Source organism: Litorilinea aerophila (assembly GCF_006569185.2).
Classification (GTDB): Bacteria; Chloroflexota; Anaerolineae; order Caldilineales; family Caldilineaceae; genus Litorilinea; species Litorilinea aerophila.
The window spans coordinates 1-57,671 of record NZ_VIGC02000035.1 but is presented as its reverse complement, the minus strand read 5'-3'; the positions used below and the strand labels follow the sequence as shown (position 1 = coordinate 57,671).

Genomic DNA, 57,671 nt, shown 5'->3' with positions numbered 1-57,671 from the left:
GTCGCCGAAACGGGCCCGCAGGGTGGCCCGGGTCCCGTCGTAGCGCATGGAGCGGTGCTCCTCGTGGGAGTGGCCGTGCATGACCAGGACAGCCGAGGCGCCGCTCTCCAGCTCCATGGTCACCACCTGGTGGTCCACCACGTCGTTGTCACAGCGGTAGACGCAGCGGCCGTAGGGGCCGGTCTGCAGGGCCCGCAGCCGGCCCTCCCGACTCAGGTCGTGGCTGAGGACGGTGAAGGGCCAGACGTTGGGGCGCTCCAGGTCGATGCCCCGTTCCGCCGCCCGCTCCACCAGCCGGCGGAAGGGGCGGTATTCCAGGTAGATGCCCGGGGCGGAGAAGGGACACTCCGGCTCGATGGGGCAGCCGTCGGTGCAGCGGTTCGGGATCTCGGGGCCCACCTGGTCGGCCCGGAAGTGGAGCAGGGAGCCCACGGAGCTCAGCCGCTTGCAGCGGCCCAGGTTCCAGAAGAGCAGGTCCAGGTCGTGGCAGCACTTGGCCAGGATCATGGGGCTGGAGAGGGCTTCGTTGCGCCAGTTGCCCCGCACGAAGCTGTGGGCCATGTGCCAGTAGGCCACGTTTTCCCGGTGCTCCACGGTGATGATCTCCCCCAGGCGGCCTTCCTCCAAGATCTGATGAAGCTTGCGCCAGAAGGGGGAATAGCGCAGGACATGGCAGATCTGGAGGATGCGGCCGGTGCGTTCGGCCGTCTGCACCAGGCGCACGCAGCCTTCCAGGGTGTGGGCCATGGGCTTCTCCAGGAGGACGTGGTAGCCAGCTTCCATGGCGGCCACCGCGGGCTCCACGTGGAGCTGGTCCTGGGTGGTGACCAGCGCGCCCTGGCCCAACTGGCCGGCGGCTATGAGTTCCTCCCAGCTGGCGAAACAGCGGCTGTCGTCCAGGTCGTGTTCTTCGGCAAAGCGCCGGCGGCGGATGGGATCCGGCTCGGCCACAGCGACGAAGCGAACTTCCTCCGGGTGGGCCAGGGCGTAGGAGGCGTAGGCATATGCGCCCCGCTGCCCCGCGCCGATGAGAACCAGTTCCAGGGGTTGCGTCATGGGGTTTCGCTCCTTCCTGTCATCCTGCTCAACCCTCTTCAGGGGAGGCCACGGCCTCTTGCCAGGCCTGCTGGAGCATGGCCACGGACTTGGGCATGGCCGTTTCGGCCGGCTCGGCCCCTTCCATCTCGATGGAGACATAGCCCTGGAAGCCTGCGTCCAGCAGGATGCGGAAGACCCGGGCGTAGTCCAGCTCCAGGGTGTACCAGGTGCCGCCGCCGAAGTAGGTTTTGGCGTGGGCCAGCCAGACGTGGGGGGCGATGCGGGCCATGGCGGCGTACATGTCGGGCTCGAAGTAGAAGTTACCCATATCCAGGATGGCCTTGAGCCAGGGGGAGTTGACCGTCTCCAGGATGTGGGCCATGTCGTCGGCGAAGGTGGTGAGGCCCCAGTGGTTTTCCAGCAGGAGCATCACGCCCTGGCGTTCGGCGTGGGGGAGGCAGGCGGCGATGGCGTCCATGCACCAGCGGAAGCCGTCCTCCTTCGTGTAGCCAGGCCAGGGATCCACCCAGCCTTTGGCCTGGATCAGCTCGTCAAAGGAGCCGCCCTTGCGCCAGCCCCCGGAGTTGACCCGGATGGAGGGGATGCCCAGCTCGTGGGCCAGGTCGATACAGTGGAGGGTGTGGGCAATTTGCTTCTCCCGCTCTTCGGCTTCGGCCCAGACAAAGTCCTGGTGGATGCTCAGGTTGTAGAGGTCCAGCCCCAGCTGGAAGGCCAGCCGTTTCAGCCGCTGGAGGTAGCTGTTCTCTTCGCTCTCCATCTGGCGGTGGAGGATCTCCACGCCGGCCAGCCCCAGCTTGTGGGCCTCTTCCAGCACCGTTTCGATGGGCGTGCGGGGCGGCTTGAAATGCCAGTAGGAGTAGGTGGAGGTGCCCAGACGAAGGGCGGGGCGGGCAAGGGGTAAGTCATTGTTCATGGGTCGCTCCTCATGGATCATGCTTTATGCGTGGTGCGTGGTACGCATGCGGGTTCACGCACCACGCACCCGTTGCTCTGTTTACACCGCCAGGTGTCAGGTGGCCTCTGCTGCCAGGGGCAGCCGCACCGGTCGCCCCAGCTCCGCCGAGTGGTAGGCGGCCAGGGCCACCTCCAGCGCCTGGCGGCCGTCGTGGCCGGTGATGGAGGGCGGCCGGCCTTCCCGGATGCAGGCCACGAAGTCCTGAATCAGGCCCAGGTCCATGTTGCTGCCCCAGGGGATCCAGCGGGTCTGGCCCCACTGCTCTGAACTGACCGCGAGGACTTGCTGGAAGACGTCCACCACCAGCGCCCCTTTCTCGGCCACCACTTCGATTTTGACATCGCCCCAGGTGGGGTAGCTTGGGGGGCGGGACCAGCTGGTGTCCAGGGTACCGTAGACGCCGTTGGCCAGGGTGAAGGAGAGGAGGCCGGCGTCGTCGATGGCCAGCTCCGGGTGGAGCAGCCCCCGGCCCACCTCAGCGTAAACCTCCACCACCTCTGTCTCCCAGAACCAGCGCAGCAGGTCGATGACGTGGACGGTATGGTCGATGACTGCGCCGCCGCCAGCCAGGGCGGGGTCGGTGAACCAGCCGCCGGGCATACGTCCATGGTTGGTGCACTGGACGCTGTAGACCTGGCCCAGTTCGCCCCGGCGCAGGACCTCCCGTAGATGTTGGGCAGGCGGGGCGAAGCGCACGGGAAACGCGATCTGGAGGGCGGTGCCGGTAGCCTGGCACCGGTCGATCATGGCCTGGGCGTCGGCCAGGGTGGTGGCAATGGGCTTCTCGCACAGGATGTGGCCCACCCGGCCCGCGGCGGCCTCCACCATGGGACGATGGTTGGCATTTTCCGAGCAGACGATCACCCCGTCCAACCCCTGGTCCAGGAGCTCGTCCGCGGTGGCGTAGAAGGGCACGTCCAGGCGCCGGGCCGCGTCCTGGCCCCGCTGGGGCTCGGTGTCGTAGATGCCGGCCAGGGTCACGCCCGGCACCTGCTGCAGGCAGGCGGCGTAGCTGTTGGCGTGGCCATGGGCGAAGCTCATCATGCCGATGCGCAGGGTTGGGCCGTTCATGGGGCATCCTCCTGGAAAGTGGCCACCTCCACCGGCTCGCCCCGGCGCAGGGAGGCAATGGCGGCCAGGGCAATCTGGACGGCCATGAGCGCGTCGTGGGGCGAGACCCGGAACGGCTCTCCCGTTTCCAGGCAGTGGAGGAAATGGGCCAGCTCGGCGCAGTAGGGGTCGTCCTCGGGCGCCAGGGGGCTGGCTGTGGTGCGGTGGACGGTGCCGTTCTCATCCAGTTGGGCCGCCTGGACGGGCTGGGGCTGGGTGGAGTCCCACTCGATCAGCCCCCGGTCGCCGGCCAGTTCCAGCCGGGTGCGGAACTGGCCCGGTGGGTGGGCCCAGCTTCCCTCGATGTGGCCGATGGCCCCGCTGGCGAAGCGCAGGGTCAGCAGCGCGTGATCCCGTTCCGGGTGGCCGGCAAAGGTGAGCCCCCGGGCGAAGACCCGCTCCACCTCGCCGCAACACCAGCGCTGGAAATCGATGTCGTGGATGCAGACATCCAGGATCACGCCGCCGCTCAGAGCGAAGTTGCCGTAGATCTTGCCCGATTCACTGCCGCCGAAGCGGGGAAAACTGCCTGCCCGGATGGTGCGCACCACGCCGGGTCGGCCGATGAGGCCGGACTCCACCAGCTCATGGGCCCGGGCAAACTGGGGGAAGAAGCGCACCACGTGGGCCACGAACAGGGGGACCCGGGCCCGGTCGCAGGCCTCTACCATCTCCCGGGCGTCCTGCAGGTGTCGGGCCAGGGGTTTTTCACAGACCATGGGCACGCCGGCCCGGGCCGCAGCCAGGACGCACTCTTTGTGGGCCACAGCGGGCGTGCAGATGTCCACCACATCCACGTCGGCCAGCAGGGCATCCAGGCTGGGGTAGGCCCGGCCGCCGAACTGGTCGCAGAAAGCCTGGGCCGCTTCGGGGCGGACGTCGTAGTAGCCGGCCAGGGTGACCGGCAGTTTCTGCCATTGGCGGGCATGGTGGCGGGCGATGGCGCCCGTTCCCACCAGCCCCACACGTTTCAATGTCATGGTTCGATTCCATCCTGGTAAATCCCGGCAGAAATTTGCCGATGACTCTCCTGCAAAAAGGGTGTTTTTGAACGCAAAGGCGCAAAGGCACGAAGAATGGATTGCCTTCAGGCCCCGCTGGGCACCTGGCTGGGGCGGGGGGTATGGGCCCGAAGCCAGAGAAAACAGACGGTGCTGGCCAGGGCCAGGGCCACGCAGACGCTGTACATGGTGGCGAAGCCCCAGAACTGGGCCAGGGTGCCGCCCAGGAACATGCCCAGGAGCTGACCGGCGCTGGCGGCGCTGAAAAAGAGCCCGCTGTTGCTGCCCCGGGTGCGCTGCTCCCCGGCCTCGGCGGTGAAGGTCATGGCGCTGGCCGTGTAGCTGCCGAAGCCGAAGCCCCGCAGCACCTGCACGCCCAACAGGGCGGGGAAGAGGTGGGCCACGGTGATGTAGCCCAGGTTGACCAGCGCGATGCCGAAGCCGCCTGCGGCCAGCAGGGTGGCCCGCCCGGTCAAGTCGGAGAGGGCGCCGGCCGCGTACATGGCCGGCATCTCCACCAGCGCGGCCAGGGCCCAGAGGCTGCTCAGGGCGGTTTTGCTGTAGCCCAGGCTGGCCATGTAGTTGGGCCACATGGACGCGGACATGGCGTGGGCGGCGGTCCAGCAGAGGACGCCGGCCAGGAAGGCGTAGGGCAGGGCCCTGACCCGGGTCCACCCAGGGGAAGGCACGGGCTGCGCCTGGGGCCGGGGCGTCGGCTGGACATCCCTGCCCCGGGCTTCCTCCTGCAGAAAGAGGGCTGTGCCGGCGGCCAGGCCGTAGAGCAGGGCGCAGCCGACGAAGGTGACCGGCAGGGAGTAGGCATCGGCCAGTCGCCCGCCGGCCATGGCGCCCAGGGCAAAGCAGAAGGAGCCGATGCCCCGGTAGATGCCCATGGCCCGCCCTTTCCGGTTGCGGCCGGCTGTGCCCTGCCCCTCCAGCAGGTCGCCCATGATGGCCAGGCTGAGGGTGGTGTAGGCGGCCATGAAAAGGCCCTCCAGCAGCCGGGTCCCCCAGGCCCATTGAACACTGGGCGCCTGGCTGAGGAGGGTATAGGCCAGGCTCAGGCCGGCCAACCCGCCCACCAGCAGAGGCTTGCGCCGGCCCAGGCGATCGGAGATTCGCCCCCAGAGGGCGTTGCCCACCAGGAGCATGACCACGAAGCTGGTCAGGATCAGGGAAATGTGGGCGTAGTCGGCGCCGAGGGACTCCAGGTAGAGCGTGACCAGTGGTGAGCTCATGCCGACGGCCACGTAGGCCAGGCCGCCCACGGCAGTCAGGAGACGGAAGTTGTTCATGGACGCTGCCGATCAGCTCGCCAGGGCCGACCCGTTGACAGCCGGCCCTGGAATGAAGGGTGGTAATGGGTGATATTGTAGCCGGATTGAAATCCTGGTGCAATTGGCGGCAGGGCCGGGTGTGTCTCAAATTGGTAGTAGGCACAGATTGAAATCTGCGCCTGGCGGGGACCAAACCGGCTGGAAGCCGGTTCAGCCGGCGCGTGCCAACCTGCTTCAGCAGGTTTGTTGACACGGAGCCTGGGGATTCATCCCCAGGCTTTTGTTAATTTCACGATTGTTGCCCATTTGTGGAGTGAGCATCCTCAGATACGGCGCTGTCCCGCCTGGGTCGGCATCTGAGGATGCCGACTCCGCGTCGAAATCGTGAACTGCTGAAATTTGGAACGCACCCCAGAGCCTGGAATCAGAAAGGAAAGTAGGGGCGGGTTCTGAACCCGCCCCTACCGTACGGCCCTGCTATCACCGGGCAAAGGTGGAGGGGGAATGTCCCCTGCAGGATCCGGCCGATGGCCTACTGGGCCGGCCGGAGGGTGCCGTTGAGGATGAGCACCGTGGTGAACGGATCCGCATAGGGGCCGTTCAGGTAGACGGGGTCGCCGTCCTCTGGCCAGCCCGTGACCCGGACGCTGGGCACCGGGTTGTTGCCGTAGCGCTCCCACAGGGGGATCTGGGGCAGCAGTTCGTTGTAGGCCAGGGCCAGGGTGGTGATGTCGGCCTTCTGCTGCTCCACATCATTGCCCGAGCCCGCGGCGTCGGTCAGCGCGCCCAGGTCCAGCTCCCCGGCTACGTCGGTGTTCTGCTGCAGGTTGAAGTACATGCCCGGCAGATCCGGGTTGCCTTCACCGCCCAGCTGCTGGTTGTGGGTGCGGAAGTTGAAGTTGTAGGCGAAGTGGGGGTGGGGGTTGCCCGCGCCCCAGCCGCGGATGGCCAGCTGGAAGTTGCCCTGATCCACGTCCACCGGGTGCTGCTGGAAGTTGACGCCCCGGAAGGTGGTCTTGATGCCGAAGGCGGTGAGCTGTTCGGCCAGATTCTCCGCCGCGGCGGACCAGTCGGCGAATTCCGCCGGCGCGGTCAGCTCGAACTCCATGCGTGCGCCCGTGTCATCCAGCCAGACGCCGTCGCTGTCCCGGGTGAAGCCCAGGTCGGTCAGGATCTGCTCGGCCTTCTCCCGGTCGAAGTCGTAGTGGTTGAGCTGCTCGATGGCCTCTGGTGCCACCCAGTTGGGCAGCAGGTTGTCGGAGATGCCGCTCATGTAGACCTGGCGGCGGCCGGACTCGGCCAGGGAGACGAAGCCGTTCTCGTCCCGGTCGATGGCATAGGCCAGAGCCTGACGGAATTCCTTGAGCTCAAAGGGGTGGATCTTGTGGTTGAAGTAGAGGGCCGGCCCAGAGTAGAGGGGCGCGCGGATGATGCGGATCCCTTCCTCGATGAACTGGCGCTCGGTGGCCGGCGGGAAGCCATGGGTGGCGTAGTCCACCTCTTTGGCCAGGACCAGGGGCGTGATGGTGGGTGTCTCGCCGTTGTAGTTCACGATGCGGTCGAAGTGCACCCAGTCCGCCATGAAGGAGGTTTCCACCTTATTCAGGATCATCTGGGACTCGGTGATGCTGGATTTGTCGATCTTGTACGGGCCGAGCACCACCATGTCGTCGGGCCGGAACTCGTTGAACTCCTGGAGCAGGCTCTTCCACTCCTCGTCGTCCGGGGTCTTGCCCGCGTCCACCAGCTCCTGCACCCGCTCCGCCCACTCGCCGTAGACCGAAGAAGCCCGGATGTAGGTCTCCCGCAGGATGCGCCGGGGCACGGTGGAGGAGGGTTCGTTGAGGGTGAAGTTGACCGTGGTGTCATCCACCGCGGTGACGTCGTTGATGAAACGCCAGACGGCCTGGTTGAGCAGGCGGGAGACCAGGAAGGTGTTCACCACGTCCTGGGAGGTGTAGGGGGTGCCGTCGCTCCACTGGGCGCCTTCGGGCAGCTTCACCTGGAGGGTGGTGTCGTCCAACCATTGCCACTCGGTGCCGGCCAGGGGCATCCAGCTGCCGTCGGCCCACATGTACATGAACAGCGGGGGTTCCATCAGGCTCTGGTAGATGCCCAGGGTCATGCCGTTGGTGACCCAGGTGTTGAAGTGGCCATTGGGGGGCACCGCGTAGGGCCAGGCCACATGGATTTCGGCCACGCCGCCGGTGCCGGCCTGGGCCCCTTCCTGGGCCGGGGCTGCCCCCTCCTGGGCCGCCGGCGCACCCTCGGGCGCAGGCGCGGCCGGTGTGGCACAGGCGCCCAAGGCCAGGGCCAGGATCAGGGTCAATAGAAGCCAGACGGGTCGTTTCATGGATGTACCTCCTGGTTCTTGTGTGAATGGAACAGCATCAAAACGGGATGGACGCTATCTTCATAGCTTGCGCTGGCCCAGGCGGACGGCCACGGCGATGGCCGCCAGGAAGGCCAGCCCAAGGATGAAGGTGAACGACGTGATGACGAACTCGGCGCTGCCCCGCTCCAGGAAGAAGAGCAGGCCGCCCGAGACGAACACCACGTAGAACCCGATGTGAAAACCGGCACGGCCGATCTGGGGATGCATGGGAACAGGGCCCTCCTGTTAAACCTCAATCAACTGGATCGGCTCCCCTTTGCGGATGGGGCAGGCCACGCTGCCACCTTCGGGAATGGGCTCCAGCTCTGGCACGTGGACGTCGCACTCCCCGGGCACGGCGTAGGGACAGCGGGGGTGGAAGGTGCAGCCCGGGGGCAGGGCCAGCAGGCTGGGGATCTCCGCGCTGCGCAGCTGAATCTGCCGTTTGCGGTGGGTCAGCTCTGGATCAGCTTCCGGCACCGCGGCCAGCAGGGCCTGGGTGTAGGGGTGCCGCGGGTCGGTGATGATCCGGGGCGTGGGTCCTTCCTCCACGATGCGGCCCAGGTACATCACCACGATGCGTCCCTGCCAGGCAAAGTATTTGGCCAGGGCCAGGTCATGGGTGATGAAGAGGAAGGTGACGTCAAACTCCTGTTTCAGGCGGGAGAGCATGTTCAACAGGCTGACCCGAATGGAGACATCCACCATGGAGACGGCTTCGTCGGCCACGATGAAGGTGGGCTCCACCGTCAGGGCCCGGGCCACCGAGACCCGCTGGCGCTGGCCACCGCTGAGCTGGTGGGGATACTTGTCCAGGAAGTCCCGGGCTGGGGTCAGGTCCACCACCTCCAGCAGCTCCAGGGCCCGCCGCTCAGCCCCGCTGCGGTCCCGGGCCTTGCCATGGCGCAGGAGGGGCGTCACCAGCATCTGGCGCACCGTCTGGGTGGGGTTCAGGGAGGCGTACGGGTCCTGGTGGATGATCTGCACGGCCCGACGGAACGCCCGGTAGCGCTCGGTGTCCAGGCTGTTGATGTTCTCACCCCGGAACAGGATCTGGCCGCTGGAGACCGGGAGGAGGCCGGCCATCATGCGGCCGGTGGTGCTTTTGCCACAGCCGCTCTCCCCCACCAGGCAGACCGTTTCGCCATGTTCGATGCGCAGGGAGATGTTGTCCACGGCCGTCACCTGTTCCGCGCCACGGCCAAATCGTTTGGTGACGTTGCGTAGCTCGATGAGGGGCGGGGTCATGACTGCACCTCCCGGCTTTCCTGGGCAGAGGCCTGGGTGGCCTGCAGGGGGACACCCCGATGGAGGGGATTGCGGGCCAGCTCCTTTTCCACTTCTGTCCAGTGCCAGCAGGCGGCCTGGTGGCCCGGTCCAACCGGCTCCAGGTCGGGCTCCTCGTGGTGGCAGCGTTCTGTGGCGAAGGGACAGCGGGGGTGGAACTTGCAGCCGCCGGGCAGGTTGATCAAGTCCGGCGGCGAGCCGGGGATGGAGGCCAGCTCTTCGAAGCCGCCGGTGACCGTGGGCACGGCCCGGATCAGGCCCAGGGTGTAGGGGTGGCGGGGCCGGTAGAAGATGTCGTTGACCGCGCCCACCTCCACCACCCGGCCGGCGTACATGGTGGCCACCCGGTCGGCCAGCTCGGCGGCGATGGCCAGGTCGTGGGAGATGAAGATCATGGTGAAGTGCTGTTCTTCCTTGAGGCGGCGCAACAGGTCGATGATGGTGCGCTGGGTCAGGATGTCCAGCGCGGTGGTGGGCTCGTCCAGGATCAGGATCTGGGGATCCAGGAGGAGGGCCATGGCCAGCAGGGCGCGCTGACGCATGCCGCCGCTCAACTCGTGGGGAAAGGCGTAGATCACCCGGCGGGGATCCAGCTGGACGAAGCGCAGCAGGTCCAGGAAGCGCTCATGGACGGCCTTGCGGTCGTTCCAGCCATGGGCCTTGGCCGTGTCCCACACCTGGTCCCACACCCGCAACACCGGGTTCAGCGCGTTCAGGGCAGACTGGAAGACCATGGCGCAGTCGCGCCAGCGGAATTCCCGCAGGGCGGCCCCCTTGAGTTGGAGGACGTCCACCTCCCGGTCGCCCCGCCGGTAGATGATGGTGCCCGGCTCCACCCGGGCCGTGGAGACCAGAAGCTGAACGATGGCCAGGCCCAGGGTGGTCTTGCCGGAGCCGCTCTCGCCGATGAGGGCCAGGCTCTCACCTGCCTGAAGGTCCAGGGAGACGCCCCGCACGGCCTGCACCTTGCCCCGGCGGGTGCGGTAGATAACGTGGACGTTCTGCAGGCTCAGGGCAGGCTTCTGGCCGTCGCCTGGAAGCTGCCCGGGATCTTTTCGCAACTCAGTGGTCGATAGGCTCATGGGTATGGCTCAAATGGGTTGGGTTGACATGTTGGATCGATACTGCCGGCGTGAACCGGGCTTATTCATTGGAACGCAGGCGGGGGTTGAAGACCAGCTCCAGCGAGCGGGTCATGGTGATCACCGAGAGCTGGAAGAGGGCGATGGCCACGACCGGCGACATGATGTACCAGATGCTGTCCTTGAAGAAGATGGCGCCCCGCACCCACGCCAGGTTGATCATCACCCCCCAATTGCTGCTGGAGATGGGCACCAGCCCCAGGAAGACCAGGCCCACCTGGGCGTAGACCGCGCCGGTCATGGCCAGGGTGAAGCTGATGACGATGTAGGTCATCATGTTGGGCACCAGCTCTCGGAAGACGATGTGCCAGGTGCCCAAGTCCAGGGCCCGGGCCGCCTCCACAAAGTCCCGTTCCTTCAGGGAGAGGGCCTGGGAGCGCACGGCCCGCAGCAGGGCCGGCCACCCCAGCATCCCCAGCAACACGCCCAGGAAGGTCAGGTTGTTCAGGGAGATGAAGGCGGCCAGCACCGCCAGCAGGGGGAGCTGGGGAATGGTGAGGACGATGTCGGTACAGGCCATGATGACGCTGTCGATCCACCCACCCACGAAGCCGCTCAGGGTGCCGAAGGTGACGGCGATGAAGGTGGAGAGCAGCGCCGCCACTGCGGCCACGTAGATCACGTCCTTGCCGCCGTTTACGATCTGGGAGAAGATGTCACGCCCCTGGTGGTCGGTGCCCAGCCAATGTTCCCAGGAAGGGGGCTGATAAATCTGATCCACCTTGGTCTTGGTGTCCAGGGGGACAAAGTAGGGGCCCACGTACGACATGAGCACAATGGCAATCACACAGAGGAAGCCCACGAAGCCCACCTTGTTGTACGTGAGCAACTGCAAGGAAGTCCCGATGGAATGGAGCAGATTGCTGATGATGCGCATGGATTTTCGTCCGTTTCCGTTCGTCCGTTTCGGTTCACCCTTCGGTTCGCCCTGTGGGTTTGTCCCTGTGGGTCAGTCCTGCCGACCCAGTTTGATGCGGGGGTCGAGCCAGCTGTAGAGGATGTCGGCGAAGAAGTTGGCAAAGACCACCGACAGGGTGATGACCAGGAAGACACCCTGCATCACCGTGTAGTCCCGCTGGGCGATGCTCGCGGCCAGGATGCCGCCGATGCCCTGATACTGGAAAATTTGCTCGATGAGGAAAGAGCCACCCACCACAAAGCCAATGCTGATGGTCAACTGGGTGAAGAGGGGCAGCGCGGCGTTGCGCCCCACGTACGCGGTGGTGATGCGCCAGTCCCGCAGGCCCCGGGCCCGGGCCACCGTCACATAATCCTCGCCCAGCACGCCGATGGTGCTGCTCTTCATGCTCAGCATCCAGCCGCCGATGGTGGTCAGGACGTAGGTGGTGATGGGCAGCGCGGCGTGGAAGAAGGCATCCTGGATGAAGGCCCAGCTGAAGGAGGGCTGCATGCCGGAGGAGAGGGAGCCCCGCATCTGGGCGATGGGCAGCAGTTTCCACTGGACCCCCAGCCACACCACCAGCATGATGCCGGTCAGGTAGTTGGGCACCGAGCTGAAGATGGAGGCCAGCACCGTCAGGACGTGGTCCAACAGGCTTTCCCGGCGGTAGGCCATCAGCAGCCCCAGGAGGATGCCGACGATGAAGCTCAAGATCAGGCCCGTGCCCACGCTAAAGATGGTCCAGGGCAGGAAGCGCAGGATGATGCTGGTTACGCTGGTGCCCGGCGAAAGGATGGAGTTGCCCAGGTTCCCCTGGAGCAGGTTTTTCAGATAATTGAAATATTGAATGTGAAGGGGCTGGTCCAGGTTGATGGCGAAGAGGGAAGCCGCCTGATCCCGCGCTTCGTGGATGGGCATGCCGTACTGGACCACCAGCTGGTTCACATATTGCTCAATGGGGTTTCCTGGCAGCAGGCGGATGAGGAAGAAGATCAGGGTGGTGACCACGAAGATGGTGAATAGCGTCTTGAGGAGCTTGCGCACCAGGTAATTGTGGACCACAGCTTGGGTCCACCGGCGCAAGATAGACTCGGGGGCCACCTCCTGGGCAGTCAGTTCGTACGCAGTGGTCATGGCATCAACTCAACCGTGTGTGAAATAACTCAACTGTGTGTGGAATTGACCTTCATCTGGGTGGGACCTGGCGAAGCACACGCCTTGCACACACGTGTGTATCCCCAAGCTCCACAAAAGGTTGCTGGGCTAAACCCGGGTGCGACTGAATGTCCGCCTCAACAGGCTGTCGAGGTCGGTAGAAGTGTGGTGGGTACGATCAGGTTACGGTAAGATCCACAGGGCGTCGACGCCTGCACGAGGTGGGTGCAGGGATCTGGTGCCGGTTAACCGGCCGGCGGGTTGCTCCCCGCCGTGGTGCCCCATGGTAGCCTGCTTTTTTCAATCTGTCAAATCTTGCCCCAATTGACATAACGCTGAGCCGGGCTTCCACGGGCTCGCACCCCTCCCATTTTGACGCAGCGGGCCCTCTGATTTACCATAACGTCAAAAGGGTATCACCGCACAAACGCAGAGGAGACAACTCAATCATGACCACCGAAATGTCCTACGAGGACAAGATCGCCGAGTGCCCGCCCAGCCTGCAGACCATCATCCGGGAGTTCCGCGAGGTCACGCCCCGGGAACGGTTGGAATATCTGCTGGAATACGCCATGGACCTGCCCGAGCTCCCGGCGCACCTGGCCGAACAGCGGGATGCCATGGAGCAGGTCCATGAATGCCAGACCCCCGTCTTCCTCCACACGGAACTGGAGGACGGCCACGTCCACTTTTATCTGGACATCCCGCAGGAATCGCCCACCGTGCGGGGCTACGCGGCGGTGCTGGCCGAAGGGCTGAACGGCACCTCTCCGGAGGAAGTGCTGGCCACGCCGGAGGATGTCTACCTCCTGTTGGGGCTGCAGGAGGCCATCACCCCCCAGCGCCTGCGGGGGCTGCACGCGCTCATGGTCTACATGAAGCGCCAGGTGAAGCGGCTCCAGTAGCGCTGGCTGACGGCCCCTCCACCGATCATGCAAAAATCCCAGCTCGCCGCCCACGCTGCGCCCAACGGCCAGGCCATCTCCCTCCTGGCCCTGCTCCTGCTGGTGGATAGCCTCCATTTCGTCTTTGCCCGGGCCCTGCTCCCCTACTTTGCACCCACCCTCTCGTCTCTCTTCGTCATGGGGGTGGGCGCCCTGGAAGTGGGCCTGTATGCCGCCCACCGCCGCCAGCTACGCTGGTCGTCCCTGGGCCAGCATTGGGGCTTTTTCGTGGCCATCGGCTTCCTCATCGCCGCCAGCACCGTCCTGACCTATACCGCGGTCCGCTACATCGACGCCGGCACGGCCTCCATGCTGGGCAAAATGTCCACCCTCTTCAGCCTGGGGTTCGGTCTCCTCTGGCTGCGGGAGCGGCTGAACGCCGTGCAGATGGGGGGCGCGCTCCTGGCTGTGGCCGGCGTCTTCCTGATCACCTTCCAGCCGGGCTCCTATTTCCAGCTGGGCTCCCTGGTGGTGGTGGCCTCCACGTTCATGTACGCCCTGCACACGGCCATCGTCAAACGCTATGGAGGCCACATCGACTTCTTGAACTTTTTCTTTTTCCGCCTCCTGGCCACTACCGCCTTTCTCCTGCTCTTTGCCGTGGCCATGGGCGATTTCACCTGGCCGGCGTCGCCGGCGGCATGGCCGCTGCTGCTCCTGGCGGGCACGGTGGACGTGGCCATCAGCCGCAGCCTGTACTACCTGGCCCTGCGCCGCCTGACCATGAGCATCCACGCCATCGTCCTGACGGTCAGCCCTGTGGCCACGGTGCTCTGGTCGCTGCTGCTTTTCGGCACCTTCCCCGGTCCCCGGGAACTGTTGGGCGGGCTGGCAGTACTGGCCGGCGTCCTGCTGGCGACCCTGTACCGCAGCCGGTCGGGACAAGCGTGAAGCCAGGACGGCTGGATTTGGGCTCCTTGCCACCAGCCTGGTTCTCGTTTACAGTACAGTCATCGATGTCCGTCGGTCGTTGGAAATGAAGCCGCCTATGGAATGGCATCCCAGACACCCGGCGTTTCAGGCCCTGCTGGCCGCCCTGCTGCGGGAAGTGCAGCCCGTCTATGTGGTGGGTGGCGTGGTCCGGGATCTGCTGCTGCAACGTCACGATCATCTCAAAGACCTGGACTTGGTCCTGGATCAGCCGGTGCTGCCCCTGGCCCGTCGCGTGGCCGACCGCCTGGGCTGGGCCTTCTATCCCCTGGATGAGGCCCGGGACGTTGCCCGGCTGGTCTTCACCGCGGCCCAGGGCGAACCCCTGATCTGTGACATTGCCCGCATGCGGGGCGAGCACATCGAGGAGGATCTCCGCAGCCGGGACTTCACCATCAACGCCATGGCCCTGGCCATCACCCAACCGGCATCTGGGGGCATGCAGATGGAGCTGCTGGATCCCTGCGGCGGCCAGGCGGACCTGCGCCGGGGGATCCTGCGCCGGGTGAGCCCCTACTGCCTGGCCGAGGATGCCGTGCGCCTGGTGCGGGCCGTGCGCTTCATGGCCCAGTTCGCCTTCACCCTGGATTTGGAGACCCGGGTCCAGATCCAGCGCCTGGCCGGCACCGTCCGCCTGGCCAGCCCGGAGCGGATCCGGGATGAGCTGTGGAAGGCCTTCACCTTCGACCGGCCCGCGACCACCGTCGCCGATCTGGCGAGCCTGGGGTTGCTGCGCCACGTGCTGCCCGAAGTGGCGGCCACCCAGGGGGTGGAGCAGTCCTATCCCCACTACCAGGATGTCTACGCCCACACCCTGGCCACCCTGACGCACATGGCCCACCTGCGGGCCTGGATCGCCGGCACCGCCGAGCTGCCCGCCGGTGGGGCCTGGCCCCTCCTGGTGGAGACCCTGGCCCCCTGGCGCTTTCACCTGCGCCAGCACTTTGCCCACCACCCCAGCACAGGCCGCTCCCGCCGGGACTGGCTCATCTGGTATGCCCTTTTCCACGACGTGGGCAAGCCCGCCACCCGCACGGTGGAGGAGTTGCCCGCCGCCGCGCCGGACGACGCCACCCCCAACCCCAGGAGCCGGAGCCGCCGCTACCGTTTCCTGGGGCACGACAAGGTCAGTGCCTCCATGGTCGAGGAGCGGCTTACCTGGCTGCGCTTCAGCCGGCCCGAGATCACCCTGGCCCAAAAGGTGGTGGCCCACCACATGCGGCCCCACCTCCTTCACGCCTCCTTCGCCCGGCGCCCCATCAGCCGGCGAGCCCGCTACCGCTTTTTTCGAGATACGGGCAACCGCCTGGGCGAAGGCGAGGTGGGCGTGGACATCCTCATGCTGGCCCTGGCCGATTACCTGGCCACCTACGCCCAGGATCCGCCGCCCGACTGGGACGCCTACCTGCGCCACGTGGCCGAATTGTTGGACTTTGCCTTTGGCGAGGACGGGCTGGCCGCGCTCATGCAGCGCCCCCTGGTGGACGGCCATACCCTGATGCTCCATCTGAACCTGCCGGCCGGTCCCCAGATCGGCCGGCTGCTGGAAAAGATCCAGGAGGCCCGGGCGGCTGGTGAAGTTTCGACCCCCGAAGAGGCCCTCCGCTTCGCGGAGCAGTGCCTGCACCATAAAGGGGCATGATCCCAATGGCATCTGTGGGTCCTTCGGTTCCCCCCCATTCATCCGCAGGCCACTGCCCCTACCTGGGGAGCGTGAACGCGCGGGATGAGCCGGACCTGCCGGTGGAGTACCCCAGCTTCGAGAACCGCTGCCTGGCCGCCGGCCCGGGGGAGAGCATCCTCCTGACCGATCAGGCCACCTTCTGCCTCTCCGGCGGGCACCGCTACTGTCCCCGCTTCCGCCGGGCCGCCCCGGCAGAAGCAACGGGCGTGGCCGGCGAACCCTTTGCCCCGGCCGGGGACGACCTGGCAGATCCCCTGGCGGATGCCGACCTGTTTCCGGACCCGGAGGCAGAACCGGAGGGCCGCCCCTGGACCTGGCTGGGCGCGGCCCTGATCTTCGCCGTCAGCCTGCTCTGTGGGGGAGCCTTCGCCGCGTATGTGGGCTGGCAACTGGTGAACAGCAATCTGCTGGCCGGGGAGCTCTTCCGGCTGCCCTCGGAGCCGGGCCGGGTGGACACCCTGGCCAGCGGGCCGGTCCAGGCCTTGCCCCAGATCTACCTGGTGGTGACCGCCACCGGCGAGCCCCCCGCCAACCCGGCTGCCTCCCCGTTGCCGCCTGTGCCGCCCACCCTGGGCCAGGGCGGCAACGTGCCGGGCGATCCTGGCCCGGCCTTTCCGCCCGCGGTGACGCCCACGCCGACCCTGGATCCGGCCCTGGCCGCGCCGACGGGATCGCCCACGCCCCTGGTGGACGTGCAGTTGCCTGTGCCTACCCGCCGACCCACGCCCATCGTGGTCATTGCCTTCGACACACCCACGCCCGGCGATCTGCCCAGCCCCACCCCGTCCCCCACGGCTACCCCTGTGCTGGGGCCGCCCGTGGTCCACTTTGCGCCCGAGGAGACGGAGCTGCCGCCGGGCAAGTGCACCTACGTCACCTGGGATGTGGAAAATGTGCGCGCGGTCTACTACGAAAACCTGGGCGTGGATGGCCATGGCCGCAAGGAAGAATGCATCAAGGACCGGGACGGCCACTACAACCTGATGGTGGTCTTCCCCGATGGCTCCTCCCGGGTCTACACGGCCACGGTGCGCCTGTTGCCGCCCACGCCCACGCCCACAGACACGCCCACCTTCACACCAGAGCCCCAGCTCACGCCCACCTGGACGCCCACGGTACCCACCGCCACGCCCACACCGGTGATCCGTTACGGGGTAGCCCTGGCAGTGGATGACGGCACCCGCCACACCTGCGACACCGGCAGCGCCTGCCAGATCGGGGTGCTGGTGACCAACACGGGCGACACCATGGACAACCTGGTGGCCCTGCTCATGCGGCCGGGGCCCTGGCCCAGCCGCTTCTGCCGGCTGGATGGCGTCTGCGCCGGCGACCGACTGGTCCTGGTGAATGTCGGCCCGGGCAATACGGCCTACATCCACTTCGTCGTGGATGTCCCCGCGGATGCCGGCACCCAGACGGTGACCTTTGAGCTGCGGGCTGAGAGCGAAGGCTCCCAGGGCAGCGCGGTCACCGAGGTGCAGGCCGTGGAGATCTCCACCCAACCCTGACGGCGAGTAAATCCCGGCAGAAATTCGCCAATAGGCTCTACTGCACAAAGGTACTTCACAAAGGTCAAATGATAAACAAAGGTCAAATGATAACGCTGACCCACGCAGATGAACGCTAATTCAGGTTACTCTCTCTCGCGCCTTTGCACGTTTGCGCCTTTACGTTCAAAACTGTACTAGCCCATGGATATTCTGGTTACCGTTGCAGTCCTCATCTTATTGATTGCCATCAACGCCCTGTACGTGGCGGCCGAGTTCTCGGCCGTCAGCGCCCGGCGTTCCCGCCTGGCCCAATATGTGAGCCCGGCCAGCGGACGAGGCCGCCTGGCAGCCACCATGCTGGCCATCGTGGAATCGCCCACGATGCTGGACACCTACGTGGCCGCCTGCCAGCTGGGCATCACCCTCTCCAGCCTGATCCTGGGCTACTATGGCCAGGCCCGGCTGACGGAGCTGCTGACGCCCTGGCTGTCCAGCCTGGTCCCCGGCGCTTCCTGGGCGCGCCTGGCCGTCCAGTCTCTGTCGGCCACCGTGATCCTCCTGGGGCTGACCCTGCTTCAGGTGGTCCTGGGGGAGCTGTTGCCCAAGAACGTGGCCCTGCGCATGCCGGAGCAGCTGGCCCTGTGGACAGTGGTGCCCCTGCGCTGGTCCATGCGCCTCTTTGCACCCCTGATCTGGGTCTTCAACGGCAGCGGGCAATTCATCCTGCGGCTGCTGGGGGCCGAGCCGGTGGCCGAGCACACCCACATCCATTCGCCCCAGGAAATCCTCATGCTGGTGGAGGAGAGCAGCGCGGGCGGCCTGTTGGACGCAGAGGAACGGCGGCTGCTGGTGAATACCCTCCAGCTCCGGGACCTGACCGCGCGTAAGGTGATGATCCCCCGCAACCGCATGTTGGCCGCGCCGGTGGACATGGACTGCCAGGCACTCTTCGAGCTGCTAGCCAATTCCCCCTACTCCCGCCTGCCCCTCTACGAAGGGACCATCGACGCCATTGTGGGCATCGTCCACCTGAAGGATCTGCTCCAGGTCCATTACCAGCGAGCCTTGCACCCGGAGGACGGGGAGCAGCCGTGCGACGTGCGCCAGATCATGCACCCGGTCCTCTTTGTGCCAGACACTGCCCCGGTGGACGATGTGATGCAGCGCATGCAGCGGGCCCACCACAACCTGGCCATCGTGGTGGATGAGTACGGCGGCACCGCCGGCATGATCACCTTCGAGGACCTGATGGAGGAGATCATCGGCGAGTTCCAGGATGAGTTCGACGTGGAAAATCCGCCCCTGGAGCTGCTCTCGGAGGGGAGCCAGGGCATGCGGCTGCGGATCCGGGGGGACGTGCTCCTGGACGACTTCAACGACCTGTACCCATTGCTGGGCATCCGACTGCCCGCCGTCTCGGGGGTGTCCACCGTCGGTGGGCTGGTGCTGGCCACCCTGGGGCGTATCCCCCGGCATGGGGAGGTGGTGGAAGTGGAGGGGGTGCCCCTGCGGGTAGATCGGGTGTTCCGCAACAGCGTGGCGGCCGTCAGCCTTCCCCTGAGCCCGGAACAGTCCGCCCGGCTGCAAGACGTGATCCAGAACGCCTGAGGAGCCCATGACCGAGTTCTTGTATCCCATCGGGATTCTTCTGCTGCTCATTGTGGTGAACGGCTTTTTCGTCGCGGCGGAGTTTGCCATTGCCGCGGTGCCGCCCACCCGGGTGGCCCAACTGGCCGAGGCCGGTTCCGAGTCCGCCCGGCGGGTGCTGGCCGTGGTGCAGGATCGCCAGCTCCTGAACCGCTACATCTCCACTGCCCAGGTGGGCATCACCATTGCCAGCCTGGGGCTGGGCATGTACGGCGAGCACACCGTGGCCGAATGGCTGGTCCACCCCCTGGAAACCTGGTTCCATCTGGAGGGGAGCCAGGGGCAGGCCGTGGCCCACACCCTGGCCACCATCCTGGCCGTGGCCCTGCTGACCTACCTTCACGTGGTGGTGGGGGAGATGGTGCCCAAATCCCTGGCCCTGCAGTCGGCCGCCGAGACGGCCCTGCGCCTCTCCTGGCTGATGGCCTGGGCCGACGTGCTTTTCCGGCCCCTGACCCTGGTGCTCAACTGGATCGGGGATCGGCTGTTGACCCTGGTGGGCCTGGGCGATGCGGCCTCCGACGCCGGGGGCGAAACCCAACTCACCACCAGCCGGGAGCTGGCCTACATCGTCGAGGAGAGCGGCGAGGGAGGGCTGCTGGCCCCCAGCGAACAGACCTTCCTGGAAAATGTCTTCGACTTTCACGAGCGCACCGTCAGCCAGGTGATGACGCCCCGCACCCGCATCGCCGCCATCCCGGTGGATGCCGACCTCATGACTACCCTGGCCATCGTCTGCGAAGAACGCCATTCCCGCTATCCGGTCTACGAGGGGGACCGGGACCACATCGTCGGCGTGCTCTACGTCAAGGATCTGGCCCGCCACCTGGCCGGGCAGGAAGAACCCTTCTCCCTGCGGACCCTCATGCGGCCGGCGGTCTTCGTCCCTGAAACCCTGCCCCTGGAGACCATGCTGGTCCGCTTCCGGCGGGAGCATATCCAGATCGCCATCGTGCTGGACGAGTACGGCGGCACCGCCGGGCTGGTCACCCTGGAGGACCTGGCCGAGGAGCTCATCGGCGAGATCCAGGATGAGTTCGACGAAGAGATTCCCCCCTTCGTGGAGATCGGGCCCAACCGCCTGCGGGTCCGGGGCGACCTGCTGCTGGATGAGCTCACCCAGCACTACGGCCTGACCTTCGACCAGGAGGATGCGGACACGGTGGGCGGCCTGATCATGGCCCACCTGGGCCACGTGGCCCGACCCGGAGACGAAGTGACGGTCAACGGCGTGCGCCTGGTGGTGGAGGCGGTGGATGGGCTGGCCATCAGCACAGCCCTGTTGGAAATCAGTCCAGAGTCCGGAGGCCAGAGTCCGGAGTCCGAAGGCTAGACTCTGGACTCCCTGTAACAGGAAGGATGACGGCATGAGTATTGCCCTGGGCGTGAATGTAGCCATCCTGCATCAGGGGCGGCTGCTCCTGACCCGCCGGGAGGACTTCGAGGTCTGGTGTCTGCCCGGCGGCGCGGTGGATCCCAACGAGTCCATTGCCCAGGCGGCTGTGCGGGAAGTGTGGGAGGAGACCGGCCTGGAGGTCGTCCTGACCCGGCTGGTGGGCCTCTACTCCCGCCCGGCCTGGCACGACGGCCACCACAACGCCCTGTTCGTGGCCCGCCCCATCGGTGGGGAACTGCGCCTGTGCCCGGGGGAGACCATTGAGCTGGCCTACTTCCACCCGGCACAACTGCCCGGGGACCTGCTGCCGTGGCATCGCCGGCAGATCGCCGATGCCCTGGCCGGCTATGGCGGCAGCGTGGTGGTGACCGAGGCCGGCGAGTGGCCCTTCGACCCGGCCCTCTCCCGCCAGGAGATCTACGCCCTGCGGGACCGTTCGGGCCTTTCCCGCCGGGCCTTTCTGGCCCGCCACCTGGAGCGGACAGCTGAGATCCCGCCCCAGGTGGATGTGCCCGGCGTGGTTTTACCCGATGGCTTGCTGCCAGAGCAGGAATGACCGAGAAGGAACGAACAGCCATGGCCCAGGACTATTTGCTGCGCCAGTTGCGTGAAGCCCTGCTGCGGCTGACCCAGACGCCCCAGCGGGCCACGGAAGTCAAGCTGGAGTCGGAAGAACAGATCCGCCAGTCGGTGCGTCACCTCGCCCGCACCCGGGTCAGCGCGCTGTTGCGCCAGCTGCGGGCAGCCCGGGGCTACTCCTACGAAGAGGTGAGCGAGCGTACCGGGCTCTCTCAACAGCTCCTTTTCGACGTGGAATACAAGGACCGGCGCCTGACCCTGGATGAGCTGCGCCTGCTGGCCACCTGCTACCAGGTTCAGGTGGAGGATATCCTGGGCATCGACCTGACCGAGCGCCGGCCCAGGGCGGTGGATCCGGATGAATAGCGGGAAACGGGTGTGAAGCGGCCATGTCCCAGCGGTTGGAAGTGCAGATCGGCGTCGCCAAGATCAACAAATATGCCAGCAGCGAAAGCGGCGACACGGTGGAAATCGTAGAGCGGCCCCACGGCGGCATCAGCGTGGTGGTGGCCGACGGCCAGCGCAGCGGGCGCAGCGCCAAGGCCATCAGCAACCTGGTGGTGCGCAAGGCCATCAGCCTGCTGGCTGAAGGGGTGCGGGACGGCGCGGTGGCCCGGGCCACCCACGACTACCTCCACACCCTGCGGGGCGGCAAGGTGAGCGCCGAGCTCTATATCGTCAGTGTGGATCTCTTCAGCCAGACTCTGGTCGTCAGCCGCAATGCCCGCTGCCCCGTCCTCCTGCGCCGGGCCGGGGAGGTCACCTGGCTGGACCAGGGGAGCGACGCCGTGGGCATCCACCGCTACACCAAGCCGGCCATCACCGAGCTGCCCTTGCAGGCGGGGCTGACCCTGGTGGTCTTCACCGACGGCGTCTGGAACGCGGGCAGCCTCTCGGGAACGGTCATCGACCTGCCGGCGTTACTGTCCCACGTGGACGGCGACGACAGCTACAGCAGCCAGGAGCTGGCCGACGCCATCCTGGCGGCCGCCCTGGAGCTGGACCGGGGCCGCCCCCGGGACGACGCCACCGTCCTGGTGCTCAAGCTGCGGCCCCGCACCCGCCCGGATGAGATTCGGCGGCTGTCCATGTATTTTCCCATCTGAAGGTGGTAGAGTGATTGGGTGATTCGGTGAATGGGTGAATTGTTGAGGAAAACGGTGCTCACCCAATCACCCACTATCTTTGCAGATCCGCCCCATCGATTTCACAGCCGCCCCACCTATCCGTGGCGTCCGATCTGCGCGGATGGCGGCTCCTGTCGTAGGTGCGGTCTCCGGCCGCACGGTGGTGCCCGGAAGGGCGCCCGTTCCCGTAGGGGCGGGCCTCTGTGCCCGCCCGCTGTCGCTATCGAACCAGCCACCCACGGCGGGCCAGAGACCCGCCCTACGCACGTGTTGCACCCAATCCGGACAGGTGCAGGGACGGCAACGGCTGCGCAGCGACTGGGTCGGCATCTGAGGATGCCGACTCCGCGTGGTGGTGGTGCTCCTTTCGAGGAGTGCGCATCTGAGGATGCGCACTCGCCCCATGTGGCGCTGTCTGTGTAATCCGTGTTATCTGTGGGTGAAAATAAAGTGCAAAGATAGTGCCTATGGTCGAGGAGAAGCTGCCCCTGATCAAAGTGGTGGGCATGAGTGCATCGGGCAAGTCGACCCTGGTGCAGGGGTTGCGCGCGGCCGGCTACCGGGCCCGGCCCGTCAGCCAGGAGCACAGCAACATCCCCGACCTCTGGCAACAGTTCGAGCGCCCCTTCGTCCTCATCTACCTCCACGTGGATCTGGCCGGCCAGCGCCGCCGCCGGCCGGACGTCTCCTGGAGCCGGGAGGCGTGGCAGCTGGAGTGGGAGCGGCTGGCCCATGCCCGGGCCCACGCGGATCTGCGCATCGACACCAACGACCTGACGCCAGACCAGGTGCTGGAGATTGCCCTGCGCTTCCTGCGGCGGTTGGGCGTGGCCCACGCCGACCATCCCCTGCCGCCGGTGCCGGCCACGGGCAGCGGCCGTGCCAACGCTGTGTAACCCGGAATTCCTCACACGAGCTACCATCATGCCGCGGCGTCGGCACCCTCAGATGCCGACCGAGACTACAACTTCTCCAACAACTGGTCTTGGGTTTCCTGTTTTGGGGTGCCGTTCTGGGAGGGGGCGGACGGCAGGGCGTCGGCGTCTGTGGGGAGGATGGCAGAGGATTCTTCGGTCAAGGGGAAGGTGAGTGCATCATCTTCCTCCGGGCCGGCTGCCCGCTCCTGGGCCTCTTGGGCCTTGTGACGCAGGTACCAGGCCAGGGCCACAAGGGCGATCAGGGAGGCCACCACCATGCCCAGGGTGCGCAGGCTGCGCTCCAGCTGGACGATAAACCCCGTGGCGTGAAAGCCGATCCAGACCAGCAGGGCCGTCCACAGGGTTTCCATCACCAGGACCACCGGGAACCAGCGGCGCCAGGGGACCCGGGCCAGGCCTGCAGCTACCAGGGTGGGGACAATGAGGCCGTAGGCCACCTTGGCCAGGAGGATCATCTTGACCGCGTGGGTGTGCATCTCCCGTTGCAGGCGGACCAAATGGCGCCGGTGAATGCCCACCCAACGGGCGTAGCGGTAGACGGTGTTCAACTTGCCCCGGTAGCCCACCAGGTACCAGAGGGTATCGCCCAGGATGTTGCCCGTGGCCGCAGCCACAAAGACCCAGCGGACATCCAGCAGGCCGGCGGCCGCCGCGGCCGCCCCGATCAGGGTGCTGAGGGGGCCTTCCGTGGCCACCAACAGCGTCAGGATGCCATAACTCCACACGCCCAGGTCTGGAAGCTGGCCGTGCTGGATCTGTTTCCAGATTTCTTCGATGATGGGCCACCACTGAGCCATTGACATCCCCGACGCTCTTCAAGGGGAACCGCAGCCGGGCAGCGTCCTTGCTGCGCCTGCATCCTGGCTTCCCGTGCCGGCCTGGCCGGCCCTGTAAACAAAGTATGGCCCCTCCCGGGGGAAGGGCCGTACAAATTATACATAGGGAGGCGATTTCCCCAAATCGCCGTTACAGGGTGTATAGTAAGTCCCGGCAGAAATTCACCGATGGTTTCCACCAGAGGTAGTGCCACCGAATTGCTGCCGCGGCATTTACGCCAGATTGGAATAGTAGTGATCCGCTCCTTGGGACCGAGGAGGCCAGGTCGTATCATTCCTTCCTGAGCTGCCCAACCTTCACAACCCCTGAAAGGAGACTCCATGCCTGTCCATTTCGGCATTGACCGGCTGGTGGAAGAACCGGCCCTCCTGCTGGATCGCCTCTCCCCGGTGAAACGGGTGGGCCTGGTCACCAACGACGCCGCCACCACCGGCGCCGCGTCGCCCCATCCCCTGCGGCCGGGCCGGGTGGCCCTGCGCCAGGCCGGTATTCCCCTGACCGCCCTCTTTGCCCCCGAGCATGGCCTGGCCGCAGCCGCCGCCGATGGCAGCCGGGTGGCCGACGGCGTGGATCCCCTCACCGGCCTGCCGGTCTACAGCCTCTACGGCGCCCGCCTGCGGCCCACCCCGGAACAACTGGCGGAGCTGGACCTGCTCCTCTTCGATATCCCGGACATCGGCGCCCGTTTCTACACCTACATCTGGACCCTGTCCCATGTGATGGAGGCCTGTGCCGAGGCGGGGCTTCCCCTGGCGGTGTTGGACCGGCCCAACCCCCTGGGCGGGGCGCTGGCCGCGGCGGAAGGACCCATGCTGGATGAAGCCCAGGTGAACTCCTTCGTGGGTCGCTGGTCCATCCCGGTGCGCCACAGCCTGACCGTGGGCGAGCTGGCCCGGCTCTGGCAGCGGGAGCGTCTGCCCGACCTGGACCTGCATGTGGTGTCGGTGGAAGGCTGGCAGCGGCCCTGGCAGTGGCCCCAGGTGGGTTCTCCCTTTGTGCCCACCTCGCCGGCCATGCCTTCCTACGAGACGGCCCTCCTCTACCCGGGCACCTGCCTGCTGGAGGGCACCAACCTGAGCGAAGGCCGGGGAACGGCCTTCCCTTTCCGCCAGCTCGGCGCGCCCTGGCTGGATGGGCAGGCCCTGGCCGAGTGGTTCAACGGCCTGGGGCTGCCCGGTGTGGTGGCCCGTCCTGTCCACTTCACGCCCGCGGCCAGCAAGTATGCCGGAGAGGCCTGTCAGGGGGTCATGCTCCATGTGTTGGACGCCGGGAGCTTCCGGCCGGTGCAGGCCGGGCTTTGCCTGCTGGCGGGGGTTTTGCACCGGCATCCGGACCGCTTCGCCTGGCTGCCCTACCCCACCGCCGCGGCCGGCCCCGGCTACGGCCACTTCGACCGCCTGATCGGCCGGCTGGACATCCGTCCGGGCCTATCCGGCGTGGCCGGGGACCCGGTGGCGGCCGTCTCGGCGTGGACCCGGGCCGACGGCTGGGCGGAACGGGTGGCCGACCTGCTGCTGTATGGGCCGGTGTAAAGGGCGGGGGCAGGTGTGGAAGCGAAGTTGGAGGTATCAGAATGGAGGCATCGAAGGCTGGCGTAGAAGCGCCGCTGCTGCTCTATCGTGCGGGGCGACAGCTGCTGAAAGTGCGGCTGCTCCTGCTGATGGCCCTGGCCTGTGGGGTGCTGGCCGTGTGGGCGGGGGTGCACCTGTTCCGGACCTATGGGTTGAGCCCTGGGGATGGGGGGGTGTTGGCGCCGCTGCCGGTGCGGCTGGCGTGGGGCCTGGGCGTGGCCTTCCTGGGGCTGGCCTTTGCCGGTGGGATGCAGCTGTACGCCCGCTGCTATGTGGCCCGGCTGGAGGTGGATGAGAAGCGGGAGGCGCTCCACGTGTACACCGTTGGCTGGCTGGGTGCACTGCGCCAGGAGCGTTACCCCCTGGAGGCGTTGCGCCTGCGCTCGGTTCGCTCCCGGCGCCATTCGGGGCGGACGCCACCCCTCTGGCGGGGGCCTGTGGTGGATGCGCCGTGGCGCTCCTTGCGCCTGCCGGGCCGGCGCCTTCCCCTGATCCTGGACGAACAGGGGGAAGTGCATCATCCTGGCTGGCTGCGTCGCCTGCGGCTGCTTTGAGGAAAATCAGGCGGCCCTTGCCTTCCGCTCAGATCCAACGCCATCGATTCCATCCGCCCGATGGCGCATACCGATTGTCTTACGAAGTGGCGTTCATGATTTCGTAAGTCCGGTTTTCATACTGGACCTACGATGGCTCTTGATCAGGTAATCAGTATCACACCCCAGGCGCGCACAATATACCTCTCTACTGGACGCGCTTCCGTCCTCGCGCCCTGGCGTGCATTCTTCTGACGCAACCCCTTCACCCCCCCCCATACTGTTGATGGTTCCACGCCAGCAGCCGTGTCAGCGCCTCCTGCCGGGCGGCCTTATAGATGGTAAAGCGCGCGCCTGGGCAGCCTCGTGGAAGCCGTAGCCCGGCGCCAGATCCTCCCAGCTTCAGGCGACTGCTCGCTCCCTCTCCCCGTGGAGTGCCCGTCGCCGCGCGAGATCCGCGGCGGACTCATCCGGATCGTGGAAACGATTGTGGGGGGGAATCCCCTTCCGAGGATTAGGTGGTTTCAGACCATCCCGGCGTCATCCTGTTGACCAACAATGAGCCGTTTCAATCCCCTTCCGAGGATTAGGTGGTTTCAGACACGCACCCGGCGTACCTCTTTCATCAAGAGGTATGGGGGCAGGTTTCAATCCCCTTCCGAGGATTAGGTGGTTTCAGACTTTGACACTCTCGACGAGCTCGAGGATTGGTGCCGGGTTTCAATCCCCTTCCGAGGATTAGGTGGTTTCAGACGGGTTCGTACACCACAACAAGTACAGCCCGATGCAGTACGTTTCAATCCCCTTCCGAGGATTAGGTGGTTTCAGACATGGTTGGGGCGCAGACGACTGGGGGGACCCGGTATTGTTTCAATCCCCTTCCGAGGATTAGGTGGTTTCAGACACACGCACACATTTATAGCGGTAAATTGCCGCCCGACCATGTTTCAATCCCCTTCCGAGGATTAGGTGGTTTCAGACCGCCGCGTGATGGCGCCGATGCTGGCGCCGATGCCGTGGACCACGTTTCAATCCCCTTCCGAGGATTAGGTGGTTTCAGACTCTTGAGCAGACTACTGAACAGCCCACGAAACCAAAGGAGTTTCAATCCCCTTCCGAGGATTAGGTGGTTTCAGACAAATAGGGACTGCTGCACTGCCGCATGCAGCAGCCCCCGGTTTCAATCCCCTTCCGAGGATTAGGTGGTTTCAGACGTACCAGAACGTCAAGGATGATATCCTTGAACAAGCTATGTTTCAATCCCCTTCCGAGGATTAGGTGGTTTCAGACACAGTTATCCATAGTTTCAAGCCGGGGACAGCCCATAAAGTTTCAATCCCCTTCCGAGGATTAGGTGGTTTCAGACGTTATGCGGGTATTGTGGGTTCCCACCACCTGACAAGCGTTTCAATCCCCTTCCGAGGATTAGGTGGTTTCAGACCCTTATGGGTGGCAGGGCAGCAGGATCTGGCTACCATCCAGAGTTTCAATCCCCTTCCGAGGATTAGGTGGTTTCAGACATACGAAATCATGATTGACACATGGCGCAACTTCCAGAATGAGTTTCAATCCCCTTCCGAGGATTAGGTGGTTTCAGACTGTAGAACGGATAGTACCCGTCAATACTGTCGTATTGACATAGGGTTTCAATCCCCTTCCGAGGATTAGGTGGTTTCAGACTGATAGAGGAGGGGTTTGAGGAGGATCTAGACCTGTATTCCATGTTTCAATCCCCTTCCGAGGATTAGGTGGTTTCAGACAAATCCTTATGCTGCTATGTAGCATTATAGCATACTACGTTTCAATCCCCTTCCGAGGATTAGGTGGTTTCAGACCCCTCGAAGGGAATCCGGCTGCACACAGAGTCTTCTCCCATGAGTTTCAATCCCCTTCCGAGGATTAGGTGGTTTCAGACTCCCGTACATATTTACAATATATGCTACCTTGTCTTGTTGTTTCAATCCCCTTCCGAGGATTAGGTGGTTTCAGACGCATCAGACTTAACTGCCCACGCTCCACAGCCTTCTACTGAGTTTCAATCCCCTTCCGAGGATTAGGTGGTTTCAGACAAAATGAACATGCTGGTAGTTTTGCTTTGGTCCCTACGGGTTAGTTTCAATCCCCTTCCGAGGATTAGGTGGTTTCAGACGTATAATATAATTGTAAGTTAGTTGATAACCTAGCTATAGGTTTCAATCCCCTTCCGAGGATTAGGTGGTTTCAGACATGAAGCTTCTGGATACAGCTACTCACTGTGCAATCACCCATGTTTCAATCCCCTTCCGAGGATTAGGTGGTTTCAGACGAATTCCGTGGCTGTGGGTCCACCAAGGCCGGTCGAGTTTCAATCCCCTTCCGAGGATTAGGTGGTTTCAGACAACCTGTGTGGCCAGAAGGTCACCAGCCAGATACTCACTGTTTCAATCCCCTTCCGAGGATTAGGTGGTTTCAGACAGAAGGTAATTGAGACATGGATTGAGTGCTACGGTCGGTACGTTTCAATCCCCTTCCGAGGATTAGGTGGTTTCAGACCCGCGTCCTTGACGGGGCTTACGTCGAGAAACCCCGGGCCGTTTCAATCCCCTTCCGAGGATTAGGTGGTTTCAGACAGTATGTCGACCCGAACGACCCGCTCGAGGACCAGCGTTTCAATCCCCTTCCGAGGATTAGGTGGTTTCAGACCGGGTTGGCGGGTTGAAAGACAACCCAGCAGTTGTGTTTCAATCCCCTTCCGAGGATTAGGTGGTTTCAGACAGATAGCGTTAGCGTAGACTACGATTAAGCCCACCCAACGTTTCAATCCCCTTCCGAGGATTAGGTGGTTTCAGACTGGTCCCTCCAGTCCGCATTCCAACACAAAAATTCCCCGCGGTTTCAATCCCCTTCCGAGGATTAGGTGGTTTCAGACGGCCAGGCCGTGTTGTACTTTGGCGACAATGTCAGTGTGTTTGGTTTCAATCCCCTTCCGAGGATTAGGTGGTTTCAGACCAACCACCGTCGCCATTGCAATCTGCGCAGCCGCAATGACAGTTTCAATCCCCTTCCGAGGATTAGGTGGTTTCAGACAAAGGAGATCTAAAATGGCTCGCACAACGAAGAAAGCTGTAAGTTTCAATCCCCTTCCGAGGATTAGGTGGTTTCAGACCAATCCCGGTGCGCCGGTTGGAGCAGGCAGCCAGGGCCGTTTCAATCCCCTTCCGAGGATTAGGTGGTTTCAGACGTCCCCCACCCAGCAGGCGTACCCCCACCCAAACACTGTGTTTCAATCCCCTTCCGAGGATTAGGTGGTTTCAGACGCATCCAAATTGAAACACCATTAGGGACGGCTCACCTGGGTTTCAATCCCCTTCCGAGGATTAGGTGGTTTCAGACTCTCCATGGGCGGCAACATGTATGTAATCGTACAGGGTTTCAATCCCCTTCCGAGGATTAGGTGGTTTCAGACGCACTGTGGCGCTGGTGGAGTCCATAGCCGAGTTGTGCAGGTTTCAATCCCCTTCCGAGGATTAGGTGGTTTCAGACTGTAGGGGAAGAAATATCCACGGCGTACACGGGTAATATAGGTTTCAATCCCCTTCCGAGGATTAGGTGGTTTCAGACTGGACATACAGGAACCTACCTTTGTCTTGTCCATCCATTCTGTTTCAATCCCCTTCCGAGGATTAGGTGGTTTCAGACTTTTGAGGAGGTCAATTATGGAAATCGGCAAGGTCAGTTTCAATCCCCTTCCGAGGATTAGGTGGTTTCAGACATATTGTGTACTTCCCAAAGAATCTGGAACTACCAGAAGAGTTTCAATCCCCTTCCGAGGATTAGGTGGTTTCAGACTTAGAGCGAAGACCGACGTACATATCGACCCACTCTTGACGTTTCAATCCCCTTCCGAGGATTAGGTGGTTTCAGACCGTAACACATCCGGCGCATCCAACATGCGCTTCAGTTCTGGTTTCAATCCCCTTCCGAGGATTAGGTGGTTTCAGACTTTATAATATCACCCAAACTTCTGGTAGCTAATACCAGGTTTCAATCCCCTTCCGAGGATTAGGTGGTTTCAGACTGGCGTCTACTAACTACCTTGCTCGGTTCTTCGACCAACGGGTTTCAATCCCCTTCCGAGGATTAGGTGGTTTCAGACAAATCACCGACACACCGTATGCCAGTGAGTACTTGTTGTTTCAATCCCCTTCCGAGGATTAGGTGGTTTCAGACGGCGGAAAATCTGCCCCCGAGCGATGCCTACCAGAATGTTTCAATCCCCTTCCGAGGATTAGGTGGTTTCAGACATCACCCAGCTGGATCTGTTCACCTCGCCATCCGATTTACAGAGTTTCAATCCCCTTCCGAGGATTAGGTGGTTTCAGACATATCAAAGGTCTGCCCTGGATTGGGTGGAAAAGTGGTCTCGGTTTCAATCCCCTTCCGAGGATTAGGTGGTTTCAGACACTTAGCCGTGCGCCTAACGGATGCTCACTGCGCGAATTGCGTTTCAATCCCCTTCCGAGGATTAGGTGGTTTCAGACATGTAAACAATCCAGCCGGCTCTCGCCCGCCTAAACCGGTTTCAATCCCCTTCCGAGGATTAGGTGGTTTCAGACATCTGATCTCTGGCTGGGGCCAGAGGGTTTCCGGGTCCAGGGTTTCAATCCCCTTCCGAGGATTAGGTGGTTTCAGACGCACCAGGAGAAGAAAGGACGGGGTAATATCGTACTGATGCGTTTCAATCCCCTTCCGAGGATTAGGTGGTTTCAGACATTCCGTCGGTGTGGTACGCAATTCAGGTATTCTGCCGAATGCGTTTCAATCCCCTTCCGAGGATTAGGTGGTTTCAGACGAACTTGAGAGCGTTGCCGATGATATACTAGGTGTACCGTTTCAATCCCCTTCCGAGGATTAGGTGGTTTCAGACCCGCCGGCTGCGGAGGGCGGCCTGATGACCTGCCCCTCCTGCGGGTTTCAATCCCCTTCCGAGGATTAGGTGGTTTCAGACAGGCGCTCTTCTATCTCAACCCGCTGGCACCCACCTCCAGTTTCAATCCCCTTCCGAGGATTAGGTGGTTTCAGACTTATTTCTAGTGACGAAATCGTTGATGGCCCGTTGGGCTGCTTCGTTTCAATCCCCTTCCGAGGATTAGGTGGTTTCAGACCGTGACCGCCATGGCCTCCAGGTCCTGCGCAGCCGGCGCACTGTTTCAATCCCCTTCCGAGGATTAGGTGGTTTCAGACCCCACGGTGTGTTTGGTGGATTCCATGGTACTGGTTCCGTTTCAATCCCCTTCCGAGGATTAGGTGGTTTCAGACGGCTTAATTCCTTTCCTTTCTCTTCTTCTGTAACTTCTGGGTTTCAATCCCCTTCCGAGGATTAGGTGGTTTCAGACTCTTGTGGTGTTTCATGGCGTTGTGGTACATCATCACGATTGGTTTCAATCCCCTTCCGAGGATTAGGTGGTTTCAGACATACTCTCCTATCAGGCACATAATCTCAACACCGACCAAGAGTTTCAATCCCCTTCCGAGGATTAGGTGGTTTCAGACCACCTGGAAACATTACCGTATGAAAGAAAAGCAGAATGTTTCAATCCCCTTCCGAGGATTAGGTGGTTTCAGACCGATATCATATATATCGTCTGCCGTACAACAGCATAAGGAAGTTTCAATCCCCTTCCGAGGATTAGGTGGTTTCAGACGGTAAAGTATTTGATACGATGCTGTTCTCAAGAATACTTGTTTCAATCCCCTTCCGAGGATTAGGTGGTTTCAGACAGTGCAGTACCCGTACACTCAACGTAGCGGTACCTGGGTTTCAATCCCCTTCCGAGGATTAGGTGGTTTCAGACGAATTTTTGGCCCTATATACTATCGCCCGTATGTGGGTTTCAATCCCCTTCCGAGGATTAGGTGGTTTCAGACGTTATACCCTGCCCGCAAATGGGGCATGTTTTTACGTTTCAATCCCCTTCCGAGGATTAGGTGGTTTCAGACAGACAATCCAGCTGTAGTCGTACTAGGAGCTAAACGTATCGTTTCAATCCCCTTCCGAGGATTAGGTGGTTTCAGACTACCATACAAATAGCTACCATGGGGTTTCATGGTAGCTCCGTTTCAATCCCCTTCCGAGGATTAGGTGGTTTCAGACCTATCGAGCCGATTCACCACGTTCAACGGCTTCACAGAAGCGTTTCAATCCCCTTCCGAGGATTAGGTGGTTTCAGACGGTCTTTTCCGTGTGCGCATACACACACGTACGCACGTGTTTCAATCCCCTTCCGAGGATTAGGTGGTTTCAGACTATCAACCGAGTTAGTACACCCAGATAACAACATATCTGGTTTCAATCCCCTTCCGAGGATTAGGTGGTTTCAGACTAAGTAGACAGTCGCAGCTCAACAATCCCCACGCTATCGGGTTTCAATCCCCTTCCGAGGATTAGGTGGTTTCAGACCCAAGAAGCCCCGTAATCGTTCGGAAGTCAGGGCGACCGGGTTTCAATCCCCTTCCGAGGATTAGGTGGTTTCAGACGTCAATGGCGGGAAGCCCGTGAAGTTGGGTACGTTAAGGTTTCAATCCCCTTCCGAGGATTAGGTGGTTTCAGACTTTAGCTGTACATACATGTATATAGAAAGGGAAAATATATCGTTTCAATCCCCTTCCGAGGATTAGGTGGTTTCAGACCCAGAACGTCAGTGATAGCAGACTGGAAAGTGCGCTAAAGGGTTTCAATCCCCTTCCGAGGATTAGGTGGTTTCAGACTTAGATGACTACTACGGCAAATATTTCTATTCTCCAGCCTGGGTTTCAATCCCCTTCCGAGGATTAGGTGGTTTCAGACCGTCACTGCCCGCGGTGAAGATTACACGAACCATTGCAATGTTTCAATCCCCTTCCGAGGATTAGGTGGTTTCAGACGATGGGCATAGTTAACTTACCTCCCCGTATGTAACCATATGTTTCAATCCCCTTCCGAGGATTAGGTGGTTTCAGACTTAACGACCTGTCGGCCAAGATAAGCTCGGTACGTCAATGTTTCAATCCCCTTCCGAGGATTAGGTGGTTTCAGACTGTCTTACGTTGTGTATCTTGTTCCTGCAAATTCTCCTGTGTTTCAATCCCCTTCCGAGGATTAGGTGGTTTCAGACGGACCATCGACAATCCGCAAAATGCGTCCAACAATTTTGTATGTTTCAATCCCCTTCCGAGGATTAGGTGGTTTCAGACGCACGACGCAATAAACGAAACAGGGTAGCGTATATTGTTTCAATCCCCTTCCGAGGATTAGGTGGTTTCAGACTGAGTTTGTGGTAGGGTCCATGCAGACCACCACCCAACGTTTCAATCCCCTTCCGAGGATTAGGTGGTTTCAGACACGTGAGCAGGAACAACGTGAGACAGTACCACGTAGTAGTTTCAATCCCCTTCCGAGGATTAGGTGGTTTCAGACTTGCTTGCTCCAGTCTGCTATCACTGGTATTCTGGTACAGCGTTTCAATCCCCTTCCGAGGATTAGGTGGTTTCAGACGGAACACAGTGATTTTACTGTGATTCAACCCCTCATATCGGTTTCAATCCCCTTCCGAGGATTAGGTGGTTTCAGACCCGCTTCCCACCCCTTGCACGGGCCTGGGGTGTGTATGTTCGTTTCAATCCCCTTCCGAGGATTAGGTGGTTTCAGACGCTTGTGGTCCCTGTCTATATCAGACCTGGCCATGCGGTGTTTCAATCCCCTTCCGAGGATTAGGTGGTTTCAGACCCCTCACCGCCCCTCAGGGCACGTGACCCACCCAGGGCCAAATTTCCTGCGTTAGCTGAACCCCATTATACCTGATTTCCCTCATTCCTGCCAATCTTCGGCCCAGGGCCTCCCACCCGCCCACGCCTTGCGAACACCCCCCGCTGCCAGGGCGTCTGCAGGGCCTTCTGGAAGGGGGGTGTTCGCAAACCCATCGCCAGAGCCCCACCCGTGCCCTCAAATAATGCGAAGCCTCGGCTCTTCGATGGGGTGGGCCAATCCCCACAGGTTCATCCGAGGCCGGCAATTTTCACAGAGGATGTAAAAACGAATGCTGTCCGCTTCCCCGTCAAAGTGTCGCCGCAGCCGCGCCTGCAGCCGCTCATAGTTCCGTTCGGTAATGTAACACTCAAAGACCGAGCGCTGCACCCGCTCCCCGCCGAAGTCCAGCAGGGTCTGGGCCACTTTCAGCCGCCGTCGATTGTCCGGAATGTCGTAGCTGATGACCACAAACATGGCCATGGCGTCCTTCTCCCCACAGCCCGAAGCGATCCCCTGCCGCCCCCTCTCCCCACGGCCTGCCCACGACCGCCCGGCCTGGCCCCAGGGGCCTGCCCCTCACCGGATCAGGTGGGGGGTATAGTCGTCCCCGCCGCCCTCTGCCTGCAATGCCCGGGCCAGGCTGTAGACCTGTTGCAGAAAGAGACGCCGATAGGTCACCCGCTCCCCCGTCTGGGGATGCTGGATCTCCTGCTCCAGGCGTTGCTCCATCTCCCGCACGAAGCGCTTCACCCCTTCATCCACCAGCACCACAGGGCGCTGATGGGCTTCTCCGGGCTGAAAGTGTTCGGGCTGCAAAATGCCGTTGTTGAGGCACCGCAGAACCACGGAATCCACCACCACCGGCCGAAATTCCTCCATCAGGTCCAGGGCCAGGCTGGGCCGATTGTATTGGAGCTGGTGCAGAAAACCCACGTAGGGGTCCAGGCCCACGGCCAATACAGCGCCCAGAATGTTTTGGCTCAGGAGGGTGTAGCCAAAGCTGAGCAAGACATTGACCGGGTCGGGCGGCGGCCGACGCAGGCGGCGGTGGAAATGCCAGGGCGGTTTGAGGAGGGATTTCCAGGCGCCGAAGTAGACGGCCGTGCCCCGCCCCTCCACGCCCGAAAGGCTGTTGATGGTGCGGCAGTGCTCCACCTGGTCCAGCGCCCGCTCCAGCCCTTCCACCGCCGCCTGCACCTGGGGCTCCCCCTGGCGGCGGGCATAGCGCTGTAGCAAAACCCGGCAGTTGTGCAGCTTGGCCCGGACAAAGTGGCGGGCCAGATGGAGGGCAAAGGTCGAATCCTGGCTGCGCAGGATCTGGGCCACCCGCAGGCCGCCGTTGCCGCCCGTGGCCCCCACCAGCCGGCCGTAGAAGCGTCCCCGTTGACTCAGCAGCACCACCTCGATCCCTTCATCCAGCAGCCGCTTCAAGGCCGGGGTGGTGATCTCCACATTGCCGAAGACCAGCACCTGGCTGACCTGAATCAAAGGCAGCCGGGCCAGGGTCTGTCCCTGTTTGGTCACCACCAGCAGGCGGCTCTGGCAGCTCAACTTGCTGCCCTGTTCCAGCAGATAGAGGGGAGCCCGCATGGATCACCTCGTTCGTCGCGCCTGGCCCATGCCAATGGCCGTCTGGGCGCCCACCCCGCTGTAGAATGCGAAGTCGGCCAGCATGTGCATCACCCCCAGCCAGTAGCGATCCCCCGCCAGGGCTACGTAGGTCACCTGTCCCAGGCCGCCCACCCGCAGGGAGCGGTTCTTGTGCTCCACCGGTCGGCTCGCCAGCCGGTAGCGGCTGATGGCCATCACCTCTTCCCCATAGCGGCGCATCTCCGGGTTCAAGACCATGGGGCTGAAGCTGTTCCAGCGTTCCACCAGGCTGCCGAAGACCAGGCCGGGCATGGGGATGGGCACCGTCATCCCCTTGGATTTGAAGGCCGTGGGCGAGGCGAATTCCAGGGTCACCTGGCGGTCCGGCGGGGCCTGGCGGGACAGTTGCGCCTCCGCCAGCGCCTCGTAGGTGTTGCATCCGCCCCAGGGATGGCGTTCTGGGTTGCAGGTGGTCTCCTGCACGTGGAACAGATGGCCGTCCAGCTCCCAGGTTTTCGGCGGGCTATCCAGCAGCGCGGCGGAGAGGGCCGCGCTCACGGCCGGGGTCAGCCCTGTGACCCGAACGTGGACGGGCTGGCCGGCCTCCAGCCTGGTCTGCCGGGTATGCCGGGCCTCCAGGAGGCTGGAACAGGTCAGGGGCTTGGGCCCGTCGCCGTCGTGGATGCGCTGCACCAGGTCTGGATCCACCAGGTTGAGGCGCTTCAGGGTGGCGGCATAGTTGGCCCGGCCCAGGAAGCCCGGCAGGACGGCGTCTGTGGGGGAGATGAGGGTCAATACAACGGCCATGAGCATGGTGCACCCTACCTTTTTCGGCGTGCTTCGTCGCGGATCTGTTGCAGGTCCAGGATTTCGGCCACCTCATAGCGGCGTGGCGTGGTGTTGGCAGCCGGCCGGGTGCGTACGATGGGCGGGAAGTAGCCCATGCGTCCGTGTAGCTCGGCCAGCAGCACCGCGGCGATGAAGTTGAGGGAGGGCAGCACCACCAGTAGCGGCGCGCTCTGCCACTCTTCGGGCGTCAGCTCCACCTGCGCCAGCAGGGCCTGCACCTGGGGAGCGAAGGGCCTCTGCTCATCGAATTGGGGCATCACCGCGATGATGCGTTGGATTTTTTGTTGGGTGAGCGCTTCGATCTGTTCCTGTTGGTTCGGTGTGATGGGATGGGAAAAGTTGAGCAAGATCACAGCTTCATTTCTCCTGACTGCGCCCAGTAGGTCCGGTCTCCGGCCGGACAAGCGATGGTGGCGGTTCATGTCTCGTAGGTCCGGTCTCTGGCCGGACAAGCGACGATGGCGGTGGGTGCGGCCCTGTCACGCAAGGATGCGTGACCTACGGCCAGACGATGACGCCAGTTCATGTCTCGTAGGTCCGGTCTCTGGCCGGACAAGCGATGGCGGCGTGTGCACCCCTGTCACGCAAGGATACGTGACCTACGACTTTCCGACCGGGTCCGTCTACCGGTCAAATGGGGGGGCCATCAACTGCTGAATATATTTGTTGGCAAGTTCTTCAACCTTCCTGGCTTTCAGGGCTCCCGCTCGCTTGGCCGCATGCATCAAATCGTTGCGTAAATTCCCAAGTTCGCCAAAAAGATCGCTCACCTGGTCCAGCTCGGGTACAGCGGACAGGTCGGGCAACCCTTCATCCGCCACCTGTTTGCCCCGGCGAAGTTGCACTTGTCGACCGAGGGCTCGTTCGACCTGTTCCCGCGCCTCTTTCTGGAGCGTTCGTCCTGCCCATCCAATTTGGGCCATAACCCACGAAACCAGCCACTCCCGGGCCAGGGCCACCGCCTGGAAGATTTGCTGGCGCTCCATGTACCAGGTGATGAGCCTCTGTTCGACCGCCAGCGTCTGCAGCGGATCGTCCCGTTGCGCCTGTTCATCCAGGGCAATCGGCGTGAAGCTCTCCAGTACATGCTGGCCCAACAGGGTGAACGGCTGAGCCAGCACCTGGCTCGGCTGCAGCGCAGCGGGCAATTGGCTGCAAACCCGCTCACTGGCCGCCATCGCCTCGGCGGGGCGCACCACCCGCAGCGCCTGGGATGCATGGGTGAGGCTGTTGGCCGTCCGTTTCACCGGCGAGTTGTTCCAGGCCGAGATATCCGCCTGGCTGGCGGTGTGCAAATCGGGCTTGATACTCTGATGGCGCTCATGGAGCAGTTGGGCCAGGTCACGCGCGTCGCCGAAGCGAACAAACCGGTCGGCGGCTACCATCCAGTCAAACAGATCGACGAAGCGGGTGAGGTCGATCACCGGCGTTCGCCAGATCTCGGCGGACCTGTCGCTCGCTTCGAAGTTGCCGTAAAAGACAGCCTGGAGCGTGATGTCCTTGACAGTGCGTAGATAGGCAGCGGAGAGGAAGGCCAGGAACGGCAGGGAGCGAAAGCCGTGGGTGATGTCGAAGATCACCGTCTCTTTGGGCTCGACAACGCCGACAACTGCCTGAAAGATGCTCCATAGTTCATCGTCGTTGCGGCCATCGGGGATGGGCACAGGCTCCACGTCGGCGACGAAATCTTCCACCTGGGGAAGGAAGCGCTCCTCGAAGTGCGGGCGAGCGGCCTCGGTTACCAGGACGCGCATGTGCAGGTTCGGTATGAAGCGCGCCAGCGCCACGCCGAAATAGGGCGCCACGTGCGTCCGGCCGTCTGGAAAGAGGTAGCAGGTATTGGTCGGTCTGATGCCGAGAAAGGTGATGGCTTTCACAATGGCCTCCTCGAACAAGCTGAAGCTAAAAACTCAAACACTAACTATGCTGGCTATCCTGGAGCAGAGCTCTGCCATTCCACCAGACACCACCCCGGCGCGGCCTGGACCGTCTCCCGCCGTCTGCCCTGTCCGTCCTTGGTCACGTCCACGAAGACCCGCCGGCTGGTCGGGAAGGCGATCCCCTGTCCGGCGTTGTTCTGCCGCCTGCCCCGGCGCAGGCGATAGTGCTGCAGGATATGTTGCATGAAGGCCGGGTTGTCCGCCAGCCGGCTGCCGAAGGTCTTGTTCTCCCAGCCCGTACCCCAGCCCAGGGCAATCAGAAATTGCCTGTCGCCGATCTTCGCCTGCGCCAGCTGTTGGTAGAACTGGGCGATGCGGGTGCCATCCCGGATCCCGTTGAACCAGGCCGCCTCCCGCCCGCAATGTTGGCACACGTAGGTCCCGACCACCCGGGGCAACTGTTCCAGGAGCTCCCCACCGCTCAGCCGCAGCTTCTGCCGCTGCGCCCACTCCGAAAAGAGCTGGCGGTCGATCTTGATGGTCAGCCGGAAGGCGCTGTCCGGGCGAATGGCTTCCATCTCGATGGGCGCCTTCAGCTCCCCACGGCGGTTGATGACCCGGGCATTGGCAACCATCAGCCGGTCGACGTCCAGGGGCTCGCTGTCGCTCACCTGCAGGGCCCGCAGCAGGTCGTGGTTGGGATCCTTGCCGAAAAGTATCTCCTCATATTGCCGGGCCGCAAACCGCCGATCGCGGTCGAGCAGCCGCCCTTCCGGCTCGAGCTTGCGCTGCCCCCACGCGTACCAACCCAGGGCCGTGCGCAGCGCGCCCTTGAGGGTGGAGCCGGGCAGGTAAGGGCGGTCGAAGGCGTCCTTGAGCTGTTCCCGCAGTTGCGCGCCTTCGTCCGTGCTGCGGGGCTGGCCGAGCAAGACATAGCGGAAGAAGGGGCTATCCTCCCGAAAGTCCCCCGGCTTCAGCAGCTCGGCCGGACGGCTCTGGGCCAGTTGTTCGGCCAGCCTGAGGTCCTCCACGTCCTGTGCGTCCAGCAGCGCGTCCTCGTTGATGCGCCAGGTGCGGCGGTTGCGGATGACATAGTCGTACTCGTGCCAAAGCTCGCGACCGCTGCCGATGTGCACCGGCGTGAGCGTCATCACCGTCACGTCGTAGAGGGCATAGTCAGCCATGGTTTGCCTCCTGGGTGAATCCCACCGCCACGCCAAAGCCGCTGCGATAGACCGGGTGGGACAGCATGCCTTCCTGATTTTCATACACCGGCTGCACATCCACCAGCCCGCCCAACACCGTTTCTCCGGCGGGGAGCCAGCTCCCTTCCGCCAGCAGGTGGATGCGCCGCCGCCGTTGGGCGGGGCCATCGGGCGAGCGCAGCCAGCCCGCCACGTCCACCAGTCGATAGGCCACCCCCTCTGCCTGCAAGGTGGCGATTTCCGCCGGCGTGCGCGGGTGGAAGCGACTCAACAGCCAGGCCATGCCGCCGGGGGAGCTATCGGGCAGCGACACTGCCTCCCGGGCGGTTCCCTCCTGGCCAGTTTCCAGGGTGAAGGCGCCGTACCCCACGCTGCGGTCGCCGCCCAGCCCTTCGTCTTGGAGAAACTGGAGGGCCGCGGTCACGCTCTCGGCGTAGGTCGTGGAAGTCCCTTCAATGCGCTGCGCTGGCCGTCGCCACTGCACGCCGAACCACAGCCCGCACTCCTGGGCGAAGCGCACATGGCCGATGTGAAAGATGTTAGATGCCGAAGAGATGCGGTCGATGGTGACCCGGGGCGTGCGCCCTTCTTTCCAGGCTTCCAGGTGGGGATAGGCAGCACGGGGCCGGGGTCGACGACTCTTTGGGTCCACGTGCATCCACTGGGGCAGTTGCTTCAGCTCGGTTTCTCCATCCAGCCACAGCTTGCCTTCCTGCAACAGCAGGCCGGCACTCTGGCCCGGGTCGTCCGGGCCGGTGGGCCCCTCCGGCGGCAGCCAGTCGTCCAGTTTCTCGCCGCTCAGCGCACGGCGCAGCAGCCCTTCCGAGAGATAGGCGATGCGTTTGACCCGCTTGCCTGCCTCCGGCTGGGCGAAGAGCCCCCGCAGATCCACGGGCATGGGATAGAAGCGGACGGCGCCCGCGAAGGGGAAGGCGGAAGTCAGCACGAAGGGCGGATCGGGCGGCTCCTGCAGGAAGGGGGCCAGCCACCTCTCCACTGGGCCACCCAGCCGCTGCCAGGCATCCACCAGCGCGCTGAAGAGGGTGTCGGAAGGCAGGGAGACCGCGGCCTCCTCCAGGGTGACGCCCCGCACGCCCAGGTGGAGGCCGGCGCGGAAGTGGAGCCGGTAAACCGATAGGGTGGGCATGGGCGTCTCCTTTACGCCTGTGCCAGCTGGTCGCGGATCTGTTCCTGCAATTGGGGCAGGGCAGCGACCAGCTGTTCGAGCGCATCAAACTGGCCTAACAGTTGGGCCGGCTGCAGCAGCTCGTTCCTGCTGCGCAGTTTCACCTGGATCTGCGCCAGCCGTACCTTGCCGGAGCCGCGCGAGCCCAGGCCGCCCAGATAGTCATCCTCCAGCAGCACCAGCCCTTCGACCAGCCTGGCAAAACGCTCCACGTCGCGCTGGGAGTCGCAGCCATCGCCCTCGTAGATGGAGTAGACCAGCTCGGCGGGGCCGAAGACCGTCCCGGCCGGCACCCGCTCCATCTGCCGGGGGTTCGCCGCGGAGGTGACCCGGTCGATGGAGACCTCGGTCTTGACCTCGGTGTAGGGCAGGTCGGTGCGACCGTTTTCCTCCAGCCTGGCGATGCTTTCGGCGGTCATCTGGACATCCCGCACCACCAGCCGGGTGGGGGTGCCGAAGTCCCGCTCGCCCGGCACGCCGAAGACCTGGCAGACGTCGCATGTTGCATATTTCTCCGAGGTGTCGCAGGTGTGAATGGATACTTTTTGACCGATAGACTGGTTTTGGGGCAACCCTTCGTACTTTTCCAGCAGGCTGCGTACCTTCCCTTTGAGGGAAGAGCCTGGGATGTAGGGTCGGTTGGTGAGCGGGTCGCGGATCACTGTCTTGTCCACGCCGCCGATCTCCACGCCTACTTCCGATCCGCCGATGTGCAGGCCCGAGACGGCGTGCAGGTTGAATTCCAGAAAGATGCGTCCCCGAAGTTGAATCTGCTTGCTCATGGATGGATCTCCTTCATCTGCAATGGGGGCTCAGTTGCCGCCGTGGGCTTTGTGATAGGCCAGGATGGCCTCGAAGAAGTCGACGAAGTGACGAAAGCGACTATGTCGCTGAACTGCGTCTGGTTCCAAAATCACTTGATCGACCGCATAAATCAGGATCTCTGCCAGTGTCTCTACTCCGGGTTTTCGCTCCTTTCTAGCGCGATATGCCAATTTGGGTTTCAAGAGCACCAGGCGTCGGAATGCTTGTTGGGCATTTTGACCACCCATGTTCCACTGCGCCTCAATCTGTCGCACTTCACCAAAGAGAGCGCGAATCTGACTGGTAGAAAGCCTATCCTCTCTCTTCGGATAGCTCACTAGCTGCTTGCCAATTTTGTCGGCTTGTTGAACGAGAAGGTCGGCTTTGTCGGCATTGGCGATAATGATTTCTATCGCATTTTTGAGATCGTTGTTCATACGTTCCTCCTGTTATCATTGGAATTATGACAAGATTGGGCGGTTGGGAGCCGCCCCTACCACAAATCGGGCCATTTCTCGTAGGCGCAGCTCGTAGCTGCGCATCCGTCGCCATCCCTTCACTCGCCGGAATGTGGCACCATGGGGCGGCTCCCAGCCGCCCCTACCACAAATCGGGCCATTTCTCGTAGGCGCAGCTCGTAGCTGCGCATCTGTCACCATCCCTTCACTCGCCGGAATGTGGCACCATGGGGCGGCTGAGTGAGAGCCGCCTCTATCACAAATCGGGCCATTTCTCGTAGGCGCAGCTCGTAGCTGCGCATCTGTCGCCATCCCTTCACTCGCCTGGGGAGGGCACCATGAGGCGGCTGAGAGCCGCCTCTACCACAAATCGGGCCATTTCTCGTAGGCGCAGCTCGTAGCTGCGCTTTCGCTGTCGCCTTACGGTCTCGTGGGCTGTCAGGAATGTGCGGCTGCGAGCCGCACCTACAAGAAATTAAATTAATCGTCATCCGCTTCACATGATAACCACTCGGCGGCGCAGATGGATGCTGGCAAACTCCATCCCCATCGTTCAGGATAGGCGCCCCGTGCTTGCCAGTAAACATAGCTGGAGTGCGGCCACTCCTCAGGACGTTGCACTAGACCATGGTGTACTGGGTTGTAATGAATGTAGTCCAGATGGCGGCAGAAATCCTCTTCATTCCGAATGACGTGATCCCAAAACCCTTTTTGCCAAAATTTCATGTTACCCGAAATACCCTGTAGATTTTTATAAGCCTTCGTAAAGTTGGGTTTAAGTGAGTGCATGATGTCGCTAAAGGTGCTGTTCCCTGTCGGACGAAGCATGATGTGGAAGTGGTCGGGTAAAAAGCAATAAGCGAGCAGTACAAACGGATGATACTGCTGTGTCTTCCGCAGGTGTTCTCGCAGCAAATCGACAAATGCAGGCTGAGCAAAAACAGGAGTTCTGTGTGCCACCACCTGGGTAATAAACACAATTGAATTTGGAACGTAATAACGACGGATGCTCATTGCGGTTGTACCAGTGCGCTTCATACATGACCGTAGGCGCAGCTCGTAGCTGCGCATCTGTCGCTATCCCTTCACTCGCCGGAATGTGGCGCCATGGGGCGGCTGAGAGCCGCCTCTACCACAAATCGGGCCATTTCTCGTAGGCGCAGCTCGTAGCTGCGCATCCGTCACCATCCCTTCACTCGCCTGGGGAGGGCACCATGGGGCGGCTGAGAGCCGCCTCTACCACAAATCGGGCCATTTCTCGTAGGCGCAGCTCGTAGCTGCGCATCTGTCGCCATCCCTTCACTCGCCTGGGGAGGGCACCATGGGGCGGCTGAGAGCCGCCTCTACCACAAAATCGCTCGATTCTCCTAATCCCCATCCTTTCCCCGGACCAGTAGCTCTGCCCAGCGCGCGGCCACGCCCAGCCGCTGGAAGAGGCGGTAGTCTCTGGCGTGTAGGGCGCCGCGCAGTGCCGCCAGCCGCTGGCGAACCGGCCCGTTTTGCCTGGTCCGCTCTTCCATCCGTTTCAGGGTGTAGACGCTGCGCCAGATCCAGCGCCCCCACACCACCTGGGAGTCGTCCACCCAGCCGCTCTGGCCCTGGGTGAGCTGCCACCGACGCTGTGCTTCTGTGTGCTCCCCATAAAATTCCACCAGCCGTCGCAACAGCGCCTTGGGCGCACCCTCCTGGACCAGCCCGGTCAGTTCGTGCATCAACCCGTGCACCGTCTCCAGATTGGGCATCTCTGCCTCGTCTTCCATACCGAAGAGCGTCCACGGCAGCGCCACGCCCAGGAAGCTGATGGCGTCCTTGCGACGATGGACGCCGTTGAGCCGCCAGTGGAGTGCTTTGGCCTGCTCCTCGGCCCGTTTGGCGTCCTCGGCGGCCTGATAGAGGGGATACTTGCCCCCCACCAGGGCAATGCCTCCGCTGGCGTGGATGCCCGGATGCCCGGCCGCATAGCGGGTCAGGTCCCGGCGCACCGCGATGGCCAGCTCCACCACTGCATCCCAGCTGCCCACAAAGAACAGGTCATCGCCGCCGGCGTAGATGGCGTAGAGCCGTCCTCCCTGGGCAGGCAGGCGACGCGTGGCCTGGTTCACCTCCTCCGCCAGCTTCGCCACCCAGCCCTCGAAGTAGAGGCTGATGGCAAAGCTCAGCATGGCCACCCGGGAGAGGCTCGCCTGCTCGCCCAGACCCCGCTGGAAGAGCGCGCCCAGGTTGTCCACATCCATGCGCAGGACGCCCAGCCGCTGGATGCCGCGCGACCCGTGTTCCAGCACGCTGAAGGGCTTGACCCGCCCGGCGAGCGGTAGCTGTCGGCGTTCCTCTTCCGGGAAGTGCGGGTCTTGCAGCAGCGCCTGGCGTTCGTCGGAGGTGAGGAGGGGCGTGGTGTTGACCAGCAGACGCCGGCCCACCGCGGTCTGGGGCGTGGGTTGGATCTCCGCCAGCCCGTCGTCGTCGATCGCCAGCAGCACCTGGCGCGCGGCGGTGGGCGCAGCCTCGGGCGCCCTCTCCAGGAGCGCAGCCTCCAGCCCGAAAGCCGCCAAGACCTGGTCGTAAGTGCCGGGCGGCGCCGTCAGGTCCAGCGCCATCGCTTCGGCTCCAGGCTTCCCCTCGGTCCACTGCAACCAGCGTGCCCGCCGCAGGGCATCGCCCAGCTCCTCAAAGGCCAGGCAGGCAGGACACTTGTGCACCGGTTCGGCGTCTGCGCCTGCGCGCTCTGCTTTGGTGTTGGGGTGCTCCAGCCCGCAGACCTGACATTGTTGTTCCTTGTTGCCGCCGTGGCCCAGGGGTAGGAAGAGCTGCGCCAGCTCCGATGGCTCCAACTCGCCGAAGCGGCGCAGCTTGGCCTGCTGGATGTGTTCGTGTAGTCGTCCCCAGGCTTCGCTGATCCGACCGCTGAAGAAGTCCGCTCCCTGCAGGGGTAGCCCCGCCACCGCCACGTAGAGTGCGCCCCGGTGGTGTTGGAGCAGTACCCGGCTGATCTCCCGCTGGATGGCCGTCAGGTGGGCCAGATCGCCCGGCCGCGCCAGCAGGTAGAAGTTGCCACCGCCCGCGTAGATCAGATTGGTGATGGGCAGGTCCAGCCGGCGCAGCACATAGCGGGCCACTGCCTCGGTGAGGAGTTGGAGGTAGAAGGAGCGCCCCCGCAGGGAGGGGGTGGCTCCGCTGGCGGTGATGGTGTAGATGAACTCCTGCACGCCGCTGACGTCGCCGCCGACCAGGAGGGCGACTTCCCGCGGGCTCGCTTCCGGCTTCTGCTTCATGGCTTCCAGCCAGGCATCGTCGACCTCTGGGCGGTCGAGCACCGCGGCCAGCGCGGCGGTCATGCGGCTGTGGTCATAGAGGCTGATGTCGGGCAGGCTGCCATAGTAGGCCGACGGGACGCACCAGGTGTAACGCTGAAGCAGGAGCAACATGCTTTCGAGATAGGTGGGCAGGTCACCCCCGTTGGCGTGGGCGTCCCGCAGCGCCTCTGCCGCCCGGCGGAACCCATCCCACAGCGCCTCGTAGCGGCGCCAGACTTCATCCGGCGACAGCTCATCCTTCGGGAAAAGCGCCTCTTCCTCCAGCCGCAGCGGTTGGAGGGGCAGGTAGCGGCGTTGGGTTGTGGGCAACATCTGATCGTCGGCTTCGAGCTGGCAGAAAATCGACAGCAGTTGCCGGGGATGCTCGACGCGCGGCTGGTCGTCCTGGAGGCCGTCGTTGCGTTCGGCGGCGGAGAGATGGTCGGCCAGTTGCACGATGCGGTCGCGGCGGCTTTGGGGTTTGTGATGGTAGCCCACCGGCCCCAGCACCTCCTTGCGCCACTGGGCTGGCACCAGCTCCTCCACGAAGGTGGCGCTGAGCATGGCGTGTTTGTAGCCGAAATCGCCCTGGGCCGTACGTTCCCATGTATAACGGCCGGCAACGGACGCGCGCAGCATCAGTTTGCCGATGTCGTGCAACAGCCCGGCAAGGGCGATCCCTTCCTCTCCCATGGCAATCCACCTCCGTTTCTTTTCTCGCTGGCATGATGGCTTTACGCGGACTGGATCCACCGATTTGCGATCCATCACCGGTTTTCGTCGGGGCGGGACCCCGTGCCCGCCCGCTGTCGCTACGACGTGGCACCGGTTTCCGTAGGGGCGGGGCTTGCCCCGTCCGCCCTCCTCATGTTTGAGCCAGATCAGGGGGTTCGTCGGAGAAGTCGAGGGCCTTCCCCGACGGATCCCCTGGGGCCTACTCTAGCATGACCCGGGACGCGTTCGCTTCGGCAGAAGTATTGATCTTTCTCAACAGAAGTGCGGATCTCGGCCGCCGGGGCCCTGTGCTAGAATGGAGGGCGACTTGCCGGACCGGCCGTCTCCTTGCTGTCCAGCTGGTGCACCAGCCGGCCAAAGCGCTCCCGCAGGAAGTGGAAGTCCAGATGCTCACCTTCGTTGATCCCCCAGGCCACCCGGCACTCCGCCAGGATGGCGGTCTTGTGGCTGTTGACGGTGCTGAGGCTGATCTGGAGGGTCTCGGCCACCTCCTGGGGACGGAGCCCCCGGGCGAAGGCCCACAGCACGTCCCGTTGCCGTGGGGTCAGGCGCTGGAGCACCTCCCGGCAGAGCCGCTGGTCGGCCGTGGTCAACAGCCCCATCTCCCGGGCCAGGGCCTGCTCCGGCGCCTGGGCCATGGCCCGCAGGGCGGGGAAGTAGGTCCCCCACGGCGTCCAGGGCACCTGGATCAGGCGGACGCCGTCTTCCGGCCCCGCGTGCATGATGGCCCCTTCATGGGCCGCCGCCCGGAAGGCGTCCGGCGTGTACATGTGCCAGAGCCGGTCCTGGTGGTCGCAGAGGAGCGCGGCGGCCGAGGTGGCCAGCAGCCCCATCAGCCGACGGCCGCCGGCAATGCAGAGGTGCAGGGCGTACGCCTGCTGCTTCAACTCGGCGATCAGGTTCCGCACCGTGGACCAGACGGCCCCGGCCTCGGCTTCGGTGCGGATGTCCTCCAGGGGACGGTTGCCCAGGAGCACCGGGACCCGCCGGAAACGGCAGGGTTGCCCGGCGTAGCGGTCGTCCACAAATTCCTGGCTCAGCTTCTGAAGGGAGCGCTGCAGCCGTGGATCCTGGGGTGACAGGTGTACCACGAACACCTCGTGGACCGGGAGCTCCCGGGCCAGCAGCCAGTCCAATGCAAAGGTCACGATCTGGGGTTGCCCACCCAGGGTGACGATCAAGGCAGTTTTAGGAGTGTCCATCATGAATCAATTTCCAGCGGTGGCCATCGGTGGCCCGCCCCACAGCGGCAAGTCGGTCCTTACCTATGGCCTGACGCAACGGTTGCGAGCACAATGCATCGATCACTATGTGTTGCGGGCCTGTCCCGACGGCGAAGGCGACTGGAGTCAGGAAGCGCCGCCTGAAACCGTGCGGCTGATCCGCAACAAGAGCCCATTTAGCCGCTCTTTTGTCGAGGGCATCTGCCGGGATTTGAACCGGCGGCATTTGCCCCTGCTGGTGGATGTGGGGGGCCGGCCCACCCCAGAGCAGGAGGCCATTTTCGATCACTGTACCCACGCCATCCTGATCGCCCCGGAAGCTACCGCCTCCACCGAACTGCCCATCTGGCGCGATCTGGCCATCCGCCACGGCCTGGCCGTGCTGGCCGAGCTCCGGTCCGCCCTGACGGGCCAGGAGCAGATCCAGGCCCACAAGCCCGTGTTGCAGGCCCGGGTGGTTGGGCTGGAGCGCCATCGCCCGGTGGGCGGGCCCGTGGTGGATGCCCTGGCCACACGGCTGGCGGCCCTGTTCCACTACGAGGAATCGGAGCTACGCCTGGCCCACCTCAGCCAGTCTCCCCTGGAGATGACGGTGGAGGTGGATCGCCTGGCCCAGGACATGGGGCTGGGGCCCCTCCCCCACACCTGGCAGCCGGAAGAATTGCCCGCCGTCCTGGAATATCTGCCCCAGGGCGAGTCCCTGGCCCTGTACGGCCGGGGGCCGGCCTGGCTCTACGCGGCCGTTGCCATCCACGTTGCGCCGGCGTCCTTGTTCCAGTTCGACCCTCGCCTGGGTTGGGTCCAGCCCTCGACCGTTCGCCTGCAGGTGAACCCGGCGGCCCACCAGCCGCTCCGGTGGCAGGTGGTGGAAACGGCCGACCACATCTGCCTGGAGCTCAGGCTGGTGGATGCCTATGTGGATTACAGCGAAGCCCGGGAGCTCGCGCTGCCGTCCATCCCCGCGGACCGGGGGCTGGTCATCAGTGGCAGGCTGCCCTACTGGCTGTTGACCGGCGTGGTCACCGCCTATCGAGGGCAGCCGTGGCTGGCTACCTACCGCCCCCAACTGGACGACCAGGCCGTGGTGGTCGCGTCCCGGCTCCCTGCCCGGCCGGTGGGCTCTCTGATCCAGATGCCGACGCCTGGGCGCTGACAGCTTTACCCTGGGCTGCATTCTTACCCGGTGACTGTCAGGGTGGCCGGGTCCATACTCCGATCATGGAAGAGGAGCAGATGGGCCCGGGCCCGGGAGCAGCCTACATAGAAGAGGGTCTCCCGATTGTGTCCGGCCCGGTCGTCGATTTCGGCCAGGAGGACCACCGGGCGCTCCAGCCCTTTGAAGGCGTGGATGGTGGTCACCCACAGTTGGTTGGCGCCTCGGGGGAGGGGTTTCCGGGTCAGGACGAAGTTGCCCAGTTGGGTGCCTTCCTTGAGGGCAGAACGGCGCTCGGCCCGGGGCGTGAGGATCACCAGGTCGCCGGGGGCGATGCCTTCCTCGTTGACCAGTTGGTGGAGCTTGCTGCGCAAGAGGCGGAGCATCTCTGCTTCGGACTGATACGGGATCCACTCGGGCTCGCGGCCGGCCGGCCCGCGGCAGCGGATGGTCGTGCCGGCCGGGTGGAAGCGGCTCACCAGCCGGTGGATGCTTCGGGTGTTGCGGCAGTTTTCCTGCAGGGAGTAGGGGCGTTGGTCGATGATGCCGGGGATGTGATCCACGCCCTGGTAGAGGTTCTGGTTGTCGTCGAAGAAGACGTAGAAGATGCCCTGTTCCCGGTCCCGGAGCAGGTACTGGAGGCCCAGCCACCAGTTCTCCTTGAAATCCTGGCCCTCGTCCACCACGATGGCGTCGAACTGGGGGCCCAGCCGGTCCACCGCATCCAGCAGGTAATCGGGCAGGGTGTGGTCGTAGTAGGTCTGGAGATCGTCCTGGGGTTGTGTCAGGGGCAGGGCTGCCTGGTCGGCCAGCTCTTCGCATAGCCCGTGGAAATGGGCCACGTGGACGCCCTGGGGGGCCCGTTCCTGGAGGTAGCGGGCCAGGGCGATGTTGAAGCAGGTGAGGAGCACCTGGAAGCCCTCGGCGGCCAGGCGCCGGGCCTTCTCCAGGGCCAGCATGGTCTTGCCGGAGCCGGCGCAGCCCTGGATGGCGGCCCGGCGCTGCTGGCTCAGGACGTCCAGGATGCGCATCTGCTCTTCGGTCAGCTCCACGATGCGGGCTTCGTCCGCGGCCAGGGCCACGCCCAGGGGAGTGCGCAGCTGGAAAGAGCGGCCCAGCAGGTTGGTCAGGAGCTGCATGCCTCCGCTGCCCAGGCCCTGCCCCCGGGCGTCTTCTTGCTGCCAGTAGGCGAAGGCCCGGCCGATGGCCGCCTCCATCTGTTGGAGCTGGTGGTGATCCATGAGGATCTCCGCCGGCAGGTCCGGGCGCAGGGGGCCGCCGGGGAGGGTGACGTCGGGCAGGACCACGGCGTGGCCCAGGGTCACCCAGCGGTTGCCCCAGCCGGGCAACTCCTGGAGCTTGCGCAGGAGGGCGTATTTGTTGCGCCGGGCCTGCTCGGCCGGGTCTTTGATCTCGAAGGTCTGGCCGTGGCGGTTGGTGGAGGACCAGGCGCCGCTGGCCGCGTCGAAGCAGATGCCGCCGCCCTTCACCTCCAGCACCAGGATGCCCAGATCCGGGTGCGCGACCACGAAGTCGGCCTCGCCGTCCTGCGCGCCGGCGTCGGTGCGGCCCAGCCAGGCCACGCTGTAGAAGATGGTGAAGGAGTCGGGCAGTTGGGACAGGGCGTCGTAGACCCGGCGCTCGGCCCCGCGGTCGGGATCCTGCTGGATGGATTCGGGGAGTCGTTCCGGGAAGCGTTTTGCCATTTCGGGGGACCGGGAGATGGGTCAGGTTGTGATCAAGATGGGTTGAATGAGCTGACCGTAGTATACTCCAGATCGGCGGGGGGGACAAGGCGGTTTTGCCCGCCAGGGGATGAATCCCCGGGCTCCGTGCCAACAAACCTGCTGAAGCCGGTTGGCGCGCTCCGGTTGAACCGGCTTCCAGCCGGTTTGGTCCCCGCCAGGCGCAGATTTCAATCTGTGCCCGGGTCTGCGCATGTCCGCCAGGGGATGAATCCCCAGGCTCCGTGTAAACAAACCTGCTGAAGCAGGTTGGCGCGCTCCGGTTGAACCGGCTTCCAGCCGGTTTGGTCCCCGCCAGGCGCAGATTTCAATCTGTGCCGGGGTCTCGGTATATTGTCAGATTAATTTGTTAATGAGCAACAAACGGGACAATCGGTGTCCGATGGGCGGACTCCGACCATCTTGAACGGGACCCCAAAATGGGGATGTGTGAAATGAAAATGGAGGCGCGTCATGCTGGCATCCTGGCGGGAACGGGCGAAGGCCCTGAAACGCAATCTCTATGCGCTCTCCCTGGCGGCCCGGGACCCGCGGGTGCCCCTGGCGGCCAAGGTGGTCGTTGGGCTGGTGGTGGCCTACGCCCTGAGCCCGGTGGACCTGATTCCCGACTTCGTGCCGGTGTTGGGTTATGTGGACGACCTGTTGCTTCTGCCCCTGGGCATCTGGCTGGCCATCGCCCTGGTGCCCCGGCCGGTGTGGGAGGAGTGCCGGGCGGCGGCCGCGGCGCGGCCTGCCCGCCTGCCCCGCAGCCGGTGGGCCGCGGCAATGATCGTGGGCATCTGGCTGCTGGTGGTAGGGGGCGGCGTGCTGTGGCTCATGGGGTTGGTGGGAGGGTGAGGCTAAAACACCCGCAACGCCCCGTTTGTTGACACCGCTGCCGGGCTGGCCTACAATGATCCCCATCCTATCCGGACCCAAGCCCACCACCAGGACGCCAGCCTGCATCCGACGTCAACCCTGGGCTGCGGCCGGGGCTGCCTGACTGCACAGCCACCCACCACCCGTTGCCAGAGGAGCGAGCGTTGCCCATCACCGCCGACGCCACCCGAACCCAGATCGGCCAGCCGGGGACCCGCCCGCTGCGCCCCCTGGCCAGCACCATCGGCTACTACGCCGCCTTCATCGGCCTGGGGCTGGTGAGCGCCTCCCTGGGGCCGACCCTGCCCGGCCTGGCCGAGCACACTCGCACCCACCTGGGCGAGATCAGCTTCCTCTTCACCACCCGTTCCCTGGGCTACCTGGGCGGCTCGTTGCTGGCCGGCCGCATCTACGACCGCATGGCTGGCCACCCGGTGATGGTGTGGGCGCTGTTGACCATGGCCGCCACCATGGCCCTGGCGCCAACCCTGCCGGTGCTCTGGTGGTTGGCCGCTGTGCTGCTCCTGTTGGGCGTCGCCGAAGGCACCCTGGATGTGGGGGGCAACACGCTGCTGGTGTGGGTGCACGGCAGCCGGGTGGGTCCATTCATGAACGGCCTCCACTTCTTCTTCGGCGTGGGCGCCTTCATCTCGCCCATCATCGTGGCCCAGGCAGTGCTGACCACGGGCGACATCACCTGGGCCTACTGGATCCTGGCCCTGCTCCTCCTGCCCGTGGCCCTGTGGCTGGCCCGCCTGCCCAGCCCGGCAGCCCGGAGCGGCCCGGCCGGCCCCAGTCGGGGTGTGGAGAACCCCCGCCTGGTGGCCCTGATCGCCCTTTTCATGATTCTCTATGTGGGCGCGGAGGTGAGTTTCGGCGGCTGGATCTACACCTACGCCACCACCCTGGGGCTGGCGGACGTGGCCGCGGCCGCCTACCTGACCTCCCTCTTCTGGGGGGCTCTGACAGCAGGACGCCTGCTGGCCATTCCCGTGGCGGCCCGCCTGCGGCCCCGCACCATCCTCCTACTGGATCTGCTGGGCTGCCTGGCCAGTGTGGGCCTGATCCTGCTCTTCCCCCGCTCTAGCCCCATCATCTGGCTGGGGACCTTCGGCACCGGTTTTGCCATGGCGTCCATCTTCCCCACGGTGATCTCCTGGGCCGAGCGCCGGATCACCCTGAACGGCAACGTGACCAGCTGGTTTTTCGTGGGCGCCAGCCTGGGCGCCATGAGCTTCCCCTTCCTCATCGGCCAGCTCTTCGACGCCCTGGGGCCCCGGGTCACCATGGTCACCATCCTGGCCGTGCTGGCCGTGGCCACCCTGGTCTTCGCCGGGCTGATGGTCTACGGTGGCCCGCCCCGAGCGGATGAAGACGTCATCCAGACCCCTGGAGGAGAGATCCGGTGAAGCTGATCGCCATCGACCTGGGGACGACCTTCATCAAGGGGGCCGTCCTCAACCTGGACGAGCTGACCATTCACCACATCGTACGCACGGCGTTCCCGCCTCCCCTGCCCGATCTGCCGCCCCACTTTTTCGAGGTGGAGCCCCAGGCCGTGGTGGCGGAGGTGCAGGAGCTGCTGGGGCGCCTGCTCTCCCTGGAGCCGGAGGCGGCCGGCCTGGTGATGTGCAGCCAGATGCACGGCCTGGTGCTGACCGACCCGGCGGGCCGCCCCCGCTCCAACGCCATCACCTGGCGGGACCAGCGCACCCTGTTGCCCCACCCGTCGGGCGCGGGCAGCCATTTCGACGTCATCCGGGAGCGCATCGGGCCGGAGGCGGCCGTGGAGCTGGGCAACGGCCTGCGGCCAGGGCTGCCCCTCTGCGCCCTCTTCTGGCTGGCCGAGGAAGGGCTGCTGCCCGATGAACCCCTGGTGCCCGCGCCATTGCCGGACTTCGTGCTGGGGCAACTCTCGGGCCAGACGCCCTGCGCCGAGCCCACCAACGCCGCGTCCCACGGCGCGTTGAACCTGGCCACGGGCGACTGGCATCGGGAGGTCATCGCCGCCCTGGGGTTGGAGCGCCTGCGCTGGCCAGCCCTGCGCCCGGTGACCGAGGCGCCCTACACCGTAGAGGTGGACGGCCGGCGCCTGCCCTGCTTCATGCCCGTGGGTGACCACCAGTGCGCCATCGTGGGCGCGCTGGTCCAGGAGGACGAGCTTTCCCTGAACATCTCCACCGGTTCCCAGGTGAGCCAGATCGTCTCCCGGTGGCAACCCGGGGACTACGAGACTCGGCCCTTTTTTGACGGCCGCTTCCTGAACACCATCACCAGCATCCCTGCCGGCCGCGCCCTCAACGCCCTGGTGGACCTGCTCCTGGAGCTGGACCGGGCGGAGCGCACCACCGTGGGCGACCCGTGGCGCTACATCGCCAGCGCGGTGACTGCCATCCCGGAGACGGACCTGGAGGTCAACCTGAACTTCTTCGCCGTGGACGGGGGCAGCGCGGGGGCCATCACCAACATCCGGGAGGACAACCTGTCGGTGGGGCACCTCTTTCGGGCGGCCTTCAAACACATGGCCGAGAACTACCAGGCCGCGGCCCGGCGCCTTGCCCCGGACGGCACGCCCGGCTGGCGGCGGCTGGTCTTTTCCGGCGGCGTGGCCCAGCGCTTCGCCACCCTGCGGGACCTGATCGCGGCCCGGCTGCAGGCAGAATACCGGCTCTGCTCCACGCCCGAGGATACCCTGCTGGGCCTGCTGGCCCTGGGCCTGGTGGCCGCGGGACGGGTGGCCACCGTCCGGGACGCCACTCGTCAGCTGTTCAGCCGCTATCTCTGAGCACGGCTGTTTATCATTTGGGGTCATTTCACGCTTTTCGTTGTTCCTTCTTATACCGATTGCCTAACCAAGAGGCATAGACCGCTCGTCCGGTATGGAAACCGGACCTACGGAATCATGAGCGCCACTTCGTAAAACAATCGGTATGACCAACCGAACTTTTTCACCGAACCAAACGTAGCTAGAGGAGCACACCATGCCGCTGCTCTTTGACATGCCCTTTGAGCAACTGCAGACCTACCAGGGCACCAATCCCCGGCCGGCAGACCACGACACCTACTGGGAGCGGGCGCTGGCCGAAATGCGGGCCGTGGATCCCCAGGTGGAGCTGGTCCCGGCGGAGTTCCAGGTTCCCTTCGCCCACTGTTTTCACCTCTACTTCACCGGTGTGGGCGGCGCGCGGGTCCACGCCAAACTGCTCCACCCCAAGGACGCGCCCCGGCCTCACCCGGCCGTGCTCATGTTCCACGGCTATTCCGGTAGCTCGGGCGATTGGTCCGACAAGTTGGGCTACGTGGCCGCGGGCTACACCGTGGCCGCGCTGGACTGCCGGGGCCAGGGCGGGCTCTCCCAGGATCCCGGCGGCGTGGCAGGCTGGACCCTGCGGGGGCACATCATCCGGGGGTTGGACGACTCGCCGGACAAGCTGCTCTACCGCCAGATCTTCCTGGACACGGCCCAGCTGGCCTGCATCGTCATGGAGATGCCGGAGGTGGATCCGGACCGGGTGGGCGCCACCGGGGGCAGCCAGGGCGGCGGCCTGACCCTGGCCTGCGCCGCGCTGGAGCCCCGCATCAAGCTGGCCGCGCCGGTCTTCCCCTTCCTCTGTGACTACCAGCGGGTCTGGCATCTGGAGCTGGCCAAGAACGCCTACGCGGAGCTGGAGGAGTACTTCCGCCGCTTCGATCCCCTCCACGAGCGGGAGCAGGAGATCTTCACCAAACTGGGCTACATCGACGTCCAGCACCTGGCCCCCCGCATCCAGGCCGAGGTGATGATGGCCACCGGCTTCGCCGACCGCATCTGCCCACCGTCCACCCAGTTCGCCGCCTACAACAAGATCCGCAGCAAGAAGTCCCTGCGCATCTACCCGGATTTCGGCCACGAGAATCTGCCCGGCAACAGCGATGCCATCTTCCAGTTCCTGAGCCGGCTATAGCCTGACTACCACCCTGACCGCCATACGGAGGCACCACCATGCTCCCCTTCCCCATCGTCGACACCCACGTCCATCTGTGGGATCCCAACCGGTTGCGCTATTCCTGGCTGACGGGCAACCCGGTACTGAATCGCCCCTACCTGTTGGAGGACTACCGCCAGGCCATCGGTCCGGTCCAGGTGGAGAAGATGGTTTTTCTCCAGTGTGACTGCGACCCGGCCCAGTTTCGGGAGGAGGCGGCCTGGGTGGCGGAGCTGGCCCGGGAGGAGCCCCGCCTGCAGGGCATGGTCCCCTGGGCGCCCCTGGAACAGGGAGATGCCGCCCGCCCCGACCTGGAGTGGCTGGCCGCGATGCCCCTGGTCAAGGGCGTCCGCCGTATCCTCCAGTCTGAGCCGGATCCGGAGTTCTGCCTGCGGCCGGACTTTGTGAAGGGCGTCCAGGCCCTGGCCGATTATGGCCTGAGCTTCGACATCTGCATCTACCACTTCCAGCTGCCGGGGGTCATCCGTCTGGTGGCCCAGTGCCCGGAAGTCTCCTTTATCCTGGACCACATCGGCAAGCCGGATATCCGCCAGGGCCAGCTGGACCCCTGGCGGGAACACATCCGGGAGCTGGCCGCCTTCCCCAACGTCTGGTGCAAGGTCTCCGGGCTGGTGACCGAGGCGGACCATCGTCGCTGGACCCGGGAGGAGCTGAAGCCATACATCGACCACGTCATCGAGGCCTTCGGCTTCGACCGGGTGATGTACGGCAGCGACTGGCCCGTCGCGGTCCAGGCCACCGACTACCCCCGCTGGGTGGAGACCCTGGCCTGGGCGGTGGAGGGCTGCAGCCAGGAGGAGCTGCGCCGGCTCTTCCGGGACAACGCCATCGCCTTCTACCGGCTGGATGCGGGAACGGACAATGGTTAATGGAAAACGGATAATGGAGAATGGCTAATGGCTGATGGACAGGGAAGGTTCGTGGCCAGCCTGAATATTTTGAACTTGTCTACGTGTCACTTGTAACCCTCCAAAGGAGCATTCATCCATGGAATATCGACAGCTGGGTAAATCCGGCCTGCGTGTCTCGGTCATCGGCCTGGGCACCAACCAGTTCGGCGGCAAGGTCGACCAGGCCGGCGTCAACGCCATCATCGACACCGCCCTGGACCTGGGCATCAACTTGATCGACACTGCGGACGTCTACCAGAAGGGGCGCTCTGAGGAGACCCTGGGCGTGGCCCTCCAGGGGCGCTGGGACCGGGTGGTGCTGGCCACCAAGGTCTACAACCCCACCGGGGATGGCCCCAACGACGTGGGCGCCTCCCGCTACCACATCATGAACGGCGTGGAGGCCAGCCTGCGCCGCCTGCAGACCGACCACATCGACCTCTACCAGATCCACCGCTGGGATGCCACCACGCCCATCGAGGAGACCCTGCGGGCGCTGGATGACCTGGTGCGCAGCGGCAAGGTACGCTACGTGGGCGCGTCCAACTTCGCCGCCTGGCAGCTGGCCCAGTCCAACGTACTGGCCGAGCTGCGGGGCTGGAGCGCGTTTGTCAGCGTCCAGAACCACTACCACATGCTGGAGCGGGGCCAGGAGCAGGAGGTGTTGCCCTACTGCGCGGCCAACGGCGTGGGCTTCCTACCCTACTTCCCCCTGGCCGGTGGCTTCCTGACGGGCAAATACCGGCGAGGCGAGCCGCCGCCGGCCGGCTCCCGGGGCGAATCCAGCGCCTACGTCCAGAAGTACATGACCGACGCCAACTACGACAAGATCGAGCGGCTGGCGGTTTGGGCCGAGGAGCGGGGACGGACCATGACCGAACTGGCCCATGCCTGGTTGCTGGCCCATCCCCCGGTCAGCTCTGTGATTTCCGGCGCCACCCGGCCCGAACAGGTGGAGAGCAACGCCAAAGCCGCGGACTGGGTGCTGACCGAGCAGGAGCTGAAGACCGTCAACGCCATCCTGGATGGCGAAGCGGGAGAGTGAGTCCGGAGTCCGAACTTCGGACTTCCACCGAAAGGAGCTGCCCCATGCCCGCCCGGATCAACCGTGTCATCGAGCTGTTGGAACAGGGACAGCCTGTCTACTACACGGGCGTCCCCGAGGTCAGCTACGAAGCTGGCCTGGCCGCGGTCCAGACCTGGGCCGACTACTTGAATGTGGAGCTGGAACACGGCGCGTTTGACATGGGCGCGCTGGATGCCTTCATGCGGGGGCTGGTGGACGGCGGGCCCACCCGCAGCGGCCACCGCACGCCCGCGGTCATCGTCACCCTGCCCACCGACGGCACGGACGAACATGTCATGCGCGCCAACGCCTGGATGGTCAAACAGGTGCTGGCCCGGGGCGTCCACGGCATCCTGCTCTGCCATGCGGAGACGCCCGCCGCGGTGAAGGTCTTCGTGGAATCGGCCCGCTATCCCTTCCACACCCTCGGAGTGGGGCAGGGGCTGGACCAGGGCCGGCGGGGATCTGGCGGCCAGGGCCACGCTGCGGCCATCTGGGGGGTGTCGGTGGCCGAATACCTGGATCGAGCCGACGTCTGGCCCCTCAACCCCAACGGGGAGCTCCTGTTGGGCTTGAAGATCGAGAACCGCCGGGCCCTGGAAAATGCAGAGCTCAGCACCCGGGTGCCGGGCATCGCCTTCGCCGAGTGGGGACCGGGGGACATGGGCATGTCCTTCGGCTGGAAGGACGCCCACGACCCGCCCTACCCGCCGGAGATGGAGGCGGCCCGGGCCCGGGTCAAGGCGGCCTGCGACGCGGCCGGCATCGCCTTCCTCAACGGCGTCACCCCGGAAAACGTGGTCCAGATGATCGACGAGGGCGTCAAGATCTGTTCCACCCGCAGCCGGGAAGCCGCGGACATCGGCCGCCGCTACACCGGCCGCACCCTGCCCGTCTAGCCCCCACCGCCCACCTACCGCCTACTTGTCGTACATCAGCACATCGTGACGGTTTTAGCGATGAAACCATCAGCACATCGTGACGCACATTGAAAACTGAATAACCATCAGCAGAACAGCAGGCCAACCTGTGTCTGGTTATCTCCTAGGTA

The 57,671-nt window shown here is 64.0% G+C and carries 45 protein-coding genes and 1 CRISPR repeat array (1 of these 46 running past the window's edge); of the genes, 20 read left to right on the top strand and 25 right to left on the bottom strand.

The genetic code is table 11. The features are described 5' to 3' along the window. The 11 genes from FKZ61_RS20520 to FKZ61_RS20470 form a co-directional block, all read right to left on the bottom strand. On the bottom strand, positions 1-1,056 hold the 5' portion of the coding sequence (locus FKZ61_RS20520) for a Gfo/Idh/MocA family protein (protein WP_141612014.1). Its footprint begins 285 nt before the window's first position; the window shows 1,056 of its 1,341 coding nt (coding positions 1-1,056); it begins with the start codon at positions 1,054-1,056; its stop codon lies off the left edge, out of view. A gap of 28 nt (positions 1,057-1,084) precedes the next feature. Further along, positions 1,085-1,972: a sugar phosphate isomerase/epimerase family protein gene (locus tag FKZ61_RS20515; RefSeq protein ID WP_229964339.1), complete on the bottom strand. Its 888-nt coding sequence runs from the start codon at positions 1,970-1,972 to the stop codon at positions 1,085-1,087. A gap of 96 nt (positions 1,973-2,068) precedes the next feature. Then, entirely contained in the window at positions 2,069-3,085 is a 1,017-nt protein-coding gene (locus FKZ61_RS20510; RefSeq protein WP_211358661.1) for a Gfo/Idh/MocA family protein, read from the bottom strand. Beyond that, the gene (locus FKZ61_RS20505; RefSeq protein WP_141612013.1) at positions 3,082-4,104 is read right to left on the bottom strand and encodes a Gfo/Idh/MocA family protein; all 1,023 of its coding nucleotides are present in this window, start codon (positions 4,102-4,104) and stop codon (positions 3,082-3,084) included. Before FKZ61_RS20505 ends, FKZ61_RS20510 begins: the two co-directional genes overlap by 4 nt. 107 nt (positions 4,105-4,211) lie before the next feature. Further along, positions 4,212-5,420: an MFS transporter gene (locus tag FKZ61_RS20500; RefSeq protein WP_141612012.1), complete on the bottom strand. Its 1,209-nt coding sequence runs from the start codon at positions 5,418-5,420 to the stop codon at positions 4,212-4,214. Between the two features lie 514 nt (positions 5,421-5,934). Then, positions 5,935-7,755 carry an ABC transporter substrate-binding protein gene (locus tag FKZ61_RS20495; protein ID WP_211358660.1) on the bottom strand — a complete coding sequence of 607 codons (1,821 nt, stop codon included), beginning with the start codon at positions 7,753-7,755 and terminating at the stop codon, positions 5,935-5,937. A 60-nt stretch (positions 7,756-7,815) separates the two neighbouring features. Continuing rightward, a complete protein-coding gene (locus FKZ61_RS20490; protein ID WP_141612011.1) occupies positions 7,816-8,004 on the bottom strand; it encodes a hypothetical protein in 189 nt (62 codons plus the stop codon). An 18-nt stretch (positions 8,005-8,022) separates the two neighbouring features. Beyond that, positions 8,023-9,024 carry an ABC transporter ATP-binding protein gene (locus FKZ61_RS20485; protein WP_141612010.1) on the bottom strand — a complete coding sequence of 334 codons (1,002 nt, stop codon included), beginning with the start codon at positions 9,022-9,024 and terminating at the stop codon, positions 8,023-8,025. Then, entirely contained in the window at positions 9,021-10,145 is a 1,125-nt protein-coding gene (locus tag FKZ61_RS20480) for an ABC transporter ATP-binding protein (protein ID WP_141612009.1), read from the bottom strand. The genes FKZ61_RS20485 and FKZ61_RS20480 overlap by 4 nt, the downstream gene beginning before the upstream one ends. A gap of 61 nt (positions 10,146-10,206) precedes the next feature. Further along, positions 10,207-11,082, bottom strand: coding sequence for an ABC transporter permease (locus FKZ61_RS20475; protein WP_211358659.1), 876 nt, complete (start codon positions 11,080-11,082; stop codon positions 10,207-10,209). A 72-nt stretch (positions 11,083-11,154) separates the two neighbouring features. Continuing rightward, complete coding sequence (locus FKZ61_RS20470; RefSeq protein WP_141612008.1) at positions 11,155-12,240, bottom strand: ABC transporter permease; 1,086 nt, start codon at positions 12,238-12,240, stop codon at positions 11,155-11,157. A gap of 470 nt (positions 12,241-12,710) precedes the next feature. Between FKZ61_RS20470 and FKZ61_RS20465 the strand changes: the two genes are divergently transcribed. From FKZ61_RS20465 to FKZ61_RS20420, 10 genes are all read left to right on the top strand, one after another. After that, the gene (locus FKZ61_RS20465) at positions 12,711-13,166 is read left to right on the top strand and encodes a SufE family protein (protein WP_141612007.1); all 456 of its coding nucleotides are present in this window, start codon (positions 12,711-12,713) and stop codon (positions 13,164-13,166) included. A gap of 27 nt (positions 13,167-13,193) precedes the next feature. Further along, positions 13,194-14,096 (top strand): DMT family transporter, encoded by a 903-nt coding sequence (locus FKZ61_RS20460; protein ID WP_141612006.1) that lies wholly within the window; start codon positions 13,194-13,196, stop codon positions 14,094-14,096. Positions 14,097-14,193: 97 nt separating this feature from the next. Further along, positions 14,194-15,777, top strand: coding sequence for an HD domain-containing protein (locus FKZ61_RS20455; protein ID WP_170200087.1), 1,584 nt, complete (start codon positions 14,194-14,196; stop codon positions 15,775-15,777). A gap of 5 nt (positions 15,778-15,782) precedes the next feature. Then, complete coding sequence (locus FKZ61_RS20450; RefSeq protein WP_141612004.1) at positions 15,783-17,327, top strand: hypothetical protein; 1,545 nt, start codon at positions 15,783-15,785, stop codon at positions 17,325-17,327. 183 nt (positions 17,328-17,510) lie between these two features. Further along, on the top strand, positions 17,511-18,917 hold the full coding sequence (locus FKZ61_RS20445; protein ID WP_141612003.1) for a hemolysin family protein: 1,407 nt from the start codon (positions 17,511-17,513) through the stop codon (positions 18,915-18,917). Between the two features lie 7 nt (positions 18,918-18,924). Next, a complete protein-coding gene (locus FKZ61_RS20440; protein ID WP_141612002.1) occupies positions 18,925-20,289 on the top strand; it encodes a hemolysin family protein in 1,365 nt (454 codons plus the stop codon). Positions 20,290-20,323: 34 nt separating this feature from the next. Continuing rightward, a complete protein-coding gene (locus FKZ61_RS20435; protein WP_211358658.1) occupies positions 20,324-20,908 on the top strand; it encodes an NUDIX domain-containing protein in 585 nt (194 codons plus the stop codon). A gap of 20 nt (positions 20,909-20,928) precedes the next feature. Next, positions 20,929-21,297 carry a helix-turn-helix domain-containing protein gene (locus tag FKZ61_RS20430; RefSeq protein ID WP_170200085.1) on the top strand — a complete coding sequence of 123 codons (369 nt, stop codon included), beginning with the start codon at positions 20,929-20,931 and terminating at the stop codon, positions 21,295-21,297. A 23-nt stretch (positions 21,298-21,320) separates the two neighbouring features. After that, positions 21,321-22,037, top strand: coding sequence for a SpoIIE family protein phosphatase (locus FKZ61_RS20425; RefSeq protein WP_141612000.1), 717 nt, complete (start codon positions 21,321-21,323; stop codon positions 22,035-22,037). A 488-nt stretch (positions 22,038-22,525) separates the two neighbouring features. Then, on the top strand, positions 22,526-22,954 hold the full coding sequence (locus FKZ61_RS20420; protein ID WP_141611999.1) for a nucleoside/nucleotide kinase family protein: 429 nt from the start codon (positions 22,526-22,528) through the stop codon (positions 22,952-22,954). 65 nt (positions 22,955-23,019) lie between these two features. Here the strand turns inward: FKZ61_RS20420 and FKZ61_RS20415 are convergent, their stop codons facing one another. Then, positions 23,020-23,799 (bottom strand): DedA family protein, encoded by a 780-nt coding sequence (locus FKZ61_RS20415; RefSeq protein ID WP_141611998.1) that lies wholly within the window; start codon positions 23,797-23,799, stop codon positions 23,020-23,022. Between the two features lie 354 nt (positions 23,800-24,153). Here FKZ61_RS20415 and FKZ61_RS20410 point away from each other — a divergent pair, with 354 nt between their 5' ends. Together FKZ61_RS20410 and FKZ61_RS20405 are read left to right on the top strand one after the other, a co-directional pair. After that, positions 24,154-25,365: an exo-beta-N-acetylmuramidase NamZ family protein gene (locus FKZ61_RS20410; protein ID WP_141611997.1), complete on the top strand. Its 1,212-nt coding sequence runs from the start codon at positions 24,154-24,156 to the stop codon at positions 25,363-25,365. A gap of 41 nt (positions 25,366-25,406) precedes the next feature. Then, positions 25,407-25,958 carry a TMEM70/TMEM186/TMEM223 family protein gene (locus tag FKZ61_RS20405; protein ID WP_141611996.1) on the top strand — a complete coding sequence of 184 codons (552 nt, stop codon included), beginning with the start codon at positions 25,407-25,409 and terminating at the stop codon, positions 25,956-25,958. A 472-nt stretch (positions 25,959-26,430) separates the two neighbouring features. Further along, positions 26,431-33,681: direct repeats of the CRISPR family, unit length 37 nt; unit sequence GTTTCAATCCCCTTCCGAGGATTAGGTGGTTTCAGAC. 216 nt (positions 33,682-33,897) lie between these two features. Here FKZ61_RS20405 and cas2 read toward each other — a convergent pair. The 12 genes from cas2 to FKZ61_RS20345 all read right to left on the bottom strand — a co-directional run bounded on the left by cas2 (position 33,898) and on the right by FKZ61_RS20345 (position 46,904). Then, positions 33,898-34,182, bottom strand: coding sequence for a CRISPR-associated endonuclease Cas2 (gene cas2 / locus FKZ61_RS20400; RefSeq protein ID WP_211358657.1), 285 nt, complete (start codon positions 34,180-34,182; stop codon positions 33,898-33,900). 96 nt (positions 34,183-34,278) lie between these two features. Further along, positions 34,279-35,292 carry a CRISPR-associated endonuclease Cas1 gene (gene cas1, locus FKZ61_RS20395; protein ID WP_141611995.1) on the bottom strand — a complete coding sequence of 338 codons (1,014 nt, stop codon included), beginning with the start codon at positions 35,290-35,292 and terminating at the stop codon, positions 34,279-34,281. A gap of 3 nt (positions 35,293-35,295) precedes the next feature. Next, positions 35,296-36,105, bottom strand: a complete 810-nt coding sequence (cas6, locus tag FKZ61_RS20390) for a CRISPR-associated endoribonuclease Cas6 (RefSeq protein ID WP_141611994.1) — start codon at positions 36,103-36,105, stop codon at positions 35,296-35,298. An 8-nt stretch (positions 36,106-36,113) separates the two neighbouring features. Further along, the gene (csx15, locus tag FKZ61_RS20385; RefSeq protein WP_141611993.1) at positions 36,114-36,494 is read right to left on the bottom strand and encodes a CRISPR-associated protein Csx15; all 381 of its coding nucleotides are present in this window, start codon (positions 36,492-36,494) and stop codon (positions 36,114-36,116) included. A gap of 270 nt (positions 36,495-36,764) precedes the next feature. Then, entirely contained in the window at positions 36,765-38,018 is a 1,254-nt protein-coding gene (gene csx2, locus FKZ61_RS20380; RefSeq protein WP_141611992.1) for a TIGR02221 family CRISPR-associated protein, read from the bottom strand. Positions 38,019-38,071: 53 nt separating this feature from the next. Beyond that, positions 38,072-39,205: a type III-A CRISPR-associated RAMP protein Csm5 gene (gene csm5 / locus FKZ61_RS20375; RefSeq protein ID WP_141611991.1), complete on the bottom strand. Its 1,134-nt coding sequence runs from the start codon at positions 39,203-39,205 to the stop codon at positions 38,072-38,074. Next, on the bottom strand, positions 39,198-40,373 hold the full coding sequence (csm4, locus tag FKZ61_RS20370; RefSeq protein ID WP_141611990.1) for a type III-A CRISPR-associated RAMP protein Csm4: 1,176 nt from the start codon (positions 40,371-40,373) through the stop codon (positions 39,198-39,200). Before csm4 ends, csm5 begins: the two co-directional genes overlap by 8 nt. 11 nt (positions 40,374-40,384) lie before the next feature. Continuing rightward, the gene (gene csm3, locus FKZ61_RS20365; RefSeq protein ID WP_141611989.1) at positions 40,385-41,194 is read right to left on the bottom strand and encodes a type III-A CRISPR-associated RAMP protein Csm3; all 810 of its coding nucleotides are present in this window, start codon (positions 41,192-41,194) and stop codon (positions 40,385-40,387) included. Between the two features lie 30 nt (positions 41,195-41,224). Further along, the gene (csm2, locus tag FKZ61_RS20360; protein WP_141611988.1) at positions 41,225-41,653 is read right to left on the bottom strand and encodes a type III-A CRISPR-associated protein Csm2; all 429 of its coding nucleotides are present in this window, start codon (positions 41,651-41,653) and stop codon (positions 41,225-41,227) included. A 501-nt stretch (positions 41,654-42,154) separates the two neighbouring features. Further along, positions 42,155-42,745: an REP-associated tyrosine transposase gene (locus tag FKZ61_RS20355; RefSeq protein WP_141611987.1), complete on the bottom strand. Its 591-nt coding sequence runs from the start codon at positions 42,743-42,745 to the stop codon at positions 42,155-42,157. Between the two features lie 296 nt (positions 42,746-43,041). Then, positions 43,042-45,657: a type III-A CRISPR-associated protein Cas10/Csm1 gene (cas10, locus tag FKZ61_RS20350; RefSeq protein ID WP_170200083.1), complete on the bottom strand. Its 2,616-nt coding sequence runs from the start codon at positions 45,655-45,657 to the stop codon at positions 43,042-43,044. A gap of 332 nt (positions 45,658-45,989) precedes the next feature. Beyond that, positions 45,990-46,904, bottom strand: a complete 915-nt coding sequence (locus tag FKZ61_RS20345) for a CRISPR-associated ring nuclease (RefSeq protein WP_141611985.1) — start codon at positions 46,902-46,904, stop codon at positions 45,990-45,992. Here FKZ61_RS20345 and FKZ61_RS20340 point away from each other — a divergent pair. Beyond that, positions 46,903-48,075 (top strand): CRISPR-associated protein Csx3, encoded by a 1,173-nt coding sequence (locus FKZ61_RS20340; protein WP_141611984.1) that lies wholly within the window; start codon positions 46,903-46,905, stop codon positions 48,073-48,075. The genes FKZ61_RS20345 and FKZ61_RS20340 overlap by 2 nt on opposite strands. A 23-nt stretch (positions 48,076-48,098) precedes the next feature. Here the strand turns inward: FKZ61_RS20340 and FKZ61_RS20335 are convergent, their stop codons facing one another. After that, positions 48,099-49,781, bottom strand: a complete 1,683-nt coding sequence (locus FKZ61_RS20335) for an NERD domain-containing protein (RefSeq protein ID WP_141611983.1) — start codon at positions 49,779-49,781, stop codon at positions 48,099-48,101. A 492-nt stretch (positions 49,782-50,273) separates the two neighbouring features. On the opposite strand from FKZ61_RS20335, the gene FKZ61_RS20330 reads away from it, so the two are divergent. The 7 genes from FKZ61_RS20330 (at position 50,274) to FKZ61_RS20300 (ending at position 57,519) form a co-directional block, all read left to right on the top strand. Beyond that, a complete protein-coding gene (locus tag FKZ61_RS20330) occupies positions 50,274-50,657 on the top strand; it encodes a YkvA family protein (RefSeq protein ID WP_141611982.1) in 384 nt (127 codons plus the stop codon). A gap of 185 nt (positions 50,658-50,842) precedes the next feature. Further along, positions 50,843-52,087, top strand: a complete 1,245-nt coding sequence (locus FKZ61_RS20325) for an MFS transporter (protein ID WP_170200081.1) — start codon at positions 50,843-50,845, stop codon at positions 52,085-52,087. Further along, complete coding sequence (locus FKZ61_RS20320) at positions 52,084-53,463, top strand: sedoheptulokinase (protein ID WP_141611980.1); 1,380 nt, start codon at positions 52,084-52,086, stop codon at positions 53,461-53,463. The genes FKZ61_RS20325 and FKZ61_RS20320 overlap by 4 nt, the downstream gene beginning before the upstream one ends. 196 nt (positions 53,464-53,659) lie before the next feature. After that, positions 53,660-54,622 (top strand): alpha/beta fold hydrolase, encoded by a 963-nt coding sequence (locus FKZ61_RS20315; RefSeq protein WP_141611979.1) that lies wholly within the window; start codon positions 53,660-53,662, stop codon positions 54,620-54,622. Positions 54,623-54,660: 38 nt separating this feature from the next. Continuing rightward, positions 54,661-55,533 carry an amidohydrolase family protein gene (locus FKZ61_RS20310; RefSeq protein WP_141611978.1) on the top strand — a complete coding sequence of 291 codons (873 nt, stop codon included), beginning with the start codon at positions 54,661-54,663 and terminating at the stop codon, positions 55,531-55,533. A gap of 118 nt (positions 55,534-55,651) precedes the next feature. After that, a complete protein-coding gene (locus FKZ61_RS20305) occupies positions 55,652-56,599 on the top strand; it encodes an aldo/keto reductase (protein ID WP_141611977.1) in 948 nt (315 codons plus the stop codon). Positions 56,600-56,643: 44 nt separating this feature from the next. Beyond that, on the top strand, positions 56,644-57,519 hold the full coding sequence (locus FKZ61_RS20300; protein ID WP_141611976.1) for an aldolase/citrate lyase family protein: 876 nt from the start codon (positions 56,644-56,646) through the stop codon (positions 57,517-57,519). Positions 57,520-57,671 lie beyond the last annotated feature (152 nt).

Coding starts and splice junctions, on each gene's coding strand:
- FKZ61_RS20515 (WP_229964339.1), bottom strand. CDS start 1,972: ATGAACAATGACTTACCCCTTGCCCGCCCCGCCCTTCGTCTGGGCACC.
- FKZ61_RS20510 (WP_211358661.1), bottom strand. CDS start 3,085: ATGAACGGCCCAACCCTGCGCATCGGCATGATGAGCTTCGCCCATGGC.
- FKZ61_RS20505 (WP_141612013.1), bottom strand. CDS start 4,104: ATGACATTGAAACGTGTGGGGCTGGTGGGAACGGGCGCCATCGCCCGC.
- FKZ61_RS20500 (WP_141612012.1), bottom strand. CDS start 5,420: ATGAACAACTTCCGTCTCCTGACTGCCGTGGGCGGCCTGGCCTACGTG.
- FKZ61_RS20495 (WP_211358660.1), bottom strand. CDS start 7,755: ATGAAACGACCCGTCTGGCTTCTATTGACCCTGATCCTGGCCCTGGCC.
- FKZ61_RS20490 (WP_141612011.1), bottom strand. CDS start 8,004: ATGCATCCCCAGATCGGCCGTGCCGGTTTTCACATCGGGTTCTACGTG.
- FKZ61_RS20485 (WP_141612010.1), bottom strand. CDS start 9,024: ATGACCCCGCCCCTCATCGAGCTACGCAACGTCACCAAACGATTTGGC.
- FKZ61_RS20480 (WP_141612009.1), bottom strand. CDS start 10,145: ATGAGCCTATCGACCACTGAGTTGCGAAAAGATCCCGGGCAGCTTCCA.
- FKZ61_RS20475 (WP_211358659.1), bottom strand. CDS start 11,082: ATGCGCATCATCAGCAATCTGCTCCATTCCATCGGGACTTCCTTGCAG.
- FKZ61_RS20470 (WP_141612008.1), bottom strand. CDS start 12,240: ATGACCACTGCGTACGAACTGACTGCCCAGGAGGTGGCCCCCGAGTCT.
- FKZ61_RS20465 (WP_141612007.1), top strand. CDS start 12,711: ATGACCACCGAAATGTCCTACGAGGACAAGATCGCCGAGTGCCCGCCC.
- FKZ61_RS20460 (WP_141612006.1), top strand. CDS start 13,194: ATGCAAAAATCCCAGCTCGCCGCCCACGCTGCGCCCAACGGCCAGGCC.
- FKZ61_RS20455 (WP_170200087.1), top strand. CDS start 14,194: ATGGAATGGCATCCCAGACACCCGGCGTTTCAGGCCCTGCTGGCCGCC.
- FKZ61_RS20450 (WP_141612004.1), top strand. CDS start 15,783: ATGGCATCTGTGGGTCCTTCGGTTCCCCCCCATTCATCCGCAGGCCAC.
- FKZ61_RS20445 (WP_141612003.1), top strand. CDS start 17,511: ATGGATATTCTGGTTACCGTTGCAGTCCTCATCTTATTGATTGCCATC.
- FKZ61_RS20440 (WP_141612002.1), top strand. CDS start 18,925: ATGACCGAGTTCTTGTATCCCATCGGGATTCTTCTGCTGCTCATTGTG.
- FKZ61_RS20435 (WP_211358658.1), top strand. CDS start 20,324: ATGAGTATTGCCCTGGGCGTGAATGTAGCCATCCTGCATCAGGGGCGG.
- FKZ61_RS20430 (WP_170200085.1), top strand. CDS start 20,929: ATGGCCCAGGACTATTTGCTGCGCCAGTTGCGTGAAGCCCTGCTGCGG.
- FKZ61_RS20425 (WP_141612000.1), top strand. CDS start 21,321: ATGTCCCAGCGGTTGGAAGTGCAGATCGGCGTCGCCAAGATCAACAAA.
- FKZ61_RS20420 (WP_141611999.1), top strand. CDS start 22,526: ATGGTCGAGGAGAAGCTGCCCCTGATCAAAGTGGTGGGCATGAGTGCA.
- FKZ61_RS20415 (WP_141611998.1), bottom strand. CDS start 23,799: ATGTCAATGGCTCAGTGGTGGCCCATCATCGAAGAAATCTGGAAACAG.
- FKZ61_RS20410 (WP_141611997.1), top strand. CDS start 24,154: ATGCCTGTCCATTTCGGCATTGACCGGCTGGTGGAAGAACCGGCCCTC.
- FKZ61_RS20405 (WP_141611996.1), top strand. CDS start 25,407: ATGGAGGCATCGAAGGCTGGCGTAGAAGCGCCGCTGCTGCTCTATCGT.
- cas2 (WP_211358657.1), bottom strand. CDS start 34,182: ATGGCCATGTTTGTGGTCATCAGCTACGACATTCCGGACAATCGACGG.
- cas1 (WP_141611995.1), bottom strand. CDS start 35,292: ATGCGGGCTCCCCTCTATCTGCTGGAACAGGGCAGCAAGTTGAGCTGC.
- cas6 (WP_141611994.1), bottom strand. CDS start 36,105: ATGCTCATGGCCGTTGTATTGACCCTCATCTCCCCCACAGACGCCGTC.
- csm5 (WP_141611991.1), bottom strand. CDS start 39,205: ATGGCTGACTATGCCCTCTACGACGTGACGGTGATGACGCTCACGCCG.
- csm4 (WP_141611990.1), bottom strand. CDS start 40,373: ATGCCCACCCTATCGGTTTACCGGCTCCACTTCCGCGCCGGCCTCCAC.
- csm3 (WP_141611989.1), bottom strand. CDS start 41,194: ATGAGCAAGCAGATTCAACTTCGGGGACGCATCTTTCTGGAATTCAAC.
- csm2 (WP_141611988.1), bottom strand. CDS start 41,653: ATGAACAACGATCTCAAAAATGCGATAGAAATCATTATCGCCAATGCC.
- FKZ61_RS20355 (WP_141611987.1), bottom strand. CDS start 42,745: ATGCGCAGCTACGAGCTGCGCCTACGGTCATGTATGAAGCGCACTGGT.
- cas10 (WP_170200083.1), bottom strand. CDS start 45,657: ATGGGAGAGGAAGGGATCGCCCTTGCCGGGCTGTTGCACGACATCGGC.
- FKZ61_RS20340 (WP_141611984.1), top strand. CDS start 46,903: ATGAATCAATTTCCAGCGGTGGCCATCGGTGGCCCGCCCCACAGCGGC.
- FKZ61_RS20345 (WP_141611985.1), bottom strand. CDS start 46,904: ATGATGGACACTCCTAAAACTGCCTTGATCGTCACCCTGGGTGGGCAA.
- FKZ61_RS20335 (WP_141611983.1), bottom strand. CDS start 49,781: ATGGCAAAACGCTTCCCGGAACGACTCCCCGAATCCATCCAGCAGGAT.
- FKZ61_RS20330 (WP_141611982.1), top strand. CDS start 50,274: ATGCTGGCATCCTGGCGGGAACGGGCGAAGGCCCTGAAACGCAATCTC.
- FKZ61_RS20315 (WP_141611979.1), top strand. CDS start 53,660: ATGCCGCTGCTCTTTGACATGCCCTTTGAGCAACTGCAGACCTACCAG.
- FKZ61_RS20310 (WP_141611978.1), top strand. CDS start 54,661: ATGCTCCCCTTCCCCATCGTCGACACCCACGTCCATCTGTGGGATCCC.
- FKZ61_RS20305 (WP_141611977.1), top strand. CDS start 55,652: ATGGAATATCGACAGCTGGGTAAATCCGGCCTGCGTGTCTCGGTCATC.
- FKZ61_RS20300 (WP_141611976.1), top strand. CDS start 56,644: ATGCCCGCCCGGATCAACCGTGTCATCGAGCTGTTGGAACAGGGACAG.